General features: G+C 64.8%; 46 protein-coding genes, 1 tRNA gene and 1 pseudogene (1 of these 48 cut by a window edge). 19 read left to right on the forward strand and 29 right to left on the reverse strand.

All coding sequences use genetic code 11. From position 1 onward, the window contains the following. A protein-coding gene (locus ACO05N_RS07575) for a PAS domain-containing protein (RefSeq protein ID WP_422056554.1) crosses the window boundary here: on the reverse strand, positions 1 to 943 show its 5' portion. 341 nt of this gene lie to the left of the window's left edge; the window shows 943 of its 1,284 coding nt (coding positions 1-943); the start codon lies at positions 941 to 943; its stop codon lies beyond the left edge, outside the window. A 182-nt stretch (positions 944 to 1,125) separates the two neighbouring features. On the opposite strand from ACO05N_RS07575, the gene ACO05N_RS07580 reads away from it, so the two are divergent. Together ACO05N_RS07580 and ACO05N_RS07585 are read left to right on the forward strand one after the other, a co-directional pair. Next, positions 1,126 to 1,201: transfer RNA gene (locus ACO05N_RS07580), tRNA-Thr, on the forward strand. Positions 1,202 to 1,351: 150 nt separating this feature from the next. After that, positions 1,352 to 2,569 carry a tyrosine-type recombinase/integrase gene (locus ACO05N_RS07585; protein WP_422056555.1) on the forward strand — a complete coding sequence of 406 codons (1,218 nt, stop codon included), beginning with the start codon at positions 1,352 to 1,354 and terminating at the stop codon, positions 2,567 to 2,569. A 155-nt stretch (positions 2,570 to 2,724) separates the two neighbouring features. On the opposite strand, the gene ACO05N_RS07590 is transcribed toward ACO05N_RS07585, so the two are convergent. From ACO05N_RS07590 to ACO05N_RS07605, 4 genes are all read right to left on the reverse strand, one after another. Further along, positions 2,725 to 3,174, reverse strand: coding sequence for an SRPBCC family protein (locus tag ACO05N_RS07590; RefSeq protein WP_422056556.1), 450 nt, complete (start codon positions 3,172 to 3,174; stop codon positions 2,725 to 2,727). Next, positions 3,171 to 4,223 carry a Rieske 2Fe-2S domain-containing protein gene (locus ACO05N_RS07595; protein WP_422056557.1) on the reverse strand — a complete coding sequence of 351 codons (1,053 nt, stop codon included), beginning with the start codon at positions 4,221 to 4,223 and terminating at the stop codon, positions 3,171 to 3,173. The genes ACO05N_RS07590 and ACO05N_RS07595 overlap by 4 nt, the downstream gene beginning before the upstream one ends. A gap of 11 nt (positions 4,224 to 4,234) precedes the next feature. Continuing rightward, complete coding sequence (locus tag ACO05N_RS07600) at positions 4,235 to 6,304, reverse strand: TonB-dependent receptor (RefSeq protein ID WP_422055166.1); 2,070 nt, start codon at positions 6,302 to 6,304, stop codon at positions 4,235 to 4,237. 110 nt (positions 6,305 to 6,414) lie between these two features. Then, positions 6,415 to 9,075, reverse strand: coding sequence for a LuxR C-terminal-related transcriptional regulator (locus tag ACO05N_RS07605; RefSeq protein ID WP_422056558.1), 2,661 nt, complete (start codon positions 9,073 to 9,075; stop codon positions 6,415 to 6,417). Between the two features lie 103 nt (positions 9,076 to 9,178). On the opposite strand from ACO05N_RS07605, the gene ACO05N_RS07610 reads away from it, so the two are divergent. Next, positions 9,179 to 9,880 carry a type 1 glutamine amidotransferase domain-containing protein gene (locus ACO05N_RS07610; RefSeq protein WP_422055168.1) on the forward strand — a complete coding sequence of 234 codons (702 nt, stop codon included), beginning with the start codon at positions 9,179 to 9,181 and terminating at the stop codon, positions 9,878 to 9,880. 352 nt (positions 9,881 to 10,232) lie between these two features. Here ACO05N_RS07610 and ACO05N_RS07615 read toward each other — a convergent pair whose 3' ends face one another. Beyond that, entirely contained in the window at positions 10,233 to 11,057 is an 825-nt protein-coding gene (locus ACO05N_RS07615) for a hypothetical protein (protein WP_422056559.1), read from the reverse strand. Positions 11,058 to 11,090: 33 nt separating this feature from the next. On the opposite strand from ACO05N_RS07615, the gene ACO05N_RS07620 reads away from it, so the two are divergent. Beyond that, on the forward strand, positions 11,091 to 11,333 hold the full coding sequence (locus ACO05N_RS07620; protein ID WP_422056560.1) for a hypothetical protein: 243 nt from the start codon (positions 11,091 to 11,093) through the stop codon (positions 11,331 to 11,333). 16 nt (positions 11,334 to 11,349) lie between these two features. Here the strand turns inward: ACO05N_RS07620 and ACO05N_RS07625 are convergent, their stop codons facing one another. Next, positions 11,350 to 14,484 carry a beta strand repeat-containing protein gene (locus tag ACO05N_RS07625; RefSeq protein WP_422056561.1) on the reverse strand — a complete coding sequence of 1,045 codons (3,135 nt, stop codon included), beginning with the start codon at positions 14,482 to 14,484 and terminating at the stop codon, positions 11,350 to 11,352. A 235-nt stretch (positions 14,485 to 14,719) separates the two neighbouring features. After that, positions 14,720 to 15,493: an alpha/beta fold hydrolase gene (locus ACO05N_RS07630; RefSeq protein WP_422056562.1), complete on the reverse strand. Its 774-nt coding sequence runs from the start codon at positions 15,491 to 15,493 to the stop codon at positions 14,720 to 14,722. A gap of 335 nt (positions 15,494 to 15,828) precedes the next feature. Here ACO05N_RS07630 and ACO05N_RS07635 point away from each other — a divergent pair, with 335 nt between their 5' ends. Next, on the forward strand, positions 15,829 to 16,131 hold the full coding sequence (locus ACO05N_RS07635) for a hypothetical protein (protein ID WP_422056563.1): 303 nt from the start codon (positions 15,829 to 15,831) through the stop codon (positions 16,129 to 16,131). Between the two features lie 12 nt (positions 16,132 to 16,143). On the opposite strand, the gene ACO05N_RS07640 is transcribed toward ACO05N_RS07635, so the two are convergent. Beyond that, positions 16,144 to 16,347: a helix-turn-helix transcriptional regulator gene (locus ACO05N_RS07640; protein ID WP_422056564.1), complete on the reverse strand. Its 204-nt coding sequence runs from the start codon at positions 16,345 to 16,347 to the stop codon at positions 16,144 to 16,146. A 748-nt stretch (positions 16,348 to 17,095) separates the two neighbouring features. Between ACO05N_RS07640 and ACO05N_RS07645 the strand changes: the two genes are divergently transcribed. The 3 genes from ACO05N_RS07645 (at position 17,096) to ACO05N_RS07655 (ending at position 19,235) form a co-directional block, all read left to right on the forward strand. Then, positions 17,096 to 17,995, forward strand: coding sequence for an ArdC family protein (locus ACO05N_RS07645; RefSeq protein ID WP_422056565.1), 900 nt, complete (start codon positions 17,096 to 17,098; stop codon positions 17,993 to 17,995). Continuing rightward, complete coding sequence (locus ACO05N_RS07650) at positions 17,992 to 18,264, forward strand: RNA polymerase sigma factor (RefSeq protein WP_422056566.1); 273 nt, start codon at positions 17,992 to 17,994, stop codon at positions 18,262 to 18,264. Before ACO05N_RS07645 ends, ACO05N_RS07650 begins: the two co-directional genes overlap by 4 nt. 68 nt (positions 18,265 to 18,332) lie before the next feature. Then, positions 18,333 to 19,235 (forward strand): HEPN domain-containing protein, encoded by a 903-nt coding sequence (locus ACO05N_RS07655; RefSeq protein WP_422056567.1) that lies wholly within the window; start codon positions 18,333 to 18,335, stop codon positions 19,233 to 19,235. A 19-nt stretch (positions 19,236 to 19,254) separates the two neighbouring features. Here the strand turns inward: ACO05N_RS07655 and ACO05N_RS07660 are convergent, their stop codons facing one another. Next, positions 19,255 to 19,398, reverse strand: coding sequence for a hypothetical protein (locus ACO05N_RS07660; RefSeq protein ID WP_422056568.1), 144 nt, complete (start codon positions 19,396 to 19,398; stop codon positions 19,255 to 19,257). 5 nt (positions 19,399 to 19,403) lie between these two features. Here ACO05N_RS07660 and ACO05N_RS07665 point away from each other — a divergent pair, with 5 nt between their 5' ends. Continuing rightward, on the forward strand, positions 19,404 to 20,315 hold the full coding sequence (locus ACO05N_RS07665) for a hypothetical protein (RefSeq protein WP_422056569.1): 912 nt from the start codon (positions 19,404 to 19,406) through the stop codon (positions 20,313 to 20,315). A 10-nt stretch (positions 20,316 to 20,325) separates the two neighbouring features. Continuing rightward, on the forward strand, positions 20,326 to 20,910 hold the full coding sequence (locus ACO05N_RS07670; RefSeq protein WP_422056570.1) for a DUF6118 family protein: 585 nt from the start codon (positions 20,326 to 20,328) through the stop codon (positions 20,908 to 20,910). Between the two features lie 131 nt (positions 20,911 to 21,041). On the opposite strand, the gene ACO05N_RS07675 is transcribed toward ACO05N_RS07670, so the two are convergent. Further along, positions 21,042 to 21,260, reverse strand: coding sequence for a hypothetical protein (locus ACO05N_RS07675; protein ID WP_422056571.1), 219 nt, complete (start codon positions 21,258 to 21,260; stop codon positions 21,042 to 21,044). A 130-nt stretch (positions 21,261 to 21,390) separates the two neighbouring features. Beyond that, on the reverse strand, positions 21,391 to 22,044 hold the full coding sequence (locus ACO05N_RS07680) for a TetR/AcrR family transcriptional regulator (protein WP_422056572.1): 654 nt from the start codon (positions 22,042 to 22,044) through the stop codon (positions 21,391 to 21,393). 159 nt (positions 22,045 to 22,203) lie between these two features. On the opposite strand from ACO05N_RS07680, the gene ACO05N_RS07685 reads away from it, so the two are divergent. From ACO05N_RS07685 to ACO05N_RS07715, 7 genes and pseudogenes are all read left to right on the forward strand, one after another. After that, on the forward strand, positions 22,204 to 24,447 hold the full coding sequence (locus ACO05N_RS07685) for a TonB-dependent receptor (protein ID WP_422056573.1): 2,244 nt from the start codon (positions 22,204 to 22,206) through the stop codon (positions 24,445 to 24,447). Then, positions 24,444 to 25,493: a serine hydrolase domain-containing protein gene (locus ACO05N_RS07690; protein ID WP_422056574.1), complete on the forward strand. Its 1,050-nt coding sequence runs from the start codon at positions 24,444 to 24,446 to the stop codon at positions 25,491 to 25,493. Before ACO05N_RS07685 ends, ACO05N_RS07690 begins: the two co-directional genes overlap by 4 nt. A gap of 4 nt (positions 25,494 to 25,497) precedes the next feature. Next, positions 25,498 to 26,865 (forward strand): DUF1254 domain-containing protein, encoded by a 1,368-nt coding sequence (locus tag ACO05N_RS07695; RefSeq protein WP_422056575.1) that lies wholly within the window; start codon positions 25,498 to 25,500, stop codon positions 26,863 to 26,865. Further along, positions 26,865 to 27,377, forward strand: a pseudogene (locus tag ACO05N_RS07700) (hypothetical protein); the annotation flags it as partial. The gene ACO05N_RS07695 and the pseudogene ACO05N_RS07700, both read left to right, overlap by 1 nt. 318 nt (positions 27,378 to 27,695) lie before the next feature. Further along, positions 27,696 to 28,808, forward strand: coding sequence for a hypothetical protein (locus ACO05N_RS07705; protein ID WP_422058720.1), 1,113 nt, complete (start codon positions 27,696 to 27,698; stop codon positions 28,806 to 28,808). Then, complete coding sequence (locus tag ACO05N_RS07710; RefSeq protein WP_422056576.1) at positions 28,805 to 29,578, forward strand: hypothetical protein; 774 nt, start codon at positions 28,805 to 28,807, stop codon at positions 29,576 to 29,578. The genes ACO05N_RS07705 and ACO05N_RS07710 overlap by 4 nt, the downstream gene beginning before the upstream one ends. Beyond that, the gene (locus ACO05N_RS07715) at positions 29,575 to 30,888 is read left to right on the forward strand and encodes a hypothetical protein (RefSeq protein WP_422056577.1); all 1,314 of its coding nucleotides are present in this window, start codon (positions 29,575 to 29,577) and stop codon (positions 30,886 to 30,888) included. Before ACO05N_RS07710 ends, ACO05N_RS07715 begins: the two co-directional genes overlap by 4 nt. Before the next feature lie 1,000 nt (positions 30,889 to 31,888). Here the strand turns inward: ACO05N_RS07715 and ACO05N_RS07720 are convergent. The 8 genes from ACO05N_RS07720 to ACO05N_RS07755 all read right to left on the reverse strand — a co-directional run bounded on the left by ACO05N_RS07720 (position 31,889) and on the right by ACO05N_RS07755 (position 40,661). Then, on the reverse strand, positions 31,889 to 32,407 hold the full coding sequence (locus ACO05N_RS07720) for a hypothetical protein (RefSeq protein WP_422056578.1): 519 nt from the start codon (positions 32,405 to 32,407) through the stop codon (positions 31,889 to 31,891). 35 nt (positions 32,408 to 32,442) lie between these two features. Next, positions 32,443 to 32,943: a helix-turn-helix domain-containing protein gene (locus ACO05N_RS07725; RefSeq protein ID WP_422056579.1), complete on the reverse strand. Its 501-nt coding sequence runs from the start codon at positions 32,941 to 32,943 to the stop codon at positions 32,443 to 32,445. A gap of 267 nt (positions 32,944 to 33,210) precedes the next feature. Continuing rightward, on the reverse strand, positions 33,211 to 34,617 hold the full coding sequence (locus ACO05N_RS07730; RefSeq protein ID WP_422056580.1) for a hypothetical protein: 1,407 nt from the start codon (positions 34,615 to 34,617) through the stop codon (positions 33,211 to 33,213). Between the two features lie 39 nt (positions 34,618 to 34,656). Continuing rightward, complete coding sequence (locus tag ACO05N_RS07735; protein ID WP_422056581.1) at positions 34,657 to 36,603, reverse strand: DUF3732 domain-containing protein; 1,947 nt, start codon at positions 36,601 to 36,603, stop codon at positions 34,657 to 34,659. Next, positions 36,600 to 37,109: a three component ABC system middle component gene (locus ACO05N_RS07740; RefSeq protein ID WP_422056582.1), complete on the reverse strand. Its 510-nt coding sequence runs from the start codon at positions 37,107 to 37,109 to the stop codon at positions 36,600 to 36,602. The genes ACO05N_RS07735 and ACO05N_RS07740 overlap by 4 nt, the downstream gene beginning before the upstream one ends. Before the next feature lie 3 nt (positions 37,110 to 37,112). Further along, positions 37,113 to 38,351, reverse strand: a complete 1,239-nt coding sequence (locus ACO05N_RS07745; RefSeq protein ID WP_422056583.1) for an ABC-three component system protein — start codon at positions 38,349 to 38,351, stop codon at positions 37,113 to 37,115. 886 nt (positions 38,352 to 39,237) lie between these two features. Next, positions 39,238 to 39,738: a hypothetical protein gene (locus ACO05N_RS07750; protein WP_422056584.1), complete on the reverse strand. Its 501-nt coding sequence runs from the start codon at positions 39,736 to 39,738 to the stop codon at positions 39,238 to 39,240. A gap of 251 nt (positions 39,739 to 39,989) precedes the next feature. Continuing rightward, on the reverse strand, positions 39,990 to 40,661 hold the full coding sequence (locus ACO05N_RS07755; protein ID WP_422056585.1) for a TetR/AcrR family transcriptional regulator: 672 nt from the start codon (positions 40,659 to 40,661) through the stop codon (positions 39,990 to 39,992). Between the two features lie 82 nt (positions 40,662 to 40,743). Between ACO05N_RS07755 and ACO05N_RS07760 the strand changes: the two genes are divergently transcribed. Beyond that, entirely contained in the window at positions 40,744 to 42,291 is a 1,548-nt protein-coding gene (locus ACO05N_RS07760; RefSeq protein WP_422056586.1) for an LLM class flavin-dependent oxidoreductase, read from the forward strand. Positions 42,292 to 42,366: 75 nt separating this feature from the next. On the opposite strand, the gene ACO05N_RS07765 is transcribed toward ACO05N_RS07760, so the two are convergent. From ACO05N_RS07765 to ACO05N_RS07800, 8 genes are all read right to left on the reverse strand, one after another. Continuing rightward, a complete protein-coding gene (locus ACO05N_RS07765; RefSeq protein ID WP_422056587.1) occupies positions 42,367 to 42,642 on the reverse strand; it encodes a hypothetical protein in 276 nt (91 codons plus the stop codon). 11 nt (positions 42,643 to 42,653) lie between these two features. Then, positions 42,654 to 43,448 (reverse strand): SDR family NAD(P)-dependent oxidoreductase, encoded by a 795-nt coding sequence (locus ACO05N_RS07770; protein WP_422056588.1) that lies wholly within the window; start codon positions 43,446 to 43,448, stop codon positions 42,654 to 42,656. Next, positions 43,445 to 44,647, reverse strand: a complete 1,203-nt coding sequence (locus ACO05N_RS07775; protein ID WP_422056589.1) for a zinc-dependent alcohol dehydrogenase — start codon at positions 44,645 to 44,647, stop codon at positions 43,445 to 43,447. Before ACO05N_RS07775 ends, ACO05N_RS07770 begins: the two co-directional genes overlap by 4 nt. Continuing rightward, positions 44,647 to 45,255, reverse strand: coding sequence for an SRPBCC family protein (locus tag ACO05N_RS07780; RefSeq protein WP_422056590.1), 609 nt, complete (start codon positions 45,253 to 45,255; stop codon positions 44,647 to 44,649). Before ACO05N_RS07780 ends, ACO05N_RS07775 begins: the two co-directional genes overlap by 1 nt. A 111-nt stretch (positions 45,256 to 45,366) precedes the next feature. Continuing rightward, positions 45,367 to 47,328, reverse strand: a complete 1,962-nt coding sequence (locus ACO05N_RS07785; RefSeq protein ID WP_422056591.1) for a sialate O-acetylesterase — start codon at positions 47,326 to 47,328, stop codon at positions 45,367 to 45,369. Between the two features lie 16 nt (positions 47,329 to 47,344). Continuing rightward, entirely contained in the window at positions 47,345 to 48,595 is a 1,251-nt protein-coding gene (locus tag ACO05N_RS07790) for an alginate lyase family protein (RefSeq protein ID WP_422056592.1), read from the reverse strand. Then, positions 48,595 to 51,732, reverse strand: a complete 3,138-nt coding sequence (locus ACO05N_RS07795) for a TonB-dependent receptor (protein WP_422056593.1) — start codon at positions 51,730 to 51,732, stop codon at positions 48,595 to 48,597. Before ACO05N_RS07795 ends, ACO05N_RS07790 begins: the two co-directional genes overlap by 1 nt. Positions 51,733 to 51,809: 77 nt before the next feature. Beyond that, a complete protein-coding gene (locus tag ACO05N_RS07800) occupies positions 51,810 to 53,456 on the reverse strand; it encodes an MFS transporter (RefSeq protein ID WP_422056594.1) in 1,647 nt (548 codons plus the stop codon). A 254-nt stretch (positions 53,457 to 53,710) separates the two neighbouring features. Here ACO05N_RS07800 and ACO05N_RS07805 point away from each other — a divergent pair, with 254 nt between their 5' ends. Then, positions 53,711 to 54,337: a LuxR C-terminal-related transcriptional regulator gene (locus tag ACO05N_RS07805; RefSeq protein ID WP_422056595.1), complete on the forward strand. Its 627-nt coding sequence runs from the start codon at positions 53,711 to 53,713 to the stop codon at positions 54,335 to 54,337. Here ACO05N_RS07805 and ACO05N_RS07810 read toward each other — a convergent pair. Beyond that, positions 54,311 to 57,658 (reverse strand): PAS-domain containing protein, encoded by a 3,348-nt coding sequence (locus ACO05N_RS07810; RefSeq protein ID WP_422056596.1) that lies wholly within the window; start codon positions 57,656 to 57,658, stop codon positions 54,311 to 54,313. The genes ACO05N_RS07805 and ACO05N_RS07810 overlap by 27 nt on opposite strands. Positions 57,659 to 57,671 lie beyond the last annotated feature (13 nt).

A 57,671-nucleotide genomic window follows, 5' to 3' on the forward strand; every position in this document is an offset into this window, starting at 1 on the left:
GGGTCTTGTCGTAATCGGCCCCGAAGACAAGCTTTGCCGCCGCGGTCATCGGCGCGCGGGCCTGTACGGTAATGCCCGCATCGGCGAGCAATTCGGCATAATCCTCGGCATGGCGTTCCGACGCGCGGGCGAAGTCGTACGCGCGCGACAGGGCCCGGTACAGCGACGCGCGGCTGCGCGTGTCGGCGGCGCGCGCGGCGGCGGCCGTTTCGCGCGCGATCAGCAGCCGGTCGGCGAGCGATACGGGGGCAGCCAGATCGACCGTGTCGAGCGCATGGTCGGTTGCCGACGCGGCTGGCTCGAACCCGCCACTCGGACCATCGGCCCAGACCGGGGCGGCGGCGAGCGGGGTCGGGGCGGTGCGACGCGCCTCCTCGACCTCGCGCTCCAGCCGCGCCTGCGTCTCGGCGTCGACCAGCTCTTTCCAGTTGATCACGCCATAGATGAAATCGATCGTGTCCTCGTCGGACGAGAAGGGCATCAGAATGCCGCGATACAGCGTATTGTGTCCGCGCTGGCCCACGAACTCGGCTTCGAAACCGATCGGGGCGCGGTTGGCAATGATCTGCAGATAATGGTCGGTCAGCCGCGACAGCAGCGAGCGGCTGGGCACTTCGCCGACATGGGTAATGTCGCTGGTAACCCCGCATTCCTCCCGCAGCGAACCGCCCAGATAGCGAATCGCCGGGTTCTCGACCCCCTGGCTGAAATCGAGCAGCACGCTGTGCGGGCCGAAATCGGCGATATTGCCGGGATCGAGGTCCTCGATCGACGGATAGGCCCGGCCCTGCAGCAGCGAAACCCAGTGATTATAGGCGCGCACATGCATGCGGCGCTCGTCGGAGCCGATCGACAGGCGATGCGCGTCATGCGCCGAATCGGTCACGCCGGTATCGTCATGATCGGTGTCGGGACGGTCATCGAGGCCGCGGGCGGTGTCCATGCGCATGCTCCACACAAGGGCAACGGCCCCTGCTCCGGATCGACTTTGCGCCGCATGTGGTAAACACTGCGTAAAGGCGCCGGTTCGGCAAATCCCGCGCCGACAACGCTTCGGCAACGCTTGTCAGCCACGAACAAGGCTGATAAGCGCCGCCACCTTCCCCGGTGGCACGCACCGGGTACGCCGCTTTAGCTCAGTTGGTAGAGCATCGCATTCGTAATGCGGGGGTCACAGGTTCGAGTCCTGTAAGCGGCACCAGTCCATACCGTGAACAAGGCTAGAAAACCGCAGAAATCTGCGGTAAAATGGCTTTCGGCGGTCCCATGAAATCTCATTATGTTCCGCCGTGGCCCACTCAAAAGGGGCCACGAATCATGGGGCCACGAACGATGCAGGAGGCGTGGCCCCATGCTTACGGTGATGCAGATTCGATCGCTCAAACCGGCTGAGCGTCCATATAAAGTTGCCGATGCCGATGGTTTGTATTTGCTGGTGCAGCCATCGGGAGCTCTGCTTTGGCGCTTCCGCTACCGATGCTGCGGCATCGAGCGGAAGCTCTCGCTGGGAAGTTTCCCCGATGTCTCCTTGCCCCAGGCCCGTCGAAAGCGCGATGAAGCAAAGGCCGAGCTGGACGACGGCATCGACCCCGTTGAGGAGAAGCGGCAGCGTCGGCTGAAGGCCGAGCTGGCGGCCCAAACGACCTTCGGGCCCGTGGCCGAGGAATATATTCAAAAGATGGAGCGGGAGGGAAAGTCACCGGCGACCCTCAAAAAGGCCCGCTGGTTCCTCGAGCTCCTGGCAGGCATCGCCAAGCGTCCAATTGCCTCGGTAACGCCTCATGAGCTTCTCGACGTGCTGAAGCGTGTCGAGCGTCGCGGGCATCATGAAACAGCGCTCAGGCTACGATCGTTCGCGGGCCGTGTCTTCCGCTACGGTTTCGCTACGCTGCGTACTGAGCGCAATCCGGCGGACATTTTGCGCGGGGCGCTGACAGTCCCGCGCGTCAAACACCATGCCGCGATTGTCGAGCCAAAGAAGGTGGGCGAATTGCTTCGCGCGATCGATGGCTATCAAGGTCGACCCGAGACCCTCCATGCGTTGAGGATAGCGCCTCACGTGTTTCTGCGGCCGGGTGAATTGAGGCAAGCGAAGTGGAGCGAGATCGATTTCGCAGAGAAGGTTTGGCGCGTCCCGGCCGAGCGGATGAAGATGAAACAGGCACATGCGGTGCCGCTATCTCGACAGGTGCTATATCTCCTTCAGGATCTCCGTTCGCTTGCTCGCGAAAGCGAGTTTTTGTTCCCAGCGCTTCACACAACCAAGCGGCCCCTTTCAGACAACACTCTGAACGTCGCGCTGCGCCGCCTGGGGTTCGAGCACGACGAAATGACCAGCCATGGGTTCCGAGCGATGGCCAGCACCCTACTCAATGAATCCGGGCTCTGGCATCCCGACGCCATCGAGCGCGCTTTGGCCCATGGCCAGAAGGACAAGGTGCGCGCGGCTTACCATCGCGGCGCTCATTGGGCGGAGAGGGTGCGGATGGCGCAGTGGTGGTCAGATTATCTCGACCAGCTTCGTGTTGGCGGAGCGGTGATCAAGGCAAAGTTCCGCAAACGCGCATAGCCGCTATTGGGCCGGTTGCTGCCCGTCCGCTTCACAGAATCTGCATGCCGGAAGCGGACATCACTGCCGCGGCCGCAGCTTGCGCGCAATGGCATGGGCCATTGTATGGCGAGATCGTCACTGCCACACGTACGGCCCTCTAAGTCGGTGCCTAATTAAAGCCGCAGGACTTCGCGAAGATTATCGAAATACATATCGATATTGCCGCTCGACAGCCGGCGCAGCTCCTCACCCTGGTCTGGATCGAGCGGCAGGAAGTGCGTCCGCAGGACGACCATGCAGGCATCCGGCCCGGCGGGCGTAACCGTAATCCGGCCGCCATAATCTGCCCAAGGCAGCGGGCCATAATCGACCATGTCATAGCCGATGACCCGCTCGATCTCGTCGAGCTCAATCAGCCGCTCGACCACCGATCCCCCGCCGATCGCAGGGTCGAGATGATAGGTGCGCCGCCCCCCTATGCCCCGACCGACGGTTTCCACCCTCGCGACATAGCCGCGCGTCAGCACGTCGCCCGCGAAGTCGCCGACGAATTCCCACGCCCGTTCCGCCGGTGCCTCAATACGATGTGCGACCTCCACCCACAGCATGGCCAGTCCCTTCAACGGATATAGTCGGCGCCGGGATGGGCGCGCGGAAAGGTTTTGAGGTAATCGACGAACCTGCCGAGCGCCTTGTCGCCGCGCGTGAACATGCCGCGCGTGAAGCGGATGGTGTTCAGGATCTCGACGTCCTGATCGACGACCGAGATTTCCAGCGCCTGCGCAAAGTCGAGCGTTTCCTGCACGCGCTTGTCGTCCTCCGGCGTGCCGTCCGACTTCTGCGTCGCGATGACGAAATAGCTGCGCAGCGTGCCTGGCCGATGGATGCCGCAGGGATACAGAAACGCAAACCAGCGGCCGTTCACGCTGCCCATCTGATAGAAGATGTTGTTGCCGTGGATACCGACCTTGTACTCGATCGTGGCGCCGGTCTCCTTGAATCGGCCGCGCAGATCGTAACTATAGCCATGGTCGTGCCAGTCGATATCCTGCGACGGATCACCATCCACCTCGATGCCGTGCACGATGTTGATGTGGTTGAAATCGGTGGTGTTGCACATGAACACCCACGGATCGGCTAGCAGGTCGAGATGTGGGATCTCGCTGTGGAAGGCGAGTTCCTCGTCAGGAAAGCCGAGGTCAGGCAGATCGTAGAGCGGTTCCTCGCCGTTAAACGCCCAGATCAGGCCATAGCGTTCCTGCACCGGATAGCGGAACACCCGCATCGCGCTGGTCACGGGATCGTTGGTGGCGGTCCGGGCGCATTTACCCGCCATGTCGAACTCCCAATGATGGAAGGCACAGACCAGCCGGTCACCCGCAACCTTGCCGATCGAGAGATCTGCGCCATTATGCGGGCAATAGGCGCTGACAACGTTCGCCACGCCATCCTCGCTGCGATAGACCGCGACACGACCGTCCAGGAAGTTGCGCCCCAAGACGCCGCCGGATGCGACATCGCTCGACCGACACAGCGGATACCAGTTCTGCGAGAACTGATCGTCCTGCCCCTCATAGGTTACGCCCCGCCCGTGCCGGCGGCGATCGAGCAGATCGACCGCGGCCTGCTCGCCGTTAAACATGCTTTCCAGATCGCGAACTTGCGTCGACATGGCTCAAATCCTCAGAAGTTGAAGGTTGCAGCGACGCCGTAGCGACGCGGCTGACCCGGGTAGCGGATGTCGGCAGCGCCGGCTGAGAACTCCTTGGCGAAGAACTCCTCAGTGTAGCGCGTGTCGAACAGGTTGTTGGCGTAGAGCGCGACCGAATAGCGCGGCGCCTCGAACGTCAGCCGGGCGTTGACAAGATGGACTGGATCCTGCCGATCGGCATTGTCGATGTGCCAGTAATTGCCGGACTTGCCTGAATAGTCCGCCCGGGCGATCAGCGACATGTCATTGCCGAGCCGCGCACGGTATTGGCCGAATAAGGTATAGGACCAGCGATAGGTCAGCGGCACCTGATTGCCGCGAAAGCGCGCCGTGCCGTCGAAATCCTTGATGTTGGTATCGATGAAGCCGAGCGACGCGCCGATCTGCACATCGCGCACCGGGCGAGCCTGTGCCTCCACCTCAAACCCGAAGATGTCGGTCTTGGCGACGTTGACGATGCCTTGATCCGCGAGGTTCAGGATGAAGACCTGCTGATCCTTGTACCGCATGTAGAACGCGGCCGCGTTCAGCGTGATGTGGCGATCCGCCAGGCTGTTCTTGGTGCCGAATTCCAGCGTGTCGGCGACTTCCGGGCGATAAATCGCAGGGAAAACGCCGGTTGGCGGATTGAACCCGCCGCTGCGGAAACCGCGCGCGGCCGTCGCATAGATCATCGATGTCGGCGATAGATCATATTTGATCGAGAGCTTGGGCTGCCACTCGTCAAAGCTCGCCTCGCGCCGTGGGCCGCCGGTCAACCGGTCCACCTGCTCGCGCTCGTCATTGTCGTAGCGCAGCGCGGCGGTCACTTCGAGAGCGTCGGTCAAGCTGTAGTTCAGCTGCGCATAGGCGGCGCGGGTCAGGATGTTCTCGTCCGCAGCGGCGACCAGCACGGGAATATAAGCGGACGGCGGCAAGCGGCTGGCCGTCGGATCGGGCGAGATCAGGACAGTGGTGTCGATGCGCTTCTTCGCATCGAGCAGGTACACGCCCGCCGTCCAGCGCAGCTTCTGCGCGGAGGGCGAGGCCAGCCGGATTTCCTGGCTGAAACTCTCATAGCCCCGCAGCTGTCGCGCGCCGAGGATCGACTTGGGCGTCCAGTCCAGGTCTTCGATGAGGTCAATGTCGGTCTTGTTGTAGGCAGTGACGGACGTCAGCGTGAATGGATCGAAGCGGTAGTCGATCTTGAGCGAGCCGTCCCTGGTATTGCGCGGGCTGAACCCCAGGAAATCGTTCTGGATCGGCTCGCTGGTGTTGTTGGGCTGGCCGTCCGGCAGCGGGATGTACCAGGACGCGCCGCCATCGAGGTCGCCATAGGCGCCGCGCAGGTCGAAGCTCAGCCGGTCGGTCGGTGTCAGGATCAGTCGCCCGCGCAGGTTCAGATCCTCGACGAAATCGACCTTGTGATCGAGCGTCACATTATGCTGCACACCGTCGAACTTGCGGTAATCGGCGGCCACGCGGAACAGCAGCAGATCGGGCACGAGCGCGCCACTCAGCGCGCCCGACAGCCGGCGATCGTCGCCATCGGCATAATCGACGCCGATGCGCCCCTGCAGCTCGTTGGTCGGTCGCTTGGTCGTGATGTTGATCGCGCCGCCGATCGCATTGCGCCCGTAAAGCGCTCCCTGCGGCCCCTTGAGCACTTCGATCTGCTCTAGGTCGAACAGCGCTTGCTTGATCATGTCAGTCGAAGTCATCTGGACCCCGTCGATCACCAGCGCGACCGGCGCTTCGCCGTTGCGCACCTGGCCGATGCCGCGCACGCTGATCGCGACCGTGCCGGCGTCCTGCGCATCGACCAGCGAGACGTTGGGGATCAGCGTCGTCACATCGTCGATGCTGCGGATGCCGGCCTCTTCGATCGCCTGAGCGGAAAAGGCGGTGACCGAGTCCGGCACCTTCTGCAGGCTTTCCGACCGCTGCCGCGCGGTGATGACGATCTCGTTGCCCTCGGCCTCGCCCGCCTGTGCCAGCGCGGCATTTGCGTTCAAGCTGGCGATCGCAGCGACCCCGCTCAGCAGGATCTTCCGGTAATTCATGTGCAGCTCCCTCCGACTGTCACGCCGGATTGTGATCCGTGCGCCTGTTCTCGAAGGCTACGGTCGAAGGGGACGCCGCGTATATCGGTCGAAAAGGTGGAGCCAGCGGATCAGATCAGGCGCAGGGTGCGGGCCGCCGCGATCGCTCGCGACCGTGTCGCCACGTCGAGCTTGCGGTAGATGTTGATGCGATGCGTCTTGATCGTGCTCTCTGCGATTCCCAGCGTCCGCGCCATTTCCTTGCTCGACAGCCCGTCCGCCAAGGCACGCAGCACATCCACCTCGCGCGGGGTAACGATGATGTCGCTAGCGGCAGGCGGCACGACAGTTGCGCCGCGGCGCGCCGACGGGCTGTTCTGACGCAACCGCGCGACGACACTGCGTTGCGCCGGCTCGAACACGTGCAGTGCCGCCTCGCACGCCTGCAACAGCGGCGGCAGCAATGCGCCGAACTGCGAGACGAGGCCGATCAGTCCTTCGCGCTCGGCCGCCTCCAGCGCAGCGCGGAATGCCCGCGCCGCGTCGGTGGTGCGCCCCTGCGCGGCAGCTGTGGTTGCGCTCAGCATGTCGAGCTCGATCGCCAGCGCGGTCGAAGCAGTCGCGCCCGCCTGCGCCCTCAGCTCGCCTAGCGCTGCCGGATCGGCATGCCCCTGCTGCAGCGCGCAGGCAGTGATCGCGATGCGATAGTCGCACGGCAGACGCGGATCGCGCGCCACCATCAATGGGCTTGGCTCACCAAGCGTGTCGAGCAACAGCATGGCCGCGCTCACCTGCCCGACGCTCAACAGCATGCGCGCGCGCATCAGGTCGAGTTGATAGCGCAGGCGCGGCAAATTGCGCCGTTCTGCCGTCAGCCGACCGCGGTCGAGGATCTGTTCGGCGCGCGATTGATCGCCTGTGCGTAGCGCGGGCCAGGCCTGGGCGGCATAGGCGGCGACGAAGACTTCGTGCCAGCCCTCGGTGGCCTCGATGACCGGCAATGCCGCTTCGAGCAGGTCGGTCGCGGTAGAGAGATTGCCCGATAGATACAGCGTATAGGCCAGCAGGGCCAATGCCACGGCAACCTGCGGACTGCCCTCGCCGAACTGGCGCGTCGCCAGCTCCAGGCTGCGCCGAAAGCAAAGTTCCGCTTCACGACGGCGGCCGGTGCGCAGGTGCGACAAGCCAAGATATTGATAGGAATAGACCTCGACCAACGGCAGCTGGTGCAGTTGCGCGAGCCGTCCGGCCTTTTCGCCATGCACGCGGCACCATAGGTCGTCGCCGCGATCGAAACTGGCGAGCGAGGAGAGATGGTGCAGCAGGACGCGCATCGACGGGTCGTGGACGTCGTTTGTCAGCTGGCGGTCGAGAATCACCGCCGCCTCGGCCGGGAATGCACGGTCCTCATAAATGCGCAGAACCAGGTCGTTGCACAGGATCTCGCAAGCCAACCCCGGATCGCGCTGCTCGACCTCGGCCAGCGGGCAAGCGGCGATCAGCATGTCGAGCCGAATGCGCGCTTCGACCAGCCGGCCAGTCTGCGCGGCATAATAGGCCTGACCCAGAGCCACGCGCGGGAACTCCGCGACATCGCTCGTGTCGATCTCATCGAGATGGCGCAGCAAGGTGAGACCACCGCGCATCGCGATCCGCCAGCCGCCCGCCGCCTCGATGATCCCGAGGGACGCCGCGCGATCGGAGATCAGCGCCGAATGCGTCAGCGCCTCGGGCAACAGGCCCTCACCCGCCAGCCACGAGGCGGCACGCAGATGCAGCGCATCCAAGCGCTCGCGGCTCCCCTGCGCGAGCAAGTCGTACAGGAACTCGCGCAGCAGCGGATGGAACCGATACCATGTACCTTCATCGTCCAGCGGCGCGATCAGCAGGTTCTGCCGGCGCATCTGCTCCAGCATCGCCGCGCTGTCACCGCGCTGCGTGATCGCGTCGCCCAGCCGCTTGCTGATCCGCTCGGCAATCGAGGTTTCGAGGAGGAATTGCTGCGCGTCGGCTGACAGGCCCGAAAACACCTGTTCGGCCAAATAGTCCGCCAGATCGATCGACCTTCGCGTGAGATGGTCGAGATTCTCGATATTGCCCCGGCCTGCCAGCCACAAACGCAGCAATTGCAGCGCGGCGGGCCATCCCTCGGTCCGGTCGATCAGCTCGCCCCAGTCCACCTTCGCGCATTCCGCGCCAACGAACGCACGCGCTTCACTGTCCGAGAAGCGAATGTCCGCCTGATCGAGCTGGAGCAGCTGGCCTCTCACCCGTAGATGCGACAGCGCGATCTCCGGCAGACCGCGCAGCGCCAACACGATCGCGGCGTGGGCCGGCATGCGTTCGATCACATAATCCAGGAAACGGTTGGTCGCAGGCGAAGCGATGCGGTGATAATCGTCGATGATCAGTCGCACCGGCTCTTCGCTGGCCTCAAGCGCCAGCACCATCGCGCGCGCCGCCGCTTCGGCCGCTAGGCCGGGCAGGCCCGCATCGATGGCCTCGCTCGAATAAGGCAGGGGCAGGCCGGCGCGGTGCAGCGCCGCCATCAGATAGGCGAAGAACTGATCCGCCTCGAACTTGCCGTCATCGACGCTGTACCACGCGACCGCCACATCCTCCTGCCGCCAGCGCGCATGGCACTGGCTCAGCAGCGTCGTCTTGCCATAGCCGGCCGGCGCCGAAAGCACCGTCAACTGCCGCTGCGAAACGATGATCCGATCGATCAGGGCATCGCGCGAAAGCAGGTCGATCGACCTGTTCGGCGGCGCCAATTTGGTGCGGATCAGCATCGCGCGATCATGCCACAAAGCGGTCTTGTGCCCATCCACCTAATCGGTGGATTGTTTGCGCCGCAGAGAGACCGCACGCTTCTCGCGACTTTACGAGGGCGACATGACCAAGACTATCCTATTCGTACTCACGGGACAGAGCGAGCTGGGCGACACCGGCGCCAAAACCGGCGTCTGGCTCGAAGAGCTGGCAACGCCCTACCAACTATTGAGCGCGGCGGGCTATGACATCCTGTTCGGCACGCCCGGCGGCAGGGTGGCGCCGCTCGATCCGGCCAGCCTGGCCGAGCCATGGCTACTGCCGGCAGGTCACTGGTTTCTCGACCAGAAGAACGTCGTCGCGAAGCTGGATGCGCCGCTCGATCTCGCCGATGTCGACGCGTCGCGACTGGACGCGATCTTCCTGGTCGGCGGGACCGGGACACTGTGGGATTATCCAGACTGTCGGCCGCTGGGGTCGCTGGTCAGCGCGCTGATCGCGGATGAGCGGCCGGTAGCGGCGATCTGCCATGGCGTGGTCGGGCTGATGACGGCGACGACGCCCGACGGCGCGCCACTCGCTGCCGGAAAGGCGCTCACCTGCTTCAGCAACGAAGAAGAAGCGATGCTGGAATATGACAAGCTTGTGCCGCTGCTTGCCGAGACCGAGCTCCTGAAGCAAGGCGCGCGCTATAGCCAAGCAGCGGCATTCGAACCGCATCTAGTCGAGGACGGCGCGCTCATCACCGGCCAGAACCCGGCCAGCGCCGCCCCCCTGGCTCAAGCGTTGCTTGCTCGTTTAACCCAATTCTCGTCGCAGCCATAGGCCGCCCAACCTGTGGCGGGCCTAGTGACTTGACGCTGGTGAACAAACGATCATCGAGGGGAGACGTGTCCGCCCAGCGATGCGCAGTCGGCTTCTGGGCCGTCAGCGGTTCGTCCGCTTTCATGTGTCAGTTCGCGAATGCGGACATGATAATCTGGACCGGCTAAACGGCCGGCGTTGGGCTTGCTGAGGGGTAGCTTTCCGCTGAATTGCGGTGAAAGCGGACATGACCGCTGACACCAATCGGGCGAGTGGCGTGGTTATCGACCTCGACGAACTGGATTTGGCTCATTTCATTCTCGTCGTCCGGTGCGAGGTAGCGCCTATGAGCTGAACGGCTGGGGTAAGGACACTACTCCGAAGTCTCACTATCTCGCTGCACATTCATATTAAGTGAGAACTGCTTGCCATATTCGGGCCGGGTGCCTCGCGGCACAATCACGAGCTGGCCTACGACAGAACCGAACTTCTGCTGTTCCAGCGCAACGCTTTCTTTGGGAGTGACCGATCCGGATAGCACCGCCACGAGCGTTACCACCTCGGATGGCTCGATGGGGGCCGAGCGTCGGTCGTTGTCGCAGTGCCCCGGACTCATCGTGCAGATCGGCAAGCCCTTGTAATCGCGATGCGACCCCTTGAACTCCGGCCCGACCTTGAAGTGAAGGCGGAGATTGTCGAACGGGTCGAGCCAGCCAATGCGCAGCGTCCGGTTGCTCTTGTTGCGAACACTCAAGGTGACGGTCGCCTCATAACCGATTAGGTCCGGCTGCTGAAACTGGTAGTTCGACTTTCTCAGCGAAATTTCTCCCGCCTTGACCTCGACTGGAAATTCGATCGCGTCATAGACGCTGTCTGGCTCACTGCTAGCGGAATAGTCGGGCGCCGTATCGACGGCTTTCAATTGGCCCTGACCCTGGTTTGCGGTCGGCACCTCATCACGGAGAACGGTTTCGCCCGCCTGCGGTACGGTCCTCGTGCTTGGCGGGGAACTGATCGATGGGGGCGGAAAGTTGGTGACCACTACGGGCAGCGGCTGCGTCACCGGATCCTGCGGTCGAGGGTTCTCCCCGCGATACCAGCTACCGAGCGTCGCGATCGCGCTAATCACGGCGACCAATAAGCCTAGAACCGCGACCCAATAAAGGACGCGGCGATCCCCTGCCGAATCACCGGACATTCCCTCCCCCTCACTTCAAAGCACCCCCTCGTGATGCACGACGACAGCAAATGGCTCAACCGGGTGCTCCTCGACGCTGCGGGGATGTTCCGCTGGATCGAACGCAAGAAGGGAGTGGTTCCCGTCGGGCCGCTTATTTCAAAAAACCCGTACAGCAACTCGTGGGCCGATTGCGGAATTTCCACCATGCACCGCCGAATGCAGAGAAGCTGCCATTCGCTAGGTGGCTCAAGCAACGGGGTGCATGTTGCCATGCACCCCGTGACGATTTCCTAGTTCGAACCCAGGCAGCTCAGAACTGCAGGCGGATACCCGCGCGGCCGCCGGCACCGTCGATGCTGCCCGTGCCGTTGCTGTCGGTGAACGAGCGGATGTAGTTGCCTTCGATGAAGCCGCTGATCCCTCGGCTCTGGGCGATCGTCACACCCAGCGTCGCTTCGCCATAATCCCGCAGGCGATCATTGGTGTAGCCGAGGCGGGTGCCGCCGCTTGTGAAGGTCACGCCGTCGCGACCCTTGAACTCATGAACGTAATTGGCGCCCACATAAACCGCCGCTTCTGCGCCGCCGCCGAAGCCGAAGGCCCCGCCGATGCGGCCGCCGGCGCGCCCGCGCAGGCCGTCTTCATCGTCGAAGCTGATCGTCGTGCCGTTGAGCGACAGATCGTCGAAGTCGTTCTTTACGTACGAGATGCTGGCCGCCGGCTCGACGAAGAAGCTGTCGCTCCCGAAACGGATCCCCGCCTCTGCCCGCGCGCCATAGACGCCGCCGTTATTGTCATCCCGGAAACCGGCGCCGGGCATGTTCGTCTTTGACCAGAAATAGTCGTATTTTCCGATCGCGTTGACGAAGATGTTACCCGACGTGAAGCTGCCGTAAACGCCGCCGTTGATAACATCAAAGCTTAGCCGGTCGGCCGACCCCGCGAAGTTCATCGACGAATTCGTGTAGCCACCCGTAACGCCGAAGGCGAAGCCGCCGCGTTCACCGCTCCCGCCGCTGACATCGAACCCGACCTGCCCGCCGAAATAGTCCTGCTCATAGCCGGTGCTGGTTATGCGCGACTGGCCGAAGGTGTTGAAGTTGCGGCTGCCGCCACGGGTTTCAACCGATCCGTGCATCTGCGTCCAGAAGCGGCCGGCGACATCGCCGCCCCCTTGCGTCCACAGCGCATCGCGGCGGGCGCGTAGCTGCCCCGACACGGTGTCCGCCGACTTCAGCCACAGGCTGCGCAAGCCTTCGTTGAAATTGAGCGCACGGAAGGCGCTATCACTCGGCGCACCACTCAGCGAATAGGTGCCGGTGGCGGGGTTAAACACAACTTCGAGCCGGACAAAGCCCGAAGTGAGCGACCCACCCGCCAGATCGAACGCATTGGCATCCGATGCAGTCGAGGCACGGACCAGCACGATTCCCGAATTCAAGGTCGGCTGCCCGCCTGCCAGCTGGTTGAGCTGAATGGTCGTGGTGCCGCTGGCAACGCCGCCGATGATCAGCTGATCTGCCACGGGTGTCGCGCCGAACACGACGTCCAGGCCGAGCGTACCGTTTGCTCCGGCGTAGGTACCAGGCAGGGTCAGCGTGTCGCCCGCGCGTCCGTTGCGCAGATCGATGGTGCCGCTGTTGGTCATGGTCTCGAGGCCGGTGAATGTCGGCGAGACGGTCGCTGCTGCGCCGGCTCCGACCAGGATCAGTCCGCTGTTTGCGAAGCTGTCGCTGCCCGCGCCGAAGTCCGGATTTGGGCCGACAGTGAAGGTCCCGCTGTTGTTGATGCGGTCCGCACCTGCGGTCAGGACGATGTCCGACGACAGGTTACCGCTGTTGTTGATGGTGATCGCTCCCTCGGTGGCGACGAGCGCGAAGCCGTTTGCGTTGTTGGCGATCGTGCCAGCGTTGTTGAGCGTGCTGGTGCCGAGCGAACTGAGAACGATCGAATTGCCCTGCGCCGTGGCGAACGAGCCGCCCGTGCCGACATTGACGATGCTGTTGCCGCCGCTGGTGACGGTCAGCGCATCGGCAGTAGTACCGGTGGTGCGCAGTTCGCCATTGACGGTTGCGGTGGCGTTTCCGGTCGCCGCATTGACGACCACAGCGCGCGAGCCGTTACCGGTGGTGGTCACATTATTGACCGTGACGTTGACCGGCCCGGCCGTGCTCGACGCATCGACACCGTTCGAGGTGGCGCCAGCCGTGCCGATCGTTCCGCCGTTGGTGACGGTCACGCCGGTCGGGCCGGTGGCGAAGATGCCGCGGCTGTTCGCGCCCTGGGTCGTGATGTTCCCGGTGACATTGACCGTCGCGGTGCCGGTGCCGGCGATAGCGCGCACGCCATCTGATGTTGCGCCGACGGTGCTGACGCTGCCGCCATTGACCGTGGTGGTAGCAGTTGCGCGCGGGCCGAAGAACGCAACACCTGCCGGAACGAGCACGCCATTCGCGTTGGCGCCGGTGGTGTTGATCGAGGTGAAGTTGATGTTGGCACCGGTGACGCCGCTGGCGACGATGCCATCGGCATTCGCACCCGTGGTGCTGATTGCGCCGCCGTTGATCGTCGCGGTGCCTGCGGTGGTGACGGTGATGCCGTCGGCGTTGAGGCCGGTGGTGGCGATCGAACCGGAATTCACCGACACTGCGCCGGTGTTGCTCACCGCGCGGATGCCGAACGCGTCGGTTCCGGCGGTGGTGATTGTGGTCGAGTTGACCGTGATCGCCCCAATACCGCCGGTCTGAGCGCGGATGCCGACCGCGCCGCCGCTAAAGCCGCCGCCGCCGGCGCCGCTGGTGCGGATCGTGCCGGAGGTGATGTTGAGATTGCCAAAATCGCTGTTGGCGTCGATGCCGATGGCGTTCTGGCCGCTGGTCGTGACGCTGCCCGAGCGGATGGTAATCGCGCTGATGTCGGTGCTGGCGCTGATCCCGTCGGCATTGGCACCACTGGTGGTGATGGCATTGGTGCTCGTCGTGATGGAGCCTTCCGACGAGCTGACGATCAGGCCGAAGTTATTCGCGCCGTTGGTAACGATCCGGTCGAGCGTCACCGAGATGGGATCGGTGTTGTTCGACACGAGGACGCCGAAGCTGTCGCTGGTGATTAGCGTGTTGGTGCCGCCGTTGATCGTGAAGGCATTGTCGCCGACTGCCAGCAGGCCGAGGTTGAGGCCGCCGCTCGTGTCGATGCGCACGCCGTCCTGCAGCACGATGGTGAGATCGGCGGGCGGGGCGATGTAGGTGATCCCGTTTGTGTAGGGGTTTCCCGCGGGGGTGCAGACCACGGTTCCAGCGGTCGCCGGTGCGGCACCGCACTCTTCCTGAGCCAGCGCTGCGGACGGCAACGCCAGAAGCAAGGCGGATGCAGTTCCGGCGAGCGCCGAGGCCAAGGTGAAGCGTGCGCGCGTGCGTGGCGACTGGGAAATGTGGTGAATGGGCATATGGGGGAAAGCCTTTGAAAACGAAGCGCTCGGACTGAGCGATCGGCAAGGCAACGTTGCGCGGACTGCCACGGGCGCATGAAGTGGCGTAATTTTATTTCTTTCGCCCGGCATTTTCGATCAATGTTGCCCGAGGGCCACAGGCCGGTTGCGCAACGATTTCCACTGGAGCGTGGTCGAAGCCAGCCTGAACGGGGCTTGTTACGCTACCGGTCCCGCCGACGACCGACCGTCGTCACCGCGTTGCGGCGAGAATGACGGCAATTGTGTCCTCGGGCTGGTCCCACGCCGGAAAATGCCCGCTGTCCTCGAACCAATGCAGTTGCGCGGAGGGAAAGGCGACCTGCGCCCTCTCCGCCTGCCTCGGCAGGCACAGCCGATCGTGGCGACCCCAGCCGATCACGATACGGCGAGTCGGATCGGCTGCCGGACCGGTTTGCTCAGGGCGGCTCGACAGGTCGTCGACCAATGCGTCGAACGTTCGCGTCGTGCTGAGAGTCGCTAGCTCGGTTGCAACCACGTCCGGATCGAGCGCCCAGGGACGCGCCGAAAGCTGCACCAGCAATGCCGTGCGCGACACGGCGTTCCGGCTCAGCATCGGCAGGAGGGGACGGATCGCCCGGAGCAACCGCCCCGAAACGCCGATCGTCGTCCTGAAGAAGGCGCGCTCCCTGCCGCGCCAGAAGCCGCCGGGATCGAGTGCCACCACATTTCCGACGCAGCCGCGCCGGGCGAGTTCGAGCACGATCCGCGCGCCCATCGAGCTACCGACGGCGTCGATCCCGTCGAGCCCCTTGTCGCGAATATAGCGCTCGACGCTGTTCACAAGGCCGACAAAGGTCCCGCTGTCCCGATCCGCCGAGGTCGCTCCATGCCCGGGAAGGTCGATCGCGATGACCGCCCGTTCGGCGCTAAGCGCACCGATGACGGTGTTCCAAGATTGCCAGCTTCCGCCAAGACCATGAACAAGCAGCAGCTTGCGGCCGGCGCCGCGTTGGATCTCGTGCATGCAGGGGAACTCCGGGTTGATCGAGATGCTGAACGATCAGGAGCGGCCTTCGGGGCCAACGCGCCCTCTGTATGCCCCGGCCCCTACGCTCAACAAGGAACGGTCAGCGGCAGTCGAGCGAATGGCCGCTTTCAGGCAAGTGACGCACGGACCGCACGACCGAAAATAGGGCGCAAAGCGGCCGAAAGTCATACAGCGCTGATTGCCTGAGTGTTCGCGGGGCGCGTGTTCACAGATCGATAAGCACCCCAGCCTATTTATCAAGCGATGCGGGCGGCGATCACCCTTGAGCCATTTCCTAAGATCGCGCGCCTGTACGGCGAGGGAGCTCTGTGATGTCGCCGAAGAATGCGGATGAGTTTCGCGCGAGCCTGAAGCAACGGGCAGATGCAGCGAAGGGGCTCGAGAAGGACCTGCTGAGCGAGGTGCCGCAGCTTTACGGTGCGCCTGACTGCCTTGCACCACATGGCGATCCCGGGATCTCCTTGGCGAAGATCCATCGCGAGGAATTGAAGCGGCGCAATGGTGGGGGCGTTCCCGACTCCGCGACAAAGCGTTCGGATGTGCAGCTTCCGTTTGAGCGCGCTCTGCTCATCCTTGGGCTGCTCGTGATCGCACTGCTATTCTTCTTTGACTAGCAGGTCGGGCGTTCAATCTTCGACGTGATAGAACATCGGATTGCGCAGCCACGCGTCGATCGCGGACTCTCGCCAGCCGGCGCAGCGCGTGCTGATCTGGATGTTCTTCGGGAACGTGCCGTTTTGCATCTTGCGGTACATCGTTGAGCGGCTGAGCCCGGTCCGGTCGAGGACGGTGTTGATCCGGAGGATGCGATCGGGGGGTTCGGTCTGCATTGCGATTTCCTTGCATCGTGTGCGTTTGACTGGTGCCCCCGGGGGTAATTTGGGCGGAAATCCTCCACCCTGAAAAGAGCCTCTCTGGTGTCAGGAGGGTGCTGTGCGGTGCCAGCGTGCACATACGTAGCTCTAGCGTAGGTTGGCTGTTCGAGGGGTGAAGTGTCAGGGCGTCTCACGCCTTGCGTGACCGCGCTCTACGACGCTTGCGCGTCGCCGAGTCGCTTGCTGCGTCCCGGCCCGTGCGGGTGACGATCGCATGACGCGGGCCGGGCGCTGCCCGGCGGCGGAACGCGACTTTTGATGAGCGTGCGCTGGCGGACTTCTGCGAAGCCCCAGGGTCCGCAGCGGCTTTGCTTTGCCGCGTGGCACACTCGATTCGGACGGAGGGCGCGGCGGCGGCTGGCGCACAGCTGCGCGCGCACCCCGCCACGACGGCCGTCCGGCTTCGAGAGTGCGTGTTTGTTTGGCTCCGTTGGAGCTGAGCAGCGCTGCGCGCTGATGTGCTGCGGTCACCGCGCCCGGGCGCGGTGGGGTTGGCCTCCGGCACTCGATCTGGCGGAGGTGGGCGTCGCTACCCTTTGAACCCGCCGCGGCGTGCCGCAACCCCGGCTGCGCCGGGGTCCTTCTCTTCGTTTCGGCCCTTCGGGTGCGGCCCGCCTTAGTCGGCGGGATCGCCGGTCCGCTCCTGCCGCCCACCCCCGCCATTCCGGCGCCGGTTGCGGTGGTTTTGAAGGAGTGAGGAGTGATGAGGACCGGAAACGAGCGTGCGAGCCTTTATGCCGAGGTGACGGCGCGGGTGATTGCCGAGCTGGAGGCAGGACGGTTGCCATGGGTGCAGCCTTGGGATGCGGCTTCGTGCGGATGCACCATGCCCGCCAACGCCGTGACCGGGCGGCGCTATTCGGGGATCAATGTGCTGATCCTGTGGGCGGCGGTGATCGAAGGCAGCTATACGTCTCAGCGCTGGCTGACGTTCAAGCAGGCACAGGCGGCGGGCGGCAACGTCCGCAAGGGCGAGCGCGGCGCAACCGTCTGTTATGCCGATCGTTTTACCCCGAAGGATGAGGCGGAACGCGCGCGCGATGAGGATCGCGAGGCCCGGCAGCTGGCGTTCCTGAAGCGGTTCACCGTGTTCAATGTCGCGCAATGCGAGGGATTGCCCGAGCGGTTCGCCGACTTGCCCGAGCTTCCGGCGGAGGCGGATATCCTGCCGCAGGTTCGCAGCCTGATCGACGCAAGCGGCGCCGACTTTCGGGTTGGCGGGGGCGAGGCCTATTATTCGCCGGGTGGCGACTATGTCGCGGTGCCGCCGCAGGCAGCGTTTGCCGAGCCGATCAACTGGTATCGCACCGCGTTGCATGAGCTTGGCCATTGGACCGGACACAGCAGCCGGTTGGACCGCAACCAGCGCGGCGGGTTCGGCAGTGCTGATTATGCCCGTGAGGAGCTGGTCGCGGAGATGGCGAGCGCGTTTGCATGTGCTTCGCTGGCGATTGCGCCGACCGTCCGGCATGCCGATTACATCGGTTCGTGGCTTGCGGTGCTGCGCGACGACGAACGCGCGATCTTCCGGGCGGCGAGCGCCGCCAGCAAGGCGGCAGACTATCTGCTCGCCTTTGCGCCTTCCGGGGAGGCGCTGTCATGAGCGACAACCTTACCGACACCGAAATCGTCGAACGGCTGGAGGCCGGGTTGGAGCGCATGCCTAAGCTGCGTCGCCAGATATTCCTCGCAATTCGGTTGGACGAGCTATCCTATGCCGAGATTGCCAAGTGCACGGGGCTCAGCGTCGAACAGGTCGAGCGGCATTTCGCCCAGAGCATGCTTGCTCTTCGCGACGCGCTCGACGGAGCTCCACCTATCCCGTGGTGGAAGCGTATCCTGCGACGGGTCGCGGAGAGGTGGCGGCGATGAACAGTGCAGCCTCGCCGGATTGGTCGGCGAGGCTGTCCCAAGCATCTTCCTGCCGTTAGGATGTCCCCATGCAAACCAGCCTCGAGCATCTTCCATCGACCAAGCAGCGCGAGTTGGAGCGCGTCGTCCAGATTCTGTTTGCCGAGTTCGAGGACGCGACCGCGCTCGCCACCCAGAAGTGGAAGAAGCAGGGGCGCATCCTCAAGGTGATCCTCTACGGCTCCTATGCGCGCGGCGACTGGGTCGAGGACCCGGTCGGGGGCTATTATTCGGACTATGATATTCTGGTCGTTGTCAGCGACGAGCGCCTCACCGACACACTCGACTATTGGGCCAAAGCCGCCGACCATTTGCTGCGCGAATATTCGATCGCCAAGCGGCTCTCGGCACCGGTCAATTTCATCGTTCACAGCCTCAAGGATGTGAACGACCAGCTCGCGCGCGGCCGCCCGTTTTTCGTCGATATCGTGCGCGATGGCGTCTCGCTGTATCAGCTCGACGGGCACCCGTTCGACGCGCCTAAGCCGCTTGATCCGGTCGCCGCACAGGCTGAGGCGCGGATGCATTTTGATCAGTGGTATCGGAAAACTCAAAGCGGCTTGAAGCTTGCCCGTTTTGCTATCGCTGAAGGTGAAAACAACGACGCGGCATTTCTTTTGCATCAAACTTCGGAGCGGCTCTACCACTGCACTTTGCTCGTGCTCACCCTCTACAGCCCGAAGTCGCACAAGCTCAATTTCCTGCGCGATCAGGCCGAGAATGTTGCGCGCGACCTTATTCCGGTGTGGCCGCGCGACACCAAGTTTGCGCGGCGCTGCTTCGAGCTGCTCCAGCAGGCCTACGTGAATGCGCGCTACTCGCCCCACTACAAGATCACACGGGAGGAGCTGGAGTGGCTCGTGGAGCGGGTCGAGGTCCTACAAAATGTGGTGCGGGACGTCTGCGAACGGCGGCTCGCGCCGCGCGACTGATCGCGCGGCGCTCGCGAGTTCAGGCCGGTTTGGACGCGCGCGGTGCGCGCTTGGGGGCAGGCGCCGGAGCCGGAGTCGTAGCCTTCGCGGCGCGGCCCTTGTTGCCGAGCCCGATCTTCTTCGCCATCGCGCGCCGCGCTTCCGAATAGGCAGGCGCGACCATGGGATATGCAACTCGACGACGGGCGCTCTGTCGCATTCGACGTGAAGGACTATGCCAACATCGATCACGGCTATGCCGCGACCGTGCACAAGGCGCAGGGTGTGACCGTTGATCGCGTGCACGTGCTGGCGACGCCAGGACTGGACCGGCACGCCGCCTACGTCGCGCTGTCGCGGCATCGCGATCACGTCGATCTTCACTATGGCCGCCACGACTTTGCCGATCGCGGCAAGCTGGTCCGCGCGCTGTCGCGCGAACGCGGGAAAGACATGGCGTCGGACTACACCCGGGCACCGGAACCGGCGCCGGCGAAGCCGGTGCTTTCGCGCAGCCGGTTCGCCGGTTTGAAACTCAAGCCGATCGCAATCGAGCGGCAGGCCACGCCGCTTGAAAAGGCAGTCGAACGCTACGGGCGCGCCGCCGCCGACATCGTGAGGATGCGCCGCATGAACCTCGGCGTGCTGGAGCATCAGAAGGTCGCGTTCAACGAAGCTGGTCGGGCGCTGAACGCGCTACGGCCCGATGGCGCACAGGACTTGCGTAGTGCGCTGAACGCCAACCCTGAGCTGATCGAACAGGCAGCCGGCGGGAAGACCGCCGCCGCGATCCGCGCCATGACACTCGAAGCGGAAATCCGAATCGACACCGCGCAGCGTGCCGACCGCTTTGTCGCGGAGTGGCAACAGAAGAGCCGACAGCTTCAGGCCCTTAATCGCACTGGCGATTACGAAGCGATCCATCGCACCCAGGATAGCATGGTCGGCATGGCGAAGAGCCTGCAGCGCGACACGCAGCTCGAGTCGCTGCTTCGAAATCGGGTCAAAGAGCTGGGAATCGGAAAAACGAGCGGGGCTTCTTTGTCCCATGATCTCCAGGAAGCTCCCGCCCTCTGGCGTGGTCGCGGATTGGGAAGATAGGTCTCGATCTATGACCGACAATCTCCCTGAATCTGCTCCGGCAGACGACATTGCTGAAGCCTTTGAAGCCCTGCGCGGAGAGGTCAGTCTGACACGCCGCGCGGTCGAGGGGCTGACCGCCGCCCGCGAGCACGTGCCTGACTATACCGCGACGTTGGGGAAGATGGCCGAGTCCCTTAAGCAGACCGCCGAGGGGATTGATCGTATAGAGCGAAGTCCGGCGGTCCGTCTGTCGCCGATGGCGCTAGCGAACGAAATCCGTAAGGCGAGTATTGAAGCACGGGCTGAGGATCGCTCACTATTGCGTGAGACTCGGGATGGGTTGACCCTGTCCATCGGCCGCATAGATGGCATCGTGGAGCGTGGGCAGACGGCTGATCGCCAGCTAAGTCGAGTGATCTGGGCCGGCGTGGGGGGCGCACTGGGCGGCATGTTGCTGATGGCAATTTTGCCGGGTGCGGTTGCACGGTCGCTTCCTGCCAGCTGGCACGTGCCCGAGTGGATGGCAGCTCGCACAATCGGGCTGGATCAGCGAGCAGCGGGGGAGCGTATGGTCGCTACCTCCCGTGAGAATGGGGAAGCTGACGGCAGCTAGGCGCCCCATCGCGGCCATTGAAGTTCGCCAGCCGATTGCCTGAAAGCGGACGGTGTTACCAATCGGCTTAGGCGGCCGGGTCTGGGATATTGCTACCGTTCCAGAGCGATACCGTCGAACAACAGGTCTCTTCATGGGCCGATCTTAAAGGTTTGTGTGATGGCTCTGGCAAATACAGAGGCTACCGGTAACCAGATGTTGGCATTGGGCTCGACACCGACAAGTTTATCAAAAATGAACGCTACCGCGAGCACAATAATGTCGAGCGTTTCCTCAGTATTTTCAAGCATTTCTGCCACATTGGCAACCGATACGCCAATATTAAGGGCAAATTTCTCGCCAGTCCTCAATGAGCCTGCGTTTACGTGGTAGTATGTCTAAGGATCAAACCCGTTCCAGTGCGGGACGTGCCAACATTCAACGTCCCGGAAAAATCGGGTCCTGCTCCCCGGTGCTTGCTTGACCGTCGATCTGCGCCGATCATTTCGATCTTTCGGGGGCGGCCGTATCGCTTCCCAAAACGCCACGCAGGGCGATTCCGGAGAGGTTGTCGATAATGTCATCAACTGACAGACGACCGTCCGGCCGGTGCCAGCGCGCCAGCCAGAGAATGATGCCCATGATCGCGGACGTGGCCATCCGCGTATCCACGTCGGCCAATTTCCCCATAACCTTGATCTCGTCCAGCGTGCCGCGCACGAATGCAGAATAGGCTGCCTTACGCGCCTTGATCAACGCAGCCTTGTCGGGGCTGAGTGCGCTGGTTTCCTCAAGGATTATCGTTAGCGGGTTGCCGACCGGAGTCGTCACCTGCATCACGCTTTGCAGGTGCCCGCGCACGATCGCGGTCAACCGGTCGACCGGATCGGTGATCAAACGCGCATGAGCGACCACATCTTCCTCCAGCCGCTCCATGCTGAACGACATCAGCGTGAACAGCAGCTCCTCCTTGCTCGCCACAAAATGATACAGGCCAGCCTTGGTGATCCCGACGGCTTCCGCGATGTTGTTCATCGACGTCGCGGCAAAGCCGCGCGTGCAGAAGAGCTGTGCGGCGTGGACGTAAATCTGCTCGCGCCGTCCGATGATGGCGGGTGTGCCGGTCGTATGTTCCTGCCACATCGCGTCGTTCATCGTCTCGTTCGTAACGGGTCGCTCTGCGCTTTCCTACCCCGGGGCGACAGGTTTCCCCTCTGGACAAGCACGTTGTCGCCAGTTACCTACCGGTCGGTAAGTAGCGTGTAAAGGGCACAGACCCGGTACGCTGCTGGTGAACAGGGAGAGGATAGGGCGATGGCTCGATATGCAACCTTGCTGCTTTGCACGGCACTGACCGCACCGACTGCGGCGCTCGCGCAGACCGCACCCACCACGGCGACGGACGCCGCGCAGGACCCCACGGATGGCGCCGATGTCGTCGTCACCGCGCGCAAGCGTGAAGAGCGGCTGATCGACGTTCCGACCGCGGCGACCGTGCTGACCGGCAGCGCGATTGCCGATCGTGGCGGCGCGACCAACCCGGTCGAGCTGCTCGGCGGCCAGCCCAGCGTCCGTATCCTCGACACCGGTTCGGCGATGACCAACGAGGTCTCGCTGCGCGGATCGCCGACCACGCGCGGTACCTCCGGCGACCCCAGCGTCGGCCTGTTCCGCGACGGCGCCTATATTGGCGGCGGCGGATTTTCCGGGCGCAGCTTTTCGCGCATCGACCTGTTCGACATCGACCGGGTCGAGGTGCTGCGCGGCACGCAGGGCGCGCTGTACGGCCGCAACTCGGTCGGCGGTGCGGTCAACATCGTCTCGGCCAAGCCCGAGTTCGAGAATAGTGGCTTTGCCAATGCCCGCTACGCCATCGAGAATGAGCAGTTCCAGCTGCAGGGCGTCACCAATGTGAAGCTGTCGGATGCGCTGGCGATCCGCGTCGGCGTCGATTTCGTGACGCAGGGCGGCGGCTTCTTCCGCAACGATTTTCTGGGCACGGTGCTCGACCGCAATGACTCGACCGGTATCCGCGGCCAGATCCGCTGGAAGCAGGGTGGCACCGACCTCGTCGTGCGCGGCGAGACGTGGCGCGGCTTTGTCCCGGCCATCGCCTTCCGCGCCTATATCGATCCGCCGCGCGCCGGCTTCCCGCGCGGCTATATCCAGCCCGAGCGCACCTATCCCTGGTCGACCGACGCCTTCTCACGGCAGGAGGTGACAAGCTGGATGGGTGAGCTCAATCAGGAACTCGGCTTTGCCAAGCTCCGCTCGGTGACCCAATATCGCAAGCGCAAGGCCGACTATGCGCTCGATCTCGACGGACTGAACCCTGAGCTGCTGGCGCAGCTGCGCGCCGATGGCACGATAACCAGCACCACCGTCGACCCCCGTCAGGCGCAGGAGCGGGAGGAGGAAGCGCAATTCTTCACGCAAGACCTCAACCTCACCGGCGAACTCGGCGACGGTGCGCTTAACTGGCTGGCGGGCCTCGAATATTTCCACCTGCGCAGCAATTCGGAACAGCGCACGCTGCGCACCCCGACCACGGCCAATCCCTCGCCCGGCAACCGCCAGCCGCTGCGGACCACGTTCGACAGCTGGGCGGTCTATGGCTCGCTCGACTATGCGTTGACCTCGACGCTCAACGTGATCGGGGAGGTGCGGCAGACGTGGGACGAGAAGAGCGCGACCTCGCGCCGGTTTGACCTCGCGACCGGATTGCCCTCGGGCGGCACCGGCTTTGTCGTCGACTTCGCCAATGCCCCCAGCAATTTCAGCTACAACGCCACGCTGTCATGGCGTCCGCAGCCGGCGATGACGCTGTACGGCAAGGTCGGCAGTTCCTATCGCGCTGGCGGATTCAATCAGGATCTCGGCCCGGCGACCCAGCCGATCCCGATCCCCGCGGCCTATGACGACGAGCGCAGCACCTCGATCGAGCTGGGCGCCAAGGGCCGGATCGCGCGCGGCACCACCTTTGGCATCGCGGCCTATCAGACCTACAGCACCGACATCATCGTCGCGCTGAACAATGGCTGTTTCATCGGCAGCACCGTGTGCAACAGCTCGCCCGTCACCTTCTCCAGCAATGCGGGCAAGGCGCGGACCTGGGGCGCGGAGGCCGAGCTTGCGTCGCGCATCGCGATCGGCGCGGGCAATCTGCAGCTCGCCGCCAGCGGCTCCTATCAGAAGGGGCGGGTGACCGATGGGCCGTTCGACGGGCAGCTGCTGCCGCAGATCCCGCGCTGGACCTTCGCCGCCAACGCCACGCTCAACGCATCGCTGTCGGGCGATGTCAGCATGCTGGTCAACGTCAACTACAACGGCCAGCGCGGTGGCGTGCATGATCTGGTCGCCCCCGGTGCGCCGGCCCCGTTCGACATGGACAAGATTGACCTGCTCAACGCGCGCGCCGCCGTGCGCTTGGGCGGGCTGGAAGCGGGCGTGTTCGTGTCCAATCTGACCGACGCCACCTATGACGTATTCCGCGGCGCGGGTGCGCGACGGCTGAACCCGCCGCGCAACTGGGGCGTCCAGCTCGGCTATCGCTGGTGAGGCTGCGCGTCGCCCTGCTCGCCTGCGCGCTGGCGGTTGCGCCCGTCGCGCAGGCGCAGGCGTTGAGCCCGGCCTGCGCCGCAGCGGCGGCCTATTCCGACGCGCATCGCGGGCGCGCCGTCCTGATCCTGAAGGACGGCCGCCCGGTGTGCGAAGCCTATGGCGCAGGGACAGGCGCTGAGGACGCGCATCCGCTCTACTCCGGCACCAAGACGATGGCCGGGGCGATGGCGGTGCTCGCCGCGCAGGACGGGTTGCTCGACCTCGACGAACCGGTGTCGGCGACGCTCACCGAATGGCGCGACGGGACCGATCGGCGGAAGGTCACGATCCGCCATTTGCTCTCCCTGAGTTCGGGCATCGACAGCGTCGTCGGTCGTCCGCCCGACTATGCACAGGCGGTGGAGCTGCGTCCGGCGGCGGCGCCCGGAACCCGCTTTGCCTATGGCCCTGCCCCGTTCCAGATTTTCGGCGAGGTGATGCGGCGCAAACTCGCCGCGCGCGGCTTGCAGCCCGACCCGGCCGAGTGGCTGGTGCAGCGGCTGTTTGCCCCCGCGGGGATCCGCGTCGGGCAATGGCGGCGCACCCCGGACGGCAACCCGCTGCTGCCCCAAGGTCTGTCGCTCACCGCGCGTGACTGGGCGCGGTTCGGCGAGTGGGTACGGCGAGACGGGGTGATCGATGGCAAGCCGTCGCTCGCGCCGCAGCGGCTGGCGGCGTTCCATCAGCCATCCCCGGCCTTTCTCGGCTACGGCCTGACCTGGTGGCTCCCCGCCAAGCTACAGGCGCTGGCGCCCGATCGCATGCCACGTGCGGTCGGACGGCTCGACTTTGCCGCAGCAGGAGCGCTGCCCGACGATCTGCTGATGGCGGCGGGCGCGGGCGATCAGCGGCTCTATGTGTCGAAGCGGCTCGGCATCACCGTGGTGCGCCTCGCCCAGCTGTCGCTGGCCGATGCGAGCGCCGCGCGTGCAGCAGGGGAGGGCTGGTCCGACGGCGCCTTCCTGCGGCTTGCCTTCCAGACGGTTCAGCCAGCGACGGAGTAAGACGATGTCCGGTATTAACAGCACTCTGACGGTCGGGCGGCGCACCCTGCTTGCGGCAGCCGCGACACTGGCGGTGTTCCCGGCGGCGGCCGTGTCGGCGGCGTCGCCCGACCTGACCCGCGCGTTCGACTATGCCTATCCGCTGTTCGAGTTCAGCCGCGCGATGCAGCGAATCGGACAGCTTGCCGATCCGACGCTGCCGCTCGATCGGCGATTGAACCGCATCTATCACCGCCGCGTCCTTGCCGATGCGACCGCGCGACAGGTGACTGCGCCCAATAACGACACGATCTACAGCTCGTGCTTTTTCGAGCTGTCGGGCGGTCCGGTGCGGCTGCGCGTACCCGACATCACCGACCGCTATTTTTCGGTCACGCTGATGAACGCGTTCACCGACAATTTCCGTACGATCGGCACGCACGCGACCAAGGGACGGGGCGGGGATTTCTGGCTGGTCGGGCCGAACTGGACCGGCAAGCCGCCGGCGGACGCGACGCTGATCCGATCGGAAACCAACGATGTGTGGATGCTGATCCGCATCCTCGTGGCCGGTCCCGCCGACCTGCCCGCGGTCCGCGCGCTGCAGGACAAGTTCGCGATCCTGCCCGCGCCCGGGCGCGGGCCGGTGCGGGCGCCGCGTGCGCGCGCGGTGGACGGCACCGATGCTGCCCAGATCATCGATGCGGCGGCGGAAATGCTCAGCCGGTCGAGCGATCGGGTGGGACAGGCGCGGCGCTGGCGGCGCTTTGCCGCATCGGGCATCCGGCCCGGCGGCCCCGGCAGCTTTGCCGCGCTGTCGCCCGCATTGCAGGCGGCGTGGCGCGCCGAAACCCCGCGCTCGATCGCCCGGCTGCGGGAAACCTTCACCGCCGGGGTGCGACAGGTGAATGGCTGGGGCGCATCGACTACCGAAGTCGGCACGTTCGGGAGCAACGATCGCCTGCGCGCTGCCGTCGCGCTCAGCGGTCTCGCCGCGCTGCCGCCGGACGAGGCGATGTATTTCAGCTCGGTCCGCGACCATCGCGGTGAACCGCTCGACCCAGCGCGGCGCTATCGCATCCGCATCCCGGCTGAAGGGATACCGGTCGACGGCTTCTGGTCGATCACCATGTACGCCGCGGAGCCCGATGGCCGCTATTTCTTCGCCGCCAATCCGATCCAGCGCTATTCGGTGTCCGAACGCACGCCCGGCCTGACCCGTCGCGCGGACGGCGCGATCGACATCATCCTGTCGCGCGAGCCGGTGCCTGAGAGTGAGGGCAATTGGCTGCCCACGCCCGACGGACCGATGCGGGTGTCGCTGCGCGCCTATGTCCCGCGCGCGCCGATCCGTCAGGGGCGCTGGTCGCCCCCGGCGATCGAGCGGCTGTGATGGAGCGCCTGTCCCGGCGCCGCGTGATCGGCGGCGCGCTCGCGGGATCGTCGCTGCTGGCATTCCCCGCCGCCGCGCGGGCGTTCCGCGCTGCACCGGACCAGCCATGGCTCCATTATGCGGGCAATCTGGCCGCGCAGAAATATGCGCCGCTCGACGCCATCGATGCCAGCAATGTCGCCCGGCTCGGCGTCGCCTGGACCTGGGACTCGCCCGATGCCGAGATCCTCGCCGCCAACCCCGCTCTGAAGCCCGGCGAGTTCCAGTCCACCCCGGTGTTCGCCGAAGGGATGCTGATCACCAGCACGGCGATGTCGCAGGTTGCCGCGCTCAATCCGGTCACCGGCCAAACGCTGTGGCGCTTCGACCCGCTCAGCTGGAAGCGTGGCCCGACGACGACCAAGGGCTTCCTCCATCGCGGCATCGCGGTGTGGGGCCGGGGCAAAGCGGCGCGCGTGATCCTCGCCACCGGTGACGGGCGGCTGATGGCGCTGGCGCTGCACAGCGGCAAGCCGATCGCGGAGTTTGGCGACAATGGCGTGGTCGATCTGCGCAGTGTCGGGATGGTACGGCCGGTCCCCGACACACCCGGCATCTATGGCATCACCTCCCCGCCCTTGGTCGCGGGCGATGTTGTGGTCATCGGCAGCTATATAGACGACCGCGCCGATGGTCGGCTGATGCCGCGCGGCGACATTCGGGCATTCGACGCGCGCAGCGGGCGGCTGCTCTGGGTATTCCACACCATCCCGCTCGACGGCGAATATGGCGTCGAAAGCTGGAAGGACGGATCGCACCGCCGCACCGGCAACGCCAATGTGTGGGCGCCGATGAGCGCCGATCTGGAGCTGGGCATCGTCTATGCCCCGGTGTCGACGCCGACCAACAACTTCTATGGCGGCGACCGGCCCGGCGACGGACTGTTCGGCGACAGTCTGGTCGCGATCGACCTCAAGACCGGCAAGCGCCGCTGGCATTTTCAGACGGTGCATCACGGCGTGTGGGACTATGACCTGCCCGCCGCGCCGATTCTGGGCGATGTCACCATCGCCGGACGCCGCCGCAAGATCGTGATGCAGGTCACCAAACATGCGTTCCTGTTCGTGTTCGACCGCGCGACCGGGGAGCCGATCTGGCCGATCGAGGAACGCCCAGTCCCGCAGTCGACTCTACCCGGCGAGCGGACCAGCGCGACCCAGCCGCACCCGACCTGGCCGTTACCGTTCGACCGACAGGGGATCACGCCCGACGATCTGATCGACTTCACCCCCGAACTGAAGGCGGAGGCGCAGGCGGCGCTGGCCGGCTATCTCCACGGGTCGATCTTCACCCCGCCGGGCAGCAAGCCGACGATCATCATGCCAAGCTTCGTCGGCGGCGCGAACTGGAATGGCGCGGCATTCGATCCGGAAACGGAGCGGCTGTTTGTCCCGTCGGTCAACGTGCCGTTGCACATCGCTCTGGATGACAAGGGCAATATCCGCGCGACCGAACAGGCCGAGGTCGAGGTCGCCGGGGCACGCGTGATCGCGCGCGGTCCGCGCGGGCTGCCGCTGCTCAAGCCGCCTTATGGCCGCACCACCTGTATCGACATGGCGAGTGGTGAGCATCGTTGGATGACGCCGAACGGCCGGGGCATGAGCCGCCTGCCGGCATTCCGCGCACTTCATCCCGGCGATGCCGGATCGTTCGGCCGGGCGCAGATCCTGGCGACGAAGACGCTGTTGTTCGTCGGCGAGGGACCACAGGACCGGATCACCGCCGAACCCCGGCTGCGCGCGCTCGACAAGGCGAGCGGGGCGGTGCTAGCGACGCTCACGCTGCCCGATTTCATGCTCGGCGCCCCGATGACCTATATGGCTGACGGCGAGCAATATCTGGTCTTTTCAACCGGCTATCGGCGGCTGCCGCAGCGGCTGGTGGCGATGAAGGTGATGCCATGAAGCTCCTCGCCTCCCTATTGGCACTCGCAGCGCTAAGCGCCCCGGCGGCGCGCGCGCAGGAGGTGCCGATCCAGCATTTCGTGATGGTCGAGGTGAAGCCGCCGGTCGATCTGCTCGCGGTCGATCGCTGGTACATCACCTATCACGCCCCCGAAACGCTGGCGCGGGCGCAGAACCGCCAGACCCGCTATGTCAGCCACCGCAGCTATCGCACGACGCCTGAAGAGGCCGAGCAGTTGAAGCTGGTCGATGGCCGCCTGACCGAAATCGGCTTTGCCAGTGTCGCGGCGTTCCGCGCCGGGGTGACGGGGGAGGCGATGGCCGCGCATCCTCCGACCCAGCCGGACCCCGCCGTCGCTGCAGGGATCAAGACGCGGACGGTGACGGTCAAGCTGCCACCAGTTGCGATCAAGGGCTCGGCCACCCCGGACAAGGCAGTGCCCTATGCGCGCTGGGTGGTGTTCATCCGCCCGCCTGCCGGAACCGCCGACGCGGATACATGGGTGCGGGAGGCGCTGGCCCCGTTGACCGCGCTGCCGCAGACTCGCCGGGTCCAGCTGCACACCGCCGCGATCCCGCGCGGCTATAGCCATGTCGCGGTGTCCTGGTATGACGATGTCGCAGCGTGGCGCAGCGCGATGGCGGCGCAGGGCGCGACGCTGATCGCACGCCTCTCGGCTCAGGACAGTGCCGAGGTGCCGACCCGCACGATGCTGGTCGGGGAGCGCCCTGATCTCGACTTCCGCTCCGACAAGCGCGTGACGCCATGAACGGCGGCGGCCCCTTGCTCGACCGGCGCACGACGCTCGCACTCGGTCTGGCGACCAGCCTGCCCGCCGGCTTGGCGAGCGCAGCGGCGGCGGGGCCGTCGCTGATGGACGATGTGCGCCATTATGCCGCGCTCGGTCCGCACCGCACTGGCACGCCGGGCAACCTCGCGGCACTCGACTGGGTCGAAGCGCGGCTGCGCACCGCCGGGTTCGCGGTTGCGCGCCAGCCGGTCCGCTACGCCGACCATGATATTGCCCGCGCCACGATCGCAACCGGCGCTGTCCAGCTTGACGGCATCGTCCAGCGCCCTGCGTGCCCGACCGGCCCCGCCGGCCTGTCCGCGCCGCTTGTGCTCGCGGACGAGCCGGCCGATCCGGCGCGGCTGAGCGGGAAGATCGCGGTGATCCGTCTGCCGCATGCGCGCCATTCCTCGATCCTCGAAGCGCGCACCGCACGCCCGGTGAAAGCGGCGCTCGCCGCCGGTTGCGTCGGGCTGGTGCTGGTGACGCGCGGTCCGTCGGGGGAGGCGCTGGCGCTCAACGCCCCGCTCGAACACCCGATCGCCGCAGTCCCGACCTTGGTCATCGCCCCGCGCGACGCCGCCCCGATCGTCACCGCGGCGGGACGGGGCGATGCCGGACGGATCGTGGTGGAGGGCCAGGCGATCACCGCATCCTCGGCGAACATCGTCGCGCGGCGGCGGGGGCAGGGGCGGGCGATCGTCGTCACCACGCCGCTGTCGGGCTGGTTCGGCTGCGCGGGCGAGCGCGGGTCAGGGATCGCCGCCTTTCTGCACGCCGCGCCGCTACTCGCGCGCCGCTACCCCGATGCCGATCTGCATTTCGCCGGGCTGGTCGGGCATGAGCGCGAATATGTCGGCGGCGACGCCTACGTCGGCGCGCACGCCCCGCCGCCCGATCAGGTGCGGCTGTGGGTGCATCTCGGTGCAGGCTTCGCCGCGCGCGACTGGCACGAGATCGCCGATGGCGTCCTCGCCCCGCTGCCCGGCGCCGATGCCCAACGCTATCTGCTCGCGCCCGAAGCCTGGCTCGGCACGCTGCGGCCGCTGCTGACCACGCTGCCCGGCTATCAGCAGCCCTATCCCGCGACGATCGAGAACAGCGCGGGCGAGGCGCGTCATTTCATCGAGCGCGGCTATCGCAACATGGTCGCCACGATCGGCGCTCATCGCTTGCACCATGCCCGGACCGACGATGCGACCGCTATAGACCCGGGCAGCCTCGAGACAAGCTGGGTCGGCTGGAGCCGTGCATTAGTCGCGCTACTTCACCGACATGCGACCGCTTGATGTGGAAGTCGGGGCAGGCTGAATAGCGTGCTCGGCATCACCTGCGCGATGCTCACTCGTTGCGCTGAACCGAAGTAGCGGCGGTTGCGGAAAAATTGGCGGTCAAACGTCCAATACGTTGGCTGGTGCCATAAAGGTTCAAGGTTAGCATGAACGTCTGCTTCTATGGGTCTCGAAACTGGAACCGGACAGGCAGAAGCCGGCCCATGGGCGGTCGAGAGACGTCCGACTCAGAGGCCCATTCCCGCGAGAAATCGCAACGAGCCCCGAGGGCATTCCAAGGGATGCCACTAGAGCTACGAAAAAGTGTGGGACAAAAAGTGGGAGCCGCTTTCACCAGATGGTCCGAAATGGCGCAACTTCGCCATTTCTCGCTTGACGATGGTGACCCCTACGGCAGCCGAACCGGCAGCTACTGGGCCGACAGCCGACTGGCAGCTATTGGGCTAAGATACAGATCAAGCGGCCAACCGTTCAGGCGGCCGCGATGTCGGGAATGACCCACTTGCGGCCATCCACAATGCCTGTCCGGCTTCCCAACTCCAGACGTCCATTCAGGTTCGGCGGCCGGCCACTGCGTCGCGAACCAGATACCGCGGAGCACGACCGCGAACACGATCAGGATCTGGCCGACAAGGAGTTTGGTGGGCGTCACTGATACTCTCCACCGCGACGGACGAATCGCAGGCTTGAGGTCAGTTCTCGTTCCGAGCGGCGCTGACCGGCAGTGCCCTGGCGCCGCCAGTTGCCGCCATTCGCCGCTATTTTGCGTGGATTCCCGTCGATTTTGGGATAAGGCGCCCCTGGACAGCTATGACCCGTGGGTAGCTTCTTGATTTCTTTACCCCCCGGACCTATCTGTCCTACCGGAACGACGGATCGGTTGAGGTGGCAACACCAACAGCGTTCTCCCGCCCTCACGGGCCTTCGCGTGACGCGGAGATAGGCTGAAAGGCCCAAGTGGTTATCGAGTGACCTTTCGGGGCGCCTTCGGGCGCCCCTACCTTTTATACTGGAAGCGAAGCTTCTCCCCGCGGAAGGTCTTGTCCACGAGGATGGCGAATCGCACCTTGGTCATCTGCGCGGGTTTCAGGACCTGCTTGGCGAAATCCGGCGGATAGGCGCTTTCGACGAACAGCGAGACATCGCAGTCGCCGCGCCCGCCGCCGCCGCGCTTGGCATTGAAATAGACACGATATTCGTCGGGACCGTTCGCGCCGGGCGCGAGGATGCGCACGAAATTCGCTTCCGGCGTTTGATAGACCGGCGCATTCGGCAGGCCTTCAATGATGTCGCGCAGTCCGAACGATAGATCGTAGCGCAATTGGTCGAACACGCGCCGCTGGCCGCGATCCCAGACATCAACGACCGGGTCCGAATGCCGTGCGGCGTCATAGGCCTCCGAGAAGCAATGGTTCGAAAAGCGCACGTCGATCAACGCGCCTTTGGGACGCGCCTCGGTCACCATAGCGAATTGAAACGGTTCGAGATGGTCGAATCCGATGGGCGCCCCTCCCACCAGGAGCGTCGGGAAAAACGGTTTGGACATGTCGATCAGCTCGCGGGGTCGACCTTCGGCCGGCGCTTGAGCCCGGGCCGCGAGGCCGCGCGCCGCGTTGCCGTCGCCTGATCCCGGGCCTCGACCATGTCGCGCGCGATCGGCTTGAGCTTTTCGACCAGCGGACTCAGGTCGTAGCGGTTGCTCGCCTGCCCGCCGCTCGCGTGGCTGCGGGGCTCGCGCTTGATCAACCCTTCATCCTCGAGGCGTTTCATTGCGCGCTGCACCGTCTTGTCGGACACGCCCAGTCGCTCCGCCAGCCGCTTCTTAGACGGGAACGGCATAGTGTCGTCTTCCCACCAGTGATCGATCAGGTGCAGCAGCACCGCCAACTCGGTGGCATCGATGTGCAGCCGCGCCTGCGCGCGCAGGATCACCGAAGGCACGAAGGTAAAGCCCGGTTCCAGGACCTCCTTCGACCAGCGCTTTTCGAGACCGCGCTTGGTCTCCTCCTTGGGCGGCCGGATGGCCACCACATTGTCCGTCGATTTGACCATGTCCAAAAACTCCTGCATAGACTGCAGCCTAGTTGCGCTGGAAATGTTGGAATTTCTAGACGCGCGGGGGCCTTGCCCCCTGGACATAGGTGTCCATACCCCCGGACACAAGGGTCCGGCCGCCCTGGCCATGAGCGTCCACCGAAGAAGCAACCCCGCAATCCCAGTAACCCGTGGCGCATCACGCTATCACAGGATAAGAGACCCCAGGTCAGATTTGTCCAGGGAGGTGGGGGGAATTTCAGGCGAATCGCGCCGGGTTACCTCCTATCCTCCCGTGGCCGCGCCCCCGGCCCAGGCGGGAAGCTTGCCGAGATCGGCAAGTTCGGCGCGCCGCAGCCCATCGAAGACTTCCGGGAACAGCCGAGTCGCGCCGGCCCATACCGGATCGCCGGGCCGGACCTGCTCCGCGCCCTGCTTCGCGAGGGCGAACGACCGCGCCACAGACATCCGCTCCAGGCGCTCACGCGCCGGCGTTGCTGACAGCATCGTCTCGATCAGTGTGGCGAACGGCATAAACGCCTGAGCGCTGAGTTTGGCGTTCAGCATCGAGGTCAGCGCGCTGCCGTCCGAAAAGCGCGTGAGATAGACCCGGTCCCTGCCTGCCATCGCGGTATGCGCGATCGAGAACAGAATCGCTGCGAGCTCGGCGAAGAGCCGGTCGCCGCGAACGAACTGCTCGTCCCAGCAGCGGCGCTTCCAAGGCCGCAGCTCGGGCACGAAATTCTTGATCGAGTCCCAGGGGGGAATGAAGCAGGGCTCATCGAACGGATAATCGAAGTCGGTGGGCGGCGCCTGCTTGAACGCTTCCCACCATTTCTCGCGGCCTGCCTTGCAATAGGCGAGAAGCCGATCGGATCGGCGGTCCTCCAGAAAGACGGCGCGTCCTGTCGACCCGTCAAGATCATCGAGGGCGACATATCTCGGCTTCAGGAAGCCGCCACGGTCATTTTCCAGCAGGGCGGTCAGCGCCAGCGTGCCGCGCGCGTTCGAAGCGGCGAAGGCGGCATCGTCGAAAAGGAAGGCATTGCCGCGCTGGAGCGTGATGACGTCGTGAAAGCCTTGCGGCAGCTCGTCGGGAAGCTCGCGAAACACCCAGATCAGCGCCACACCTTCGGCCTCATAGTGCAGATGACGGGCGGCGATCTCGGGCGCGAACGGCTTCGAGAGCTGCACTTCGATGGCGAACTTCCCCAATCCCTCCAGCTCGGCATAGACGTCGGGATAGCGGCCGCGCTTCTCGACCGCGGGACGGCGGTAGGTATCGACGGTGACGACCCGGCATCGGGCATCGTTCCGCAACAGCTCGGCGATGGTGTCGCACATCCAGCGATGTAGCGCGCGTTCCTGGTGCCCATGATATTGCGCCGCGCGGGCGTCGTCGGGCTTAAGGTTGGCGCCATCGTACCAGGGGCAGTCAGCCGGGCTTTCGGGATAATGGGCATAGACCGGGGCGTGTTCGCCCCCGGCGAAATGGGATCGGATGAATACCGGTCCCTTGCACAACCGGCACCGCGCGAGCGGCCGATCAGGATCCTGCTGGCGGCGGCGCGTGATCTCGTTGCGCAAATGATCCCAGGTGGCGCGCGGCATCGCCATGAGCTGCTTGATGCCGACCGCGCCGCGCGGAAGCTCGAAGTCGGCGATCTCGATTGTTCGCTGTCGGTGGACCATAGGGCAGGCTTCGGCCAGTTCGGCGCGCTAGCCCGCCTGCTAACCGCCGTCTCCACGCAACCAGCTGAGCGGAACCAGTTTGATACCGTCGCGCCAGCGCTCGACGGTATCCTCACGAAACCACGGTTCGAGCAACTCGACATGGTCGGTGACGATGATCTGCATCGCACCGGCCAGCGCCGAGCAGTAATTGTGGAGTTCGAAATACAGGCGAGCAACCGCCGCCTGATCTTCGTCCTCACTCGCGTCCAGCATCCCGACGTCGCGATCGGGCGGATAATGTGCCTGGGAGGGCTGATCGAGCATCAACAGGGCCGGAACGGGCCGCTTGCGCGCACGGAACAGGCGGTGGAGCGCGAGATGCGCCGCCACATGATACCCAACCCAATTTTCACCGCTGCCGATCTGTGAGAGCGCGAGCGCGCCCTCGTCGGTGTCGGCGACAACGGTCAGGTTCTTGCGGTCGAGCCGCAACGGGTTGTTGCCATGCTCAAGCTGAAGGGCCTGCGCGTATCCCGTCAGGTCTCTGCCGACCAGGCTCAACGCGGTCGCGATCCGCTCATTTAGCGCTTCAGGATCGAGGGCCTTTTCCAGTTCCGCCACTTCCGCGCGCGCGCGGGCCACGGCCAGCTTGATGCCATTGTCGTCTCGAACGGCCTGAACATTTTCGAGATAATAGCCGATACGCCCGGCCACGCGCGCCTGTTCGGTGAATTGGTCCTGTTCGATCCGCAGCCGTTCGTTGTCCGCGATGCGCGAAGTAATATCACGCTGCACCCCCTTAAGTAGGTCTTCCAGCTCTGTGCGGCGCTTTTCAAGCTGAGCGATATGCGCCTGGACTCTCGGCGTGTCGCGACGCACCGATTTCAGCTGCAGACCCACGCCGCGGAGTGAATCCCGAATCTGCGTTACACTCGGAACCGCAACGGCGAGTCTGCTGTCGCACAATGGACACGCGTCGGAATCACCATCAGCGGTTGCGAGCAGGCCGATCGAAGCCAAACGCGCCTCCTGTTCACGCGCTTCAATCTCGAACTCGCTGGCATCACGTTCGAGCTTCGCGAACTGCGCATGTTCCTCTCGGATTTCGATGAGCTGTCCGCGCAGCAGCCGACGGCGATCTTCGAGATCGGTGAGGTCGGCGGCAGCGTCGTCGTTCCGGGCATATTGCAGTTCCCGCGGTGCAGCGGCATCGGCCAGCACTGTGCGCAACGCCTCGGGACCGTCGGGAAAGACATCCGGTTCGACGAGCCCTACCCGTTTGGCGTCCTGAAGCAGTGACTGCGTCGCGGTGGTTGCCGAGGTTGTAAGCGATCGAAGATCGGTCCAATCGCGCTCGAGCTTTCTCAGACGTGCGCGGGCCTCGTCGTAGCGACGCTGCTTGAGGTAATAATCCTCCTCCATCGCTCCCAGAAAATAGGGAAGCGTGTCCTTGATGGCGCTCGGAATATGCTGCTCACCCTGCCGATGAAACAGCAGGCGCCGGTTTGCGATTTCATCCTGCGCCTGAAGGCTGAAGAAAATCGCCTGACTTGCGGTCGCGGACAACGGAACGCGGGTCGCGCCCGGCTCTGGGACATAGATATTCTCTTCGATGCCGAGGATCTGCGAAAGATGGGAACGCAGGCCGGCGCTGGTGACATTTTGATGAAATTGGTCGGTCGTGTCCGGCAGCTCGTCAACATTCCGCTCGAAATATATATGGTCGTCCCCGCGCCCACCTGGCCCAGGATTCTTGCGCGCGACGAACACCCCCTCGCCCTGATGGTCGAACAGAACCGCGAACCAGGAAACTGATCGCCGTATCTCGCCCTCGGCGATCGTGCATTCGTCCCGCCCCCAACAAAAATCGACGATATCGAGCAGCGCCGATTTTCCGGTTTTGGAAGCGCCGGTGACGATATTGAGCCGGCCAAGTTCGAAGCGGATGTCACGGCGTTCGCCGTCGGGCGAGTAGATCGCAATGGCGCGCAATTGCAGGGTCACGGTCGAACTCCCATTGCCAAAAGCACAGCTCCGACATTGATCTGGTTCGCGAGCCAGCGGCCAACCAACCCCGCCGCGCGCTGCATGTCTTCCACGTCGGTCGACGATGCGGATCGCTTCGCGCCGAGTTTGAGGGGCTTTGCTCCAGGCTCCAGACCGAGGCCCGACAGGACCAATGCGCGATGCTGAACCAGGAAGAGTAACGCCTCACGGGTTACTGGCCGCAGTGCGAGGACACGCTCGGGCAATTCGGTCAGCAGTACCTCGTGCTGTGCCGCCCATGTCGCGAAGGTCGTATTGGATTTTCCCGGAAGCTGCGCGCGTATCGCCGGTGCCAGAGTGAGCGGAAGCACAACGAACGCCAGAGGAAGCGCCAAGGCTCGATCGCTGGCCTTGCGATAGGCAGCTACACTGCGTGCAAGAAGCTCACCGCAAAAGGCGGGGTTATAGAGCGCGGCCTCTTCAGCAGGCCGTTGTTCCCAATCGATGGTCCACGCCGTTGCCATCGCTCAATCCTCGCCGTCGAATAAGGTGGCGAAGTCGCGATGCCATCCAACGCGGATCGCATCCGCGAGTATGTGGTACGAACCGACATTCAAAAATCGATGCATCGCGGTTCGAAAGGGGTAGCGCGCTTCGGTTTCGACCCAATGATAGAGGCCCTGACCAGCCTGTCGAAGCGACGCACAATCGGCCGGAGCAGCTGAGTGCTCGTCACACATCGAACCGAAACGCGGTTCCCATTCCTCGACCAGTCGCGCTTCGAATCGGGCGATCTCGCCGTCGAATACGGCGTGCTCGCGTGTCCATTTCGAACGCTGCGCAAAGGCGCGGTAATAGTCGCGCTTGGCCCAGTGAATGCGATTGTCTCCCAAGCCCACTGCCTTCAATTGGTGGATGAACCGAAAACCCTCATAGGAGGCAAGCTCGGCTTCGGATGGGTGGGCATCCTCGAAATCGATCGTGAGGCTGTCGCGCTTGAGCTGCTCGCGAATATCGTCGAGCTTGGCTTCGAGCTCGGCGATTGCGATTGCCCCGGGTGGGTTCTGTACGAGTGCGGTGCAAATCCTTGGCCACCACCAGCCTTCGAGCATTTCGCGTGCCAGGGCTGCTTTGCCACGCGGCGCGAACAGCCTCAGATGCTCCTCGAGGCTGGCATCAAGATCGGGAAGTTGCTGCTGGTTGCCGAGTATCTCCACCGCGCTCAACATCGAGGCGCGCATCTCGAAGCCGAGTTTGAGAAACGCAGCAAACGCTGGCTTCAGCGCTTCGTTGGACGAGGCTTCGGCAATCGCCGTCAGCCGTTCCGCAGCCAGCTTGGGCCCGCGCTTTTCGCCAGCCGGATAAGCGGCGACCGGCATCAAAAGACTGGCTACCGATCCAGAAGGAATCTCGGCGGTCGTGAGCAACGCCAATCGTGTCCTACCGGGCAGCGACGGATCGCCGTTAACCGCCTCCGCCCAGATCCGCAACGTCTTCCAAAGATCGGTGCTTGAATCCGTCAGATTTGCGGCCTGGCTGATGTGGTGTTTGGTTTGGAGCAGTTCGATGGCAGTGCCGTCTGCTTCAAATGCAACGTCATCCAGCCGCTCGACCGAGACTTCGACACCGCTATCCGTGTTGACGTAAGGCATGCACAAGACGAGCGCTAACCGGGCCTGGTAGAGATAGCCCGCCGCCGAAGGTCCCGCACCGAAGGTATTCAATTCTGCCATTCCTCCCCACTGGAAGGTTTTGACAGGTTTCACGGCTTGCGCAACAGCGTCCGGCTTACGGTCAATAATGGACCTGCAAAAAGGACTAAGTGATCTAAACGCTCCGCCATCATGAACGAATGGCCGCAACCTCAGTCACCCGCTCCAAAGCGGACGGGCGGCTCTCCACCCAATCTTGTCCGACGCCTGACCTGAACGACCGTCTGCTTTCAGGACTTGCGGCTGGCTAGGTGAACGACCGGGATGGGGCGCAAAGCGGCCACTCCATGCCAGCGCGATCCATTACATCTCTGACCCGATGTGGGGAAAAGTGTGGGGTAGACGAAGTTGGCTCGTGGAAAATCACTGCGATCACAGAGTGTTAGCTGATACTTAGAGGTGCCTCCGTCATTTTCGGACCTACCAAGCGATCAAGCGGGATCATTTGGTAGGCGATGGCGGCGAGGCGGCTATCGACCCGGCAATTGGGGGGCGGGCACTCCAGAATGGGGGCGGTACACGAGAACGTCGCGCAGAACAGTAACATGCGACTTATGGCACTCCGAACCTATGCACGGTCCTTCGATCGGCACCGGTTTGTGGCCTGACTAGGGACCGAATTTTGGGTGGGCCACGAAGGGGCCACAGATTTCCCGTTGAGGAAAAACCCTAGCTTTTCTGCGGGTCGCAGACGCGGATGTGAGTCCTGTAAGCGCACCAGTCCATACTGTGAACAAGGCTGGAAAAGCGCAGAAACCTGCGGTAAACTGGCTTCCGGCGGTCCCATGAAATCTGATTATGTTCCGCGGTGGCCCACTCAAAAGGGGCCACGAACGGTGCAGGAGGCGTAGCGCCTCAACGATCAGCACCGTTCCGCCCCGTTACGAGCCGGCCGCGATCGTCCAGGACAGCGTCAGCCCCGGCACATCGCTGGAGAGCATCAGGCGGCGTTCGATCTGCTCAGCGTCATTGTCCTGCCACCGACCAGCGGCGCCAGCAGCGCGTCCACCCGCCGGCGCACCCGGTTCGGGATCGCGGTCTTGTCGACCAGTTCGGTGAATCCTTTGACGACGATCACCCGCGCGGTGGCGGCGCCATTGCCGTCAGCCCGCGTCTGGGCCGACACCACCACCCGGGTCAGGATACGGCCGCTTCGCGCGAAGGCAGATTCGAGTTCGGCGGCGGCTGCAAAGACCTCGGCAACCGAAACCCGCTTGCCGGCAAGCCTGGATCTGAGGCGGCCCACAGCGGTGGCGGGCGCTTCGCCGTCGACCGCGACCTTGAGGACGTTCACGAACACGGCGTCCGATCCGGCGGGCGCGACCGCCCCGGCGCTTTCGGGAATCGCGACCGGACCATCGTCGCGAACGATTGGCGGGACGATGCGGGGCGGTGTCAGCGGGCTTGCCGTCTGTGCATGGGCCCCGATGGTCAGAAGCAACGTGCTTCCGATCACAGGCCAAGCCGACAGTTTCATGTCGCTGAAGATCGCAGACCTGTCCTCGTCACGATCGAATGTCGGGTGCCCGCCGCTCAGGGGTTCAAGGTCGACTTGTACCGGCGGGGCTTACCGCAATGCCGCAGCCACTTTCGGCGCGACACAAGCGCGAGAGCGTCGCGATACCTTTGGGAGCCGCCTATTCGGCACTCGCGGTGACCGGTCGACGGTGCTTCGGTGCACCGGGATACCTCTCAGCCCTCATACTGCAGATAGGCGAGCGCCATGGTCGAAAGCTCCGACTTGAGCGTGGCCCAGATCGCGTCGTCAGCCGATTCGGCGGTCGATCCCAGGCCAAACTGGCGGGCTGCCGTGGCGAACACGATGCGGAACACCGAATGAGCGGCGCGCTCGGGATCCTTGGACCGAATTTCGTCGCGGAACGTCAGGATCGCCTTGGCCGAAAGATCGGCCGAGCGCTGTGCGGTCTCTCGACCGGGGGCCGAAACGGCGGGGTCGATCGACGCGCGCTGCATGATCGTGCGCAGCAGTTGCGAATGGGTCGAGAGGAAATTGCTGTATCCATCCACGTAGCGCGGCAGAAACTCGGCGAGCGACTTGGATTCGCTGAGGAGCCTAGCGATCATCTCGCCCTCCTTCTCGACGATCGACTGCAACTCTTCCGCGATCACGGCATGGAGCAGGCGGTCCTTGCTCTCGAAGCGCAGATAGATCGAGCCGATCGATACCGCGCCGCGCTCGCTGACATCCTGCAGCGTGAAGTCCTCGCTCCCCCGTTCGAGCATCAGTGCCTTGGTCGCATCGAGCATGCGGCGGAACGAGGCGAGGCTGCGCCCCTGGCGGGGCTTCCGGCTCAGCGCGCTGGCGGCGAGGGTCTCGGTGAGCGACGGAGCGGCACTTGACATGCCGGGCATAAGGAATCTCAAAATAGGAACGTCAATTCTAATTTAGATAACAGCGAAGATTCTGATTCGCGGGGGAGAGGTCATGCGGTTCTCGGTTTTTCTCAATGCACGTTCGATGCGTCCCGAGGACGACCGCGCGTTGATGCACGATCTGGAGCGGCACGCGACGCTTGCCCGCGATCTGAACTTCGACGCGGTGTTCATGCCTGACCACCATTTCAACGGGTACATGCCGCTGGCGAGCGACAGCTTCATCTTCGCCGCCTATCTCGCGGCCAAGCTGCCAGAGATGCATTTCGGCCTTTCGGTCGTGTCGGTGCCGCTGCATCATCCGGTCCGCTTCGTCGAGCGGATCAATCTGCTCGATCAGCTGACTGACGGGAAGCTGCTCGTCGGCGTCGGCAGCGGCACGACACCGGAGGAGATGATCGGCTTTGGCGTCAACTACAAAGACGCCGGCGCAGTGTCCGAACGCAATCTGGAGCTGGCCGAGCAACTCTGGGCCAAGCGCATGGAGAATCCGGCGATCGACATCGACAACGGTCCGCATCAGGGCAGGGTGCTGCAGCGGATCGCGCCCGCGGCCTACACGCCGGGCCATGCCCGCCTGATGCCCGTCGCCATGAAGGAGGCCAGTGCGCGCCGCGCCGCGACGCATGGCTGGCCCGCCTTTATCCCGGCCTTTACGCCGCCCAAGATCGGCGGAACCGAACCGTTCGTCCATGTGAAGAAGTATTTCAATATCTATCGCGCCATGCTGGACGAGGCAGGCCACGACGCAGCCACGATCGCATCGGCGCTCGACTGGACCACGCACACCTATCAGGCGGTGCATGTAGCGGAGACAGACGAGCAGGCGCGCGACGAACTCATGGTGATCTTGCGCCACTATCAGGATGCGATCGAGCGCGAGGCGGAGTTCAACGCACGCGCCGAATCGGGCGATGCCAATCGCAAGACCGATCGCACGCCCAACGCGCTGACCGATGACTGGATCGGCACCTGGTGCCTCTATGGATCGCCCGAGACAGTGATCGAGCATCTCAAGCCCTATGAGCAGCCTGTTCCGTATCCTCGCCAACCGCAGCTACGCGCTCCAGCTTGGCGTTTCAGTCAAAGGGGTCTTTTTGCGGCGGGCCACAAACCGGCGCCGCTTCCAAGCCATCCCGGGGCCAGGTCGAGATGGCCCAAGTGTGCGCTTAACTGTCATTCCGAGCAGTGCTCCCGAAAGCGCAGCACGCCGGTTTGCATGGAAATCTCCATGGCTGATTTGGCCTTCTGTGGGGCGATGTCGGTCAGAATGAGAGCGACGGCGTTCCCGGAACCGATACTCGCAGCTGGAGCGCCTCGGCCTCCGGCATCCGGTTGCCTCTCTCGATGCAGACGACGCCACCGCGCGGAGCGGCGACACCCATTTGACGGTGGAAGGCGATTTTCGCTTGCGCTGCGCGGCGATGAATTGGCGCATGATTGGCTCTGGTCGCGCCGCACGATCGCTCTTGCGCTTGATCTTCCGATCGAACGCGCGCTGCACACCCTCCGCCTGAAGGGCGTTGCGTGGCAGCTGGTATCCGGGCGTGGGCTATACGGCATTCTTAATGTGATGCCGGACGACTGGCTAGTCACCTGACGCGCATGTGTCGTGGCACCATCGCGGGGCAAGGCGGCTTCTGGGGCAGACCGGCGCAGCCCGGCGCGTATTTTCTCAATGGTCGGGCAGATCCTTTGGATAGTCCTCGGGCTTGACCGTGCTGACCACGGGGCGGTCCTCGACGGCCTCCTGCGGCTGTCCTCCGGGGGTGTCGCCCTGGTCGCGGTCGAGCGTGTCGCTCGGCCTGCGCGCATCGCCATCGTGCTGATGTTCGGTCGACAGGTTCGGGCGATCATGCGTCTGTGTCGCGCTGTTCGCAGCAAGATCCTTATGGCCCGGCGCGGGGGCGCCATTCGGACGCGGCGGGGTTTCGGTGTGTTCGTTCGACATGGTCGCTCTCCTTACTCTTCCCCGCTGCCCGGTTCGGCCATGGCGCGGTGGCGATCGGCCAGAACGGCCTGGGGCACGATCCCGGCGGCGGCGACCTGCAGCTTGTTGATCAGGCCGGAGACGATATGCCCCTTGCCGTCCAGCATCGCCGACCATCCGTCCTGCGCCACCTTGGCCGGATCGGCCTTGTTCTCGTCTTGCCCGACACTGGTATCGAGCATGCCCGCTCGGGCGAAGAATTCGGTATCGGTCGCACCGGGCATCAGGGTGGTCACCGTGACGCCCCCCACATCCTTCAGTTCGTTGCGCAGTGCTTCAGTGAAATTGTCGATGAACGCCTTGGTCGCGTTGTAGATCGCGTTGAAGGCTCCGGGGATGTAACCGGCGATCGATCCGGTCACCAGCACCTTGCCGTCGTTGCGCGCCACCATCGGTCGCAGCACGCGCTGGAGCAGATACACGGTGCCGGTGACGTTGGTGTCGATCGCATGTCGCCAGGTGCCGGTGTCCTGTTCCAGGAACGCCCCGCCGGTGCCGGTGCCGGCATTGGCGACAAGGACATCGATCTGGCGCCCCTGTACCGCGTCCAGCAGCTGATCGACGCCCGCAATCGACGACAGATCGGCCTCGACCGCTGTGACCTGTGTTCCGCATTGCCGGAAATCATCGGCGGCGGACTCGATCAGTGGTTCGTTCGCGACGACGATCAGGTCATAACCGTCCTTGGCCGCCAGCGTGGCCAGTTCGAAGCCGATCCCCGTCGAGGCACCGGTGACGACTGCCAGCTTCCCCGTTGCGCCGGTCATCGCACCACCTCCATCCGGTCGCGCGCCCAATCCGGTTTCAGCACCACCTTGGTCACCTCATTCTGGTCGTCATGAAACATCTTGTACCCCTCCGGCGCACGTTCGAGCGGCATCCGGTGGCTGATCAGGAAGGTGGTGTCGACCTTGTCATCCAGAACCGCATTGAGCAGCCCCGGCAGATAATGTTGGACATGGGTCTGGCCGGTCTTGAGCGTCAGACCCTTCTCCATGAACGCCCCGAGCGGAAATTTGTCGACGAACCCGCCATAGACCGCCGGCATCGAAACGCGCCCACCCTTGCGGCACGCGATGATCGCCTGACGGATCGCATGGATGCGATCGGTCCCCAGGAACGTCGATGCCTTGATCTGGTCGATCACGTTATCGACGAAAAGGCCGTGCGCCTCGAGCCCGACCGCGTCGATAACTGCGTCCGGCCCGATGCCGCCGGTCATTTCCATCAACGCCTCATAGGTGGCGCTCTCCTCGAAATTGATCGTCTCCGCGCCGAAGCGTTTTGCGAGTTCCAGGCGGCGCGGGAAATGGTCGATGGCGATGACGCGCTCGGCACCCATCAGGAACGCCGACTGGACCGCGAACAGCCCGACCGGGCCACAGCCCCAGACCGCGACCGTATCGCCCGGTTCGATGTCGGCATTCTCCGCCGCCATCCATCCGGTGGGGAGAATATCGGACAGGAACAGCACCTTGTCGTCATCGACCCCGTCGGGGATGACGATCGGGCCGACATCGCTGAACGGCACGCGGACATATTCGGCCTGACCGCCCGAATAGCCGCCGGTCATGTGGCTATAGCCGAACAGTCCGGCCATCGGATGGCCATAGGCGGTCTGGGCGATGTCCTGATTGTCGGCGGGCAGGCCGTTGTCGCACGCCGAATATTGATGCTTGCCGCAATGAAAGCACGACCCGCACGAAATCGTGAAGGGGACCACGACGCGCTGCCCCTTTTGCAGCGTGGAGGCAGAGCCGGTTTCGACCACTTCGCCCATGAATTCATGGCCGAGGATATCGCCCGACTGCATCGTCGGGATGTAGCCGTCGTACAGATGGAGATCGGAGCCGCAGATGGCGGTTGATGTGATCTTGATGATAGCGTCGCGCGGGTTGAGGATTTCGGGATCGTCAACCGTGTCGACGCGCACGTCATGTTTTCCGTGCCAGGCCAGTGCGCGCATCAGTTCTTTCCTTCTTCGAGCAGGCGGCGGTTGCGCGCGCCGGTGGCGATCTCGCCGGTTTCCATGAGTTGCTTGAAGCGGCGCAGGTCGCGGCGCGCCTGGATCGCGGGTTCGCGCTGGAACATCTTGGCGATGACCTTGCCGATAATCCCGGCGGGCGGATCGTAGAGGATCGTGGCGGTGACGATCGTCCCGCGATCGCCTTGCGCGTCGCGAAAGTCGATCCGGCCACTATTGGGGACATCCGCCCCCTCGACCGATGCCCAGGCGATATAGTTGCCGTCCTGTTCGTCGGTGATCCGGGACACCCATTCGACCGTGCCGCCACCGGGCGCCTTGACCACCCAACGTGAGCGGTTGTCGTCGAGCAGTGCAATGCTTTCGACATTGTCCATGAATTGCGGGAGGTTGGTGAAGTCGCGCCAGAACGCGAACAGCTCCGCGCGCGGGCGGTTGATCGTGACGGTTCGACCGACCAGCGTGTCGGCGTCGCCGCCCTCTGGCTTGTCGATGAACGTGTCGGTCGCAGCATCCACTGCTGCGGACGGATGCTTGGACGTCGAAAGCGGCGCATCGTCCGCGCGCGCGGAGTCGAGTGTCTCGGTCATGTGGAAACCTCCGGTCGAGGGAATGCTGACTCAACGAGGCGCGCCAGATGCCGTTCCTCGCCCGGAGGGGAAAATCTTGAACTAAAAGGGGTTAGGCCGCGCGGCGTTGCGTCAGTCCGCCGCAATCTTCAGACGAAAGGGAACGATCGGCAGCCCCGATCGCGCATAGAGGTTGATCGGGGGGCTGCCCTGCCATGCATAGCGGACTTCGCTCGCCGGGCGGCCGTCGTCGATGACCAGCACCGATTGTCCGCGCACGGTTGCGCGGGCGTAGCGGCACGCCCCGGCCGCGTCGCACAGTTCGAACGCGACGGGCTCCAGCGCACCGCTGACTGCGAGGCCTTCGGCAGAGCGCAGGCTGATCTCGATGCCCTCGCCAGTGCGTGTTGCCTTGAGCGGCTGGGGTGCAGCGGGGCGGGCGATGCCATAGGCGACGCGCAGTGCTTCCTGACCCATGCGTTCGCCGACCACGTCCTTGTGCGCGGGATGAATGTCCGTGACGACGCCAAGGTCGATCGCGACCGCCAGTCCGGTGCCGGCGTCTTCATTGGCGACGACGCGCTGCGCCTCGCGCAGCTGCGCCCATGGGGCATCGCCGGGCCGGACGCTGCGCGGGCCATAGCCGGGCAGCTGGACGATCACGACCGGCAGCGCCGGATCGGCGAAATGCGCGCGCCATGATGAGCGCCAGGCCCGCAGCGCGCTGGCATAGCCCGCTGCGCGGCTGGTGTTCGATTCACCCTGATACCAGGCGACGCCACGCAGGCCGGTGCCCGCGAGCGGCGCGATCATGCCGTTCCACGCCATCGTAAGGCCGCGCGGCATGCTCCACGGAATTGCTGGCGGCGCTTCCTTCCACGCGCTATCGGCGGTGCCGCGGCGATATCGCCAAGATCCAGCCAGCGGCTTGCGCGCGCCGCCCGGCAGCACCACCGCGAGCGCGTCAGCGGGGCCGCTGAAGCCGCCACCGCCCATTTCGTCGATCACGCGCACCGCGATGCTGTTCTCGCCCGCGCGCAGCACGCCAGCCGGGATGCGATAGCTGCGCTGTTCGGCGGCGACGAGTTGTGCGCCCACCGGCACGCCGTTGATCCACGCGCGGTCGCGCTCGTCGATCCGGCCCAGCTGGAGCACGACATCCTTGCCATCGCCCAGTTCCGCCGCGGTCAGGGCAAGGTTCGTGCGGAACCACATCACACCGTCATAGCCGGCGAGGCCATCGATTCCCGACCGCTCCCATTGGCCGGGGACGGCAATCCGGTCCCAGTCGCCATCGGCGAAACCGGGGGCGGCCCAGGCGGCTCCGGCCGAGCCAGGGTCGGCGGTCTCCGCCCAGCGATCCGTTGCGTCCACCGCCGCAGACAGCGCCGCAACAGGGTCGGCCGCATAGCGTTCCAGCCAGCCCAGCTGCTCCGGCGACGCGCCGGACGTGCGCAGCGCTGGAGGGGACATCCAGTCCTCGATCGTCGATCCGCCCCAGGCGGCGTGGATCAGGCCGAGCGGGGTCTTGGGATCGTTGCGCAGGATTTCGCGCGCCATATGCCAGCACGCGGCGGAAAAAGTGCCAAGATTGTCGGGCGCCGCGCGCGACCAGGCGAGCTCCGGCACGATATCGCGTGCAGGCTTCGCCTCGGCCGTGCGCTTGAGCTTGAGCAACCGGATCGGCAGCCCCGCGCTCTCGCGGGCGGTCCGGTCGGGATTGGCGCTGCCCGACACCGGCAGGTCCATGTTCGACTGGCCCGAGCACAGCCAGACATCGCCGGTGACGACATCGTCCAGCTGCAGCGACGCGCCGCTGGCCGCGCGGATCGTGACCGTCCCGCTCTGGCCGCGGGGCAGGGTGGGCAGGGTGACCTGCCAGTTGCCCTGCGCATCGGCGCGCCCGCGCGCGGTGACCGCACCGAAGCTGACGGTGACCTCTTCCCCGGCCGTTGCACCGCCGCCCCGGAATTGCGCAGGCTTGCCCTGTTGCAACACCATATGGCTCGCCAGATGCGGCGCGACGGTGAGCGGTCCGGCCAGCGACGGCGTGGCGGCGGTCAGCGCGAGCGCGATCAGGGCGGTTCGGGTCATCGTCACTCTCGCTGGTTCAACGGGGATAGGGGACTAGCCAGCCTGCATCGGCGGCTGGCACTTCCGGCGGCATCAGCCGCGCGTCGCGGAACCCCCAGGCGGCGAGGGTCAGCATCGTGTCGCTCTCGGTCATAGCCCGCGCGCGGCGGCCGGGGTCGGCAAGATCGATATCCTTGAAAGGCCAGGCGTCGAGTTTGGTGCGGTAGCCCGCGAGATAATCGACCCCGCGCCGCAGCGGATTGGCCTTGCCATCGCCCTGCCACAGATCGACGCCGACACAGTCGCCCAGCATCGCCATCTGCACCCCGGCGCGTAGGGTGAAGGCGGAGTAATGCCAGCTGCGCGTCCGTGCGGTTTCGGCGGGCAGGGTGCCGGCCGCATCGATCTGCGGGCCGAGACGGCGGGTCAGGAAGTCTTGCGCCAGGCGCTGGGTCACATTGTCCATCCGCGCGAACAGCGCGAACTGGCCCAGCAGCATGTCGTAATAGACGCCGTGATTGTTCCTGGCCGCACGCTGCCCCTTGCCATTGGGGCTGGCCGCCATCCAGGTCGCGAAATCGGCAAACCAGCTTTCGATCGCGCGCTGATCGTCGGCGCTGATCGCCTTGCTGGGGCCGAGTACGCCGATCGCCTCGATCACCGGGACCAGCCGCGTCGCTTCGATGATCCCCTCCGGCCGGCCGGCTGACGCGCCCGGTACCGCCTGGGCATAGTCGAGATTGGGATTCATCCGCGTTTCTGCGGTGACGAACCATGCGCGCAGCAGCTTTGCCGCATGCTCGGCATAGCGCACGTCGCCGGTAGCGTGCCATGCCAGCGCGAGCGTCTCGACGTCACGGCTGAACGCGCCGAGCCGCTGGACATCGAAACGGTCGCCATTGCGTTCCGGATTCACTTGCCCGTCGCGGCGGCGATAGGGTTCGCCATCGGGCTTCGACGTGTCCGGCCACCAATAGGGGCCGATCGACAGATAGTCGCGCTTGTCGCCGCTGCCCGCCGCGCGCGGCTTGTCGGTGACGCTGTACGGTCCGCGACGCAGCGCCGCGTCCGCGCCGCGGATCAGCCGCTGGCGCAGGGCAGCGTCGCTGGCTGCCGCCGTACGCTGCGCCGCTAGCCATTCGGGCCGCCACAGAAAGGTGCGCTGCCCGCTGGCGAGATAGCCTTCCGCACCCTTGCACTGTGCAGGGGCCGGGGTTGCGGCGTGGGCAGCGGGAAGTGCCGCAAGCAGCAGCCCCCCGGCCAGAACTGCGCGGACCGCCCCGCGCATCAGAACTTCACCGTCACGCTGAGCGCTCCCGTGCGGCCATCGAAATCGGCGACGCGGTTGAGGCGCGGGTCGCCTTCATATTCCTCGCGCCGCGAATTGGTGATGTTGTACACCTCCAGCCGCAGTTCGAGCCACTTGCTCGGCTTGAGCGCGCCCGAAAAGTCGAGCTGTCCGCGCGGACGCACGCGGCTGGCGCTGCCGGTAAAGGTCGATCCGCCCGCCAGCTCGATGTCCGATGCGTGGTTATACGCCATGCGCAGCTGGACGAGGCTGTCCTCATAATAGCCGATGATGTTGTAGGTGTCGTTGGCGACATTGTAGAGCTTGGTGCCATTGGCCCCGCCCGATCGGACGCGGGTATAGTTGAACACGCCGCCGGTGTTGCGCAGGAAACCGGGCAGGAAGTCGAACCGCTGCTGGATCTGGAACTCCAGACCGTTGACCGTGATCGCGTCGGGGTTGTTCACGATCTGGTTGATGATGATGCGCTGGTTCGCGGTCTCGATCGGGTTGGCCTGATTGATCCGGCATCGGCCCGACCCGTCGATGAACAGCGGGCCGAACGTCTGCCCCTCGATCGTGAAGCTCTGCCCCGCCGGGCAGAAATTGTTGAGGGTGAGAATGTCGTTGGTCACGCGCTTGTTGAAATAGCCTAGCGCGATCACGCTGCCCGGACGGTTGTACCACGAAATGCCGAGGTCGAAGGCACGCGAGCTGCGCGGCTGGAGTCCGAAGCGGTTGACGTCGATCCGCACCGAACTGACCGTGTCGCCCGCATCGGGATCGACATCCTCGAGAATGCGGGTGGGGGCGGGGCTGAATTCGACAAGGTCGAACGCCTCGAAGGTCTCGTAATAGGCTGCACGCGCCACCAGCTTCGGCGTGATCTCATAGATCAGGTTGGCCGAGGGCAACCACGCGCTGTACTTGCCCGTCGCCGGTTCGGGCGGCAGGAAATAGCCCGGCCGGAAATCCGCCTCGGTGAAACCGAGCGCGGTGTAGAAGTCGAGTGCCTGATCGCGCGTCACGCCCGACAGGTTCGATCGGACATAGCGCATTCCGATATTGCCGCGCAGCGACAGCCCCTTCCACTGTTCTAGGTCGAACTTGGTCATCGCGAACAGCTCAAGATTGTCGCGTTCGGAATTGAAGTTCTGGCCCTCGACGCGGTTCAGCGGGAAACGCTGGACAAACCCGGTCAGCGAGTTGCGCGGGGCGAGTGCCAGGATGTTGGCATAGGTGATGCGGCTACGCGCGGCGGGGGTCAGTTCGGGGAAGAATACCGCCAGCTGGGCCGCGGTCGGCGCGAAGGTGACCCCGGGCGGGATCGTGTTGATCACCGGATAGATCGCCGCTTCCACGTTGCGGATGTTGAGCGAATAGAAATTGCCGAACTCCGCCCCCGGCGCGCCGCCGCCGAAGAAGGTGCCGCCCGACGTCACGGCATCGTTGAGCTTGAAGATATTGTTGCTTAGCTTGTTCAGCTGCGTGCCCAGATTTGCGTTTTCCTGCAGCGTCTGGTCCGCGGTCTCACGCTGATAATAGGCGCCGATTTTCACGCTGGTGAACGGTCCGAACTCGACGAAGCGCTCGACCTTGAAGTCGGCGGCGAGCATGTCGCGCTTGACCCGCACGCCATTGCCGCTGGCGGTGAAGACCACATTTTGCGGGCGGGTCGAGTTGCGTGCCTGGATCGCGTTGCCCGCGCTGACGGCATAGCTGCCATTGCCCACGTCGAGCAACGCGCCCGGCACCGTCAGGTCGAACAGGAAGTCGCGGTAATTGCCAAGGCCCGTGTTGATGATCGCATAGGCGCCGTTGCCGGCATCGTCGATGCCGTCGGCATTGGCATCGGCGCGACCGGTATTGGGCTGGATGCGCTGTTCGTACAGGAACTCGCGCTTGTCGCCGACCGCCTTTGACCAGGTGCCGACGAAATCCACGGCCCAGTCGTCGTTGCGGAAATTGACCTGCGGATAGATCGCCCAGCTCTGGTCGATCGAGGGGAAGTTGCGGTTGCCGATCGGAATGGCAAAGTCGCTCGCCGCGATATTGTTGACCACGTAGACATTCTCGACCGACCCGTTGGAGCCGCGATCGAATGTGCCCAGCGACACCGGGGCCGACAGCGGGGTGACGATGCCCGTGGCATCCTGCGGAAAGGCGATCAGCAGGTCGAGATTGGCGTCGGACAGGTCGCGCCGGGTGTAGATGCCGTCGACGCGAACCTTGAGCGTGTCGGAAATCTCCCACTCCATCCCCGCGCCGCCCGACACGCGATAGCCGTCATTGGTCTGCGAAATCTGCCGCACTTCTGACGGGAACACGACATCGTTGGGCACGCCGTTGGCGTCGGTCGCGGGAATCGCGAACGCAGGGTTGGTCGCCGCCAGCTGGTTGAGGCGCGCCTGCGTGAACGAGGTATAGGAATTGACCCGGATCGTGTCGCGGCGAAAGCTCTGCTTGGCGTAGGAGCCCGTCGCATAGACCCCGAAATTGGGTGTGATGCGCTTGACCACCGACAGGAAATAGCCGGGATTGGCATCCTCGGTCGTCTCCTCATATTGCAGTTCGGCGCGGGCGACGAACCCCTCCTTGCGCGACAAGGCGGAGCGCAGGCGCAGATCGACGTTGGAGGCCAGGCCACCCGCCGGAATTTCGGCGGTGAACGACTTGATGACGTCCGCCCCGCTGAAGATCGCCGCGTCGAAGATGCCGAACGGGTTGCCGTTGCCGCGCGTGCCGAAGGTCGGCGTCGCGATGCTCTGCCCCATCACCGTGGTCTTGGTGTACTGGCTGGGAAGCCCGCGCACGCTGATCGATGCGTCGCGCCGGTCGGCCGAGCGGTTGATCTGGACGCCCGGGATGCGCTGCAGCGCTTCACCGAGGTTGAGGTCGGGGGTGCTGCCGATATCGTCGGCGGAAATGCCGTCGAGAATGACATCGGCCTTACGCCGGATGTCGAGCGCGTTTTCGAGCGATGCGCGGATGCCGGTGACGACGACTTCTTCCTCGGCCTCGGTTTCATCCGCGGGCGTAGCCTCGGTCTGGCCGAAGGCGGATGGTGCCAGCGCAATGGCGAGCCACGCCGTCGAGCTGACCGCGGCAATCCGGGCCGCACGTGCGAAGTTGGTCATCTGGTCTCTCCCCAATTTCAATCTGTCTTGATACCGGTGTCATTTCTCAGCGCAGGAAATCGGCCTGCGCCTTCCGGCTATTCGTCGATATTTTTGCGGAACGTCTCGGGCAGGAACAGCAGCCCCACGATCAGGGTCAGTCCGGCGACCACGATCGGGTACCACAGCCCGTAATAGATATCCCCGGTCGCCGCGACCATCGCGAACGCCGTGGTCGGCAGGAAGCCGCCGAACCAGCCATTGCCGATATGATAGGGCAGCGACATCGACGTGTAGCGGATCCGCGTCGGGAACAGCTCGACCAGCATCGCCGCGATCGGGCCATAGACCATCGTCACCAGCAGCACGAGCCAGGTGAGGATCGCCACCACCAGCGGCTTGTTGATCGCTGCCGGATCGGCCTTGGACGGATAGCCGGCGCTCGTCAGCGCGGCCTTGAGCTCGCCCTGGAATGCCGTGATGGCAGCCTTGCGGTCGGCACCGGTCACCTGCGCGGGATCGGGCGCGGTAAAGGTTGCATCGCCGATCTTGACCTGCGCGATCGCGCCCGCCGGTGCCTCGACCGAGCTGTAGCTGATCGCATTCTTGGCGAGGAACGCCTTGGCGATGTCACAGCTCTTGCTGTCGAACTTGTTGCCGCCGACCGGATCGAACTGGAGCGAGCAATCCGCGTCGTTGGTGACTACCGTGACCGGCGCGGTCGCGGCGGCGCGGGCGAGCGCCGGGTTGGCTGCGGACGACAGTGCCTGGAATGCCGGGAAATAGGTCAGCACCGCCAGCGCACAGCCGGCCATGATGATCGGCTTGCGCCCGACCTTGTCCGACAGCCAGCCGAAGAAGATGAAGAACGGCGTGCCGATGGCCAGTGCGATGGCGATCAGGATGTTGGTGGTCGCGCCATCGACCATCAGCATCTTTTCAAGGAAGAACATCGCGTAGAACTGGCCGGTGTACCAGACCACCGCCTGCCCGGCGACCGCACCGAGCAGCGCGATCAGCACCCATTTGAGGTTGCTCCATTTGCCGAACGCATCGGTCAGCGGCGCCTTCGACGTCTTGCCCTCTTCCTTCATCTTCTTAAAGACCGGGCTCTCTTCGAGCTGCATCCGGATCCACAGCGACACGCCGAGCAGGATGATTGAGACGAGGAACGGCACGCGCCAGCCCCAGTCCTTGAACGCCTCTTCCCCGACCAGGGTGCGGGTCCCGATCACCACCAGCAGCGCCGCGAACAGGCCCAGCGTGGCGGTCGTCTGGATGAAGCTGGTGTACAGGCCGCGCTTGTTGTTCGGTGCATGCTCCGCGACATAGGTCGCCGCGCCGCCATATTCGCCGCCGAGCGCAAGGCCCTGGATCAGCCGCATCGCGATCAGCAGCACGGGCGCCGCAACGCCGATCGTGGCATAGGAGGGCAGCAGGCCGACGACGAAGGTGGCGAAGCCCATCAGGCCCATGGTGACGAGGAAGGTGTTCTTGCGCCCGACCAGATCGCCGATCCGCCCGAACACCAGTGCGCCAAAGGGGCGGACCGCAAAGCCGGCGGCGAAGGCGGCGAGGGCGAAGATGAACCCGGTGGTTTCGTTCACGCCTGAGAAGAATTGCGCAGAGATGATCGTCGCCAGCAGCCCGTAGAGGTAGAAGTCATACCATTCGAACACCGTCCCCAGCGACGAAGCGGTGATGACCAGCTTTTCGCTCTGGGTTGCCTCGTGGTGCTTGGGCATGTCTTGGGCCGGGTTAGCCATGGGCGCTCAACTCTCCTGATCGATCCGCCTTCTATCCCGCAGGCGCGGTACGAGGCGGCGGCGATCATGGCCGTGGCGGCGCCGAATGTCATTACGACAATGGTCGTAGATGTATGACATCATGCTCCGGCGGATCTGCGGGCGGGAGATGCGATCTCTCTGCAATATGTGCCGGATTGCGTGACTTGTCGTGCTTCCGGCATTAGTTGCGGGCGACGTGGAGGGAAGCAGGCTTGACGCAATCCGTTCTTATCGCCGACGACCATCCCCTGTTCCGCCAGGCATTGCGCCTTGCCGTGCATCACGTCCTGCCCGACGCCGCCATCATCGAGGCTGGCACGATCGAGGGCGCAGCCACGGCCGCGGCGCGCGCCGAGGGGTTGAAGCTCATCCTGCTCGATCTGAAAATGCCGGGCGCGGTTGGCTATTCGGGGATCGCCCTGCTCCATGCCGAACGTCCCGGGGTGCCGATCCTGGTCGTGTCCAGTTCCGGCCCTGAGGCTGCGGCACAGGCGCGCGCGTTCGGCGCCATCGGCTATCTGGACAAGGGCAGCGACCTGAACGCGATCGAAGCGGCGATCGCCGCCGCGCTCGACACGCCGGTTCCTTCTCCCGTCGATGCGCCGGAGCAACCGGTCGATCAGGTGCGGGCGACGGTGGCCAGCTTCACGCCGATGCAGCTCAAAGTGCTGCTGGCGGTGCTCGACGGGCAGCTCAACAAACAGATCGCCCACCGCCTCGACATCAGCGAGGCGACGGTCAAGGTTCACATGACCGCGATCATGCGCAAGCTGGACGTGCGCACCCGGACGCAGGCCGCGCTGGTGGCGCGCTCACTCGGGATCGACCTGCGCGGCTGATGCCTTGCGCAGAAAGGCTTCGATTGCGGCGGGATTGGCCGGCTTGGCCACGACATCGACACCCAGCGCCGCCGCCTCGGCGCGGATTTCGGGTCCGGCTTCGGCAGTAACCAGCAGTGCGGCGAGATCGGCGCGTTGCGCTCGCAGCCGGGCGATGAGGGCGAGGCCCGACAGCGGACCGCCGAGCTGATAATCGACCAGCGCAGCGTCGATGCGATCGGCCACCGCCAACGCGTCACCGGCGCTGCGGACGCCGATCGCACGGTGGCCGAGCGCTTCGAGCAGCGCGGCACTGGCAGCAACGATGCGCGGGTCATCATCGACGACCAGCACGCTGAGCGATCGCACCGGCGCGTCCGGTTCGACCGGGGTTGGCGGCACCACCGGCGCATCGGCATGGGCGGGCAGCGACAGGCTGAAGCAGCTGCCATGACCGGGGCGCGAGCGGACATCGAGTTGTCCGCCGATGAGCGGGACGATCCGGCGCACCAGCGCCAGCCCCAGTCCAAGCCCTTCGGTCTCGATCGTGCCCAGCCGCCTGAACTCGGCAAAGATCTGGGAGAGCTGCGACGGCGCGATGCCAACGCCGGTATCGACAATATCGATGCGCCAGAACGCGCCCCGCCGGCGCACGCCGATCAGCACCCCGCCCTGAACCGTGTAGCGTAAGGCATTGCTCAGGATGTTCTGCAGCACCGACCGCAACAGCCCGGCATCGCACCGAACGGTCCCGCGCGGATAGGCGAGCCGCAGATCCAGCCCCTTGTCGCGTGCCATCGGGCGAAAGCTTTCGGCAAGTTCGATTAGGAACGGGCCGAGGGGGATCATAACGGGGTGCGGCGTCACGCCGCCCGCATCGAACTTGCTGATGTCGAGCAGCGCACGCAGCAGGTCTTCGGCGGCGAGCAGGGCCTGATCGACCTGGGTCAGCAGGCCGGACTGTCCCGGCGTCGCGTCGCGGGACAAGGCGCTGGTGAACAGTCGGGCGGCGTGGAGCGGCTGCAACAGGTCGTGGCTGGCGGCCGCGAGGAAGCGCGTCTTGTCGCGATCCGCCTCCGCCAGCCGCGCATTGGCATCGCGCAGCTCGCTGGTGCGCTGTTCGACCCGGCGCTCCAGCTCGTTCAGCGTGGTGCGCAGCGCCGTGCGCATCCGCGCCTCCTCGCTGATGTCGGTGAAGGACATGACATAGCCGCCGCCGGGCATGGGGCCCCCGACGGTCTTGATCGTCTTCCCGTCGTGTCGCTGCCGCTCGAACTGGTGCGGCTGGCCGTTGCGCAGATGGGCGAGACGCTTGCGCACCTGCATCTCGACATCGCCATCGCCAAAGTCGCCATGCCGCGCATTGTGCCGGATCAGGTCCGCGACCGGCGCGCCGACATAGACCATGCCCGGCGGGTAATCGAACAGGTCGAGATAGCGGCTGTTCCATGCGACCAGGTTAAGGTCCGCATCGACGACGCTGATGCCGGCTTCGACATTTTCGAACGTCGATGCCAGCAATTTGCGCGAGAATTGCAGGCTGGCACCGCCTTCGTCGAGCAGGCGCGCGACCTCGTGCACGCTGAGCTTGCCGCCGGCGAGAGCAGATGCGACCAGCGCGCGCGCGGACGACGACCCGACCACCTGTGCGATCAGCGCGCGGGCGCGCCGGGCGGAGCGTCGGTCGACCGACGCCGTCGGATCGACGTCGCTGAACGCCCGCTCCGCCTGTTCGTGCCCCACAAAGCTTCCGGTCAGCTGGATCAGGTCACGCTGGTTGCTGATCAGCCTTTCCCCGCCGAACATGCGCGGAAAATGCGGCCGGTTCAGTCCGCGCGCCGCAATCGCACCGAACACGAGCAGGTTCGCGCCGACGCTCCAGATCACGCCATGGGTAAGCGGCGTGGCCGATCCGATGCCGAGCAGATTGGTCGGATCGGCTAGCCCGTCCTGCAGCATTGCCATCACGCCATCGGGCAGCACCGGTGGCAGCGCCAATGTGTAGAGCCAGAAAACGAGGCCCGTCGTCAGGCTCGCCCGCGCCGCCAGCGCATCGCGGCCCTTGCCGGTCGCCGCGAGGATGAAGTGCGGCACGAACTGCGCCATCGCGGCAAAAGCGATCAGGCCAATCGACGCCAGCGAATCCTGCGACGAAACCAGCAGCGCCCAGACCAGGCCAAGCAGCATGATGGCGAGTATGGTGGCACGGCGCAGCACCAGCATCCGCTGTCCCATCGCGCCCGAGGTGTTCGCGCTCGACAGCATGCGTCTGCGGACGAGCGTGGGGAACAGCAGGTCGTTCGACACCATGGTCGCCAGCGCGGTGGAATCGACGATCGCCATCGACGCGGCGGCGCTGACCCCGCCGAGCAGTGCCGCCGCGAGCACCAGCCCTTGCCCCTGCGCGGCGGGCAGTTCGAGCACATAGACGTCGGGCGAAACGCCGGGGTCGAGCAGCATCGTGCCGGCTAGGGCGATCGGCAGGATGACGACCGCCATTACCCCCAGATATGTGGCGAGCCCGAAGCGCGCGCGAACCAGATCGTCGGGATGGCGCGCCTCGACCAGCCCCATGTAGAATTGCCGGGGCAGGACGAGGATCGCGGGCATCGCGACCAGGAAGATGATCGCCACTTCCAGCGACATGCGGTCCGCGCGGAAACTCTGCTGGAACCGCTCCAGGCCGGCCTGCATCGCTGCGGTGTCGGCATTGGCGATCACGATGACCGCGATCCCCGCGACCAGCAGCAGCGCGAGCAGCTTGATCGCGGATTCGAGTGCGATCGCATAGACCAGCCCCTCGCTGCGCCCGGCCAGCTCGAACCGACGCGCGCCGAACAATGCGGCGAACACGGCGAGCAGCGGGGCGGCGACGAGCATGGCGGGCACGGCAACATCCGCTCCCGACACGATCGTCAGCGCCGCGCCGATCGATCGCAGCTGGAGCGCGATGTAGGGGATGGTGCCGAGCAGCGCGATCGTCGTCACCAGCCGCGCGACGACGATGTCATGGCCAAAGCGCGCGGCGATGAAGTCGGACACGGTGGTCGCGCGTTCCTCCGCCACGGCTTCGGCCAGCCTGCGGAGAAACCGCGGCGCGGCGAGCAGCAGGATGATGGGTGCAGCATAGATGGGCAGGTAGCTCCACCCGTCGCGCACCGCGCTGCCGACCGCGCCGTAAAAGGTCCAGCTGGTGCAATAGACGCCGAGCGCGAGCGTATAGGCGCGGCGGCGCAGGCGCACATCGGGATGGTCGGTCCCGTTCCGCTCCACCATCGCGGCGACCGCGAACATCACGACGATCAGCGCAAGAGCGACCAGAGACGCGACATGGAGGCTCATGCCGCGATGCATA

The organism is Sphingomonas sp., from assembly GCF_965227385.1.
Taxonomy (GTDB): Bacteria; Pseudomonadota; Alphaproteobacteria; order Sphingomonadales; family Sphingomonadaceae; genus Sphingomonas.

Bases quoted from the DNA above. Each gene is read 5' to 3' on its own strand.
- ACO05N_RS07685 (WP_422056573.1), top strand. From the start codon at position 22,204: ATGGCTCGATATGCAACCTTGCTGCTTTGCACGGCACTGACCGCACCG.
- ACO05N_RS07630 (WP_422056562.1), bottom strand. From the start codon at position 15,493: ATGCACGAGATCCAACGCGGCGCCGGCCGCAAGCTGCTGCTTGTTCAT.
- ACO05N_RS07680 (WP_422056572.1), bottom strand. From the start codon at position 22,044: ATGAACGACGCGATGTGGCAGGAACATACGACCGGCACACCCGCCATC.
- ACO05N_RS07710 (WP_422056576.1), top strand. From the start codon at position 28,805: ATGAAGCTCCTCGCCTCCCTATTGGCACTCGCAGCGCTAAGCGCCCCG.
- ACO05N_RS07740 (WP_422056582.1), bottom strand. From the start codon at position 37,109: ATGGCAACGGCGTGGACCATCGATTGGGAACAACGGCCTGCTGAAGAG.
- ACO05N_RS07795 (WP_422056593.1), bottom strand. From the start codon at position 51,732: ATGACCAACTTCGCACGTGCGGCCCGGATTGCCGCGGTCAGCTCGACG.
- ACO05N_RS07695 (WP_422056575.1), top strand. From the start codon at position 25,498: ATGTCCGGTATTAACAGCACTCTGACGGTCGGGCGGCGCACCCTGCTT.
- ACO05N_RS07585 (WP_422056555.1), top strand. From the start codon at position 1,352: ATGCTTACGGTGATGCAGATTCGATCGCTCAAACCGGCTGAGCGTCCA.
- ACO05N_RS07645 (WP_422056565.1), top strand. From the start codon at position 17,096: ATGAGGACCGGAAACGAGCGTGCGAGCCTTTATGCCGAGGTGACGGCG.
- ACO05N_RS07810 (WP_422056596.1), bottom strand. From the start codon at position 57,658: ATGAGCCTCCATGTCGCGTCTCTGGTCGCTCTTGCGCTGATCGTCGTG.
- ACO05N_RS07725 (WP_422056579.1), bottom strand. From the start codon at position 32,943: ATGGTCAAATCGACGGACAATGTGGTGGCCATCCGGCCGCCCAAGGAG.
- ACO05N_RS07625 (WP_422056561.1), bottom strand. From the start codon at position 14,484: ATGCCCATTCACCACATTTCCCAGTCGCCACGCACGCGCGCACGCTTC.
- ACO05N_RS07785 (WP_422056591.1), bottom strand. From the start codon at position 47,328: ATGACCCGAACCGCCCTGATCGCGCTCGCGCTGACCGCCGCCACGCCG.
- ACO05N_RS07595 (WP_422056557.1), bottom strand. From the start codon at position 4,223: ATGTCGACGCAAGTTCGCGATCTGGAAAGCATGTTTAACGGCGAGCAG.
- ACO05N_RS07665 (WP_422056569.1), top strand. From the start codon at position 19,404: ATGCAACTCGACGACGGGCGCTCTGTCGCATTCGACGTGAAGGACTAT.
- ACO05N_RS07635 (WP_422056563.1), top strand. From the start codon at position 15,829: ATGTCGCCGAAGAATGCGGATGAGTTTCGCGCGAGCCTGAAGCAACGG.
- ACO05N_RS07615 (WP_422056559.1), bottom strand. From the start codon at position 11,057: ATGTCCGGTGATTCGGCAGGGGATCGCCGCGTCCTTTATTGGGTCGCG.
- ACO05N_RS07770 (WP_422056588.1), bottom strand. From the start codon at position 43,448: ATGACCGGCGCAACGGGGAAGCTGGCAGTCGTCACCGGTGCCTCGACG.
- ACO05N_RS07620 (WP_422056560.1), top strand. From the start codon at position 11,091: ATGCACGACGACAGCAAATGGCTCAACCGGGTGCTCCTCGACGCTGCG.
- ACO05N_RS07790 (WP_422056592.1), bottom strand. From the start codon at position 48,595: ATGCGCGGGGCGGTCCGCGCAGTTCTGGCCGGGGGGCTGCTGCTTGCG.
- ACO05N_RS07730 (WP_422056580.1), bottom strand. From the start codon at position 34,617: ATGGTCCACCGACAGCGAACAATCGAGATCGCCGACTTCGAGCTTCCG.
- ACO05N_RS07610 (WP_422055168.1), top strand. From the start codon at position 9,179: ATGACCAAGACTATCCTATTCGTACTCACGGGACAGAGCGAGCTGGGC.
- ACO05N_RS07765 (WP_422056587.1), bottom strand. From the start codon at position 42,642: ATGTCGAACGAACACACCGAAACCCCGCCGCGTCCGAATGGCGCCCCC.
- ACO05N_RS07800 (WP_422056594.1), bottom strand. From the start codon at position 53,456: ATGCCCAAGCACCACGAGGCAACCCAGAGCGAAAAGCTGGTCATCACC.
- ACO05N_RS07660 (WP_422056568.1), bottom strand. From the start codon at position 19,398: ATGGTCGCGCCTGCCTATTCGGAAGCGCGGCGCGCGATGGCGAAGAAG.
- ACO05N_RS07705 (WP_422058720.1), top strand. From the start codon at position 27,696: ATGAGCGCCGATCTGGAGCTGGGCATCGTCTATGCCCCGGTGTCGACG.
- ACO05N_RS07605 (WP_422056558.1), bottom strand. From the start codon at position 9,075: ATGCTGATCCGCACCAAATTGGCGCCGCCGAACAGGTCGATCGACCTG.
- ACO05N_RS07650 (WP_422056566.1), top strand. From the start codon at position 17,992: ATGAGCGACAACCTTACCGACACCGAAATCGTCGAACGGCTGGAGGCC.
- ACO05N_RS07755 (WP_422056585.1), bottom strand. From the start codon at position 40,661: ATGTCAAGTGCCGCTCCGTCGCTCACCGAGACCCTCGCCGCCAGCGCG.
- ACO05N_RS07760 (WP_422056586.1), top strand. From the start codon at position 40,744: ATGCGGTTCTCGGTTTTTCTCAATGCACGTTCGATGCGTCCCGAGGAC.
- ACO05N_RS07715 (WP_422056577.1), top strand. From the start codon at position 29,575: ATGAACGGCGGCGGCCCCTTGCTCGACCGGCGCACGACGCTCGCACTC.
- ACO05N_RS07655 (WP_422056567.1), top strand. From the start codon at position 18,333: ATGCAAACCAGCCTCGAGCATCTTCCATCGACCAAGCAGCGCGAGTTG.
- ACO05N_RS07600 (WP_422055166.1), bottom strand. From the start codon at position 6,304: ATGAATTACCGGAAGATCCTGCTGAGCGGGGTCGCTGCGATCGCCAGC.
- ACO05N_RS07780 (WP_422056590.1), bottom strand. From the start codon at position 45,255: ATGACCGAGACACTCGACTCCGCGCGCGCGGACGATGCGCCGCTTTCG.
- ACO05N_RS07775 (WP_422056589.1), bottom strand. From the start codon at position 44,647: ATGCGCGCACTGGCCTGGCACGGAAAACATGACGTGCGCGTCGACACG.
- ACO05N_RS07640 (WP_422056564.1), bottom strand. From the start codon at position 16,347: ATGCAGACCGAACCCCCCGATCGCATCCTCCGGATCAACACCGTCCTC.
- ACO05N_RS07670 (WP_422056570.1), top strand. From the start codon at position 20,326: ATGACCGACAATCTCCCTGAATCTGCTCCGGCAGACGACATTGCTGAA.